The organism is Bradyrhizobium sp. GW821-FHT13H05, assembly GCF_058804065.1.
Genome location: NZ_JBXAPO010000008.1, coordinates 55,168 through 109,075 on the forward strand (window position 1 = coordinate 55,168; position 53,908 = coordinate 109,075).

The following is a 53,908-nucleotide window of genomic DNA, read 5'->3' on the forward strand; positions in this document are numbered from 1 at the left end:
ATCGCGAACGCGTCGTGCTGCGTCGTGCCGTCCGCGGCATGCAGATGGCGATCAACGTCCGCGTCAGCGACTTCACCGGCGTCGCGCTGCGCGGCAGTGACGAGGCGCAGACCCTCGTCCTGGTGCATCGCGATCCCTCACTCTCCGTTCCGCTGCTGGTCAGCGCCGATGGCGACGAACTCGCTGAAGCCTGGGCGATCTGGAGCGAAGTTTTCGCGCTGCCGCAGCTCGACGAAGGTGCGCGCAAGCCCGCGCCGCGCCGCCGCCGCGCCAACGCGATTCGCGCCCGACGTCCGAAATTCTTGATGCGCCGGCGCACCGGCATCGCGCGCGAGCTGTCGGTTCATCAGGGCGAACGCGAGATCATCGCGAGGAACTGAAGGCGCCACAGGGTGGGTTAGCCGTAGGCGTAACCCACCTCTTCTGTTTCCGTGGATAGAGACAATGGTGGGTTACGCTTCGCTAACCCACCCAACGAATTACGCCGACCGCATCACCGCGTCGGCCAGCAATCCCGCAAACAGCAGCAAGCCCGCATCCCTGTTCGAATAGAACAGGCGCTTGCACAGCTCCGGATCGTCGATCCTCAAGCGCACGATCTGCGAGGCCAGATGCGCGGCGAACGCCGCAAGCCCGAGCCAGGCCGGCCAGCGCACATCGCCTGACGCCAGCGCGACGCCGATCAGCACCACCGCGAGCCCGTAGAACAGGATCAGCGCCTGGTGCGTGTGAGCGCCGAACAGGCGCGCGGTGGACTTGATGCCGATCAGCGCATCGTCCTCGGCGTCCTGATGCGCATAGATGGTGTCATAGCCGATCACCCAGGAAATCGCGCCGGCATAGAGCACGAGCGCGGTGACGTCGATGCGGCCGAAGGTGACGGCAAAGCCCATCAGGGCGCCCCAGGAGAAGGCGAGGCCGAGCACGATCTGCGGCCACCAGGTGATGCGCTTCATGAAGGGATAGATCGCGACGATCAACAGCGAGGCGATGCCGGTCGCGACCGCGAAGCGGTTGAACTGCAAGAGCACCACCAGACCGATCACGGCCTGCGCGACCATGAAGGCCAGCGCCTGCTTCGTGGTCACCTGCCCCGACGGCAGCGGCCGCGAGCGGGTACGCTCGACCTTGTCGTCGAGGTCGCGGTCGGTGATGTCATTCCAGGTGCAGCCTGCTCCGCGCATCACGAAGGCGCCGATGAAGAACAGCACGATGGTGAGCGGCAGGCGGCTGGTGTCGTGCGCGATACCGGCCGCAAGTGCCGCCGACCACCAGCACGGCATCAGGAGAAGCCAGGAGCCGATCGGACGGTCGAAGCGGGACAAACGCAGATAAGGCCGCGCCCATTGCGGCGCGAGCGTATCGACCCAGTTGCCGGTGGAATCGGCAACGCGGGCGGATGTGTCGCTCATCGGGTGAGAACGTTGCCGTTGAGCGTGTCGAAGGTGCTGCCGCCCTTCTTGCCGGCATTGGCCTCAGGCGCCGAGCCCGAACCCAGCACCTCGCTCAGCGACGGACCTGCCGGGCCGCGCGGCTGGTTCTGCATCTGCTGCGCCACCGTGCAAACCTTGGTCTGCGTGGCCTCGGTGTTCTTGTGGCTGCCCCTCAGCTGCTCGGCGACCTGCGGCGGGATTCCGCATTTGGCGGAATTGGCCTCGACATATTTGAGCATCTTGAATTCGGCCTGGCTGTAATTCTTGAACAGCTTGCAGGCTTCGTCCGGCGTGGCATGGCGATCACTCGCGGCCTTGATCATCTTGCCGCGCTTCTCGGCCTCTTCACGCAGGGGCACGAATGCCTTCATGCAGTCCTCGCCGGGACCGGCTTGCGTCGGCGGAGCCGCGCTGAAAGCGCCGGCGCCGCCAAGCGGCGCAGCACCGTTCACGGGAAACGAGGATTGCGGGGCCGTGCCGACCGAGGCGGTTGGCGCCGAGCCGTTCACCGGCGGGAACGCCGAGCTGCTCGGAGCCTGGTTCGGCAGCGGCGCCGGGAATCCCTGGGCATAGGCGCCGGCGGCACCCATGGTGAGCATGGCGGCAGTGATTGGAACCATCAAATGACGGATCATCAAGATAGTCTCTCCGGCAGGAGCTTACGGGGTTCGGCGTCTTCCCAATTGAAGCGCAACCAGCGTGTTCGCGTTTTTACGATTCCCGCCGGCCCTTAACAACCCGTCGAATAGGGCAAGAGCGCGGCGTGCCGACGCACCGGTTTGGCAATATTTACCCCCGAAATGGCGGCTTTCGGTTAATAAGTGCGGCAAATCGGACCTTTGAACGATGCCTTCCCACGATTTTCGCGCCCCCCGCCTGTTCGTCGACGCCCCCCTGGCCCAGGATACCAGGGTCCCGCTCGACCGCGATCAGAGCAATTATCTCGGCAATGTGCTGCGGCTGGCCGCCGGAGCCGAGGTTTTGGCGTTCAACGGCCGGGACGGCGAGTGGCAGGCCGCCATCGAAGGCCGCAAGCGGCCGGACGGCCTCGTCATCCTCCAGCAGACCCGCCCCCAGGACGCCCTGGCCGACGTCGCCTACATCTTCGCGCCGCTCAAGCATGCCCGGCTCGACTACATGGTCCAGAAGGCCATCGAGATGGGCGCCGCCAGCCTTCAGCCGGTCCTGACCCGGTTCACCCAGGCCTCCCGGGTCAACACCGAGCGGATGCGCGCCAATGTGGTCGAGGCCGCCGAGCAATGTGGCATCCTGAGCATCGCCACTGTGGCCGAGCCGGTTCCGCTGGACCGGTACCTCGGTCAGCGCCCTGCGGACCGGCTGCTCGTCTTCTGCGACGAGGCGGCCGAGGTCCAAGACCCCGTCCAGAGCCTGCAAGGCGCGCGCGAAGCCGGACATGACCAAGGCAGCATTGGTATCGACGTGCTGATCGGCCCCGAAGGCGGCTTTGCCGAGGAAGAGCGGGCTCTGCTGCTGCGGCAGCCGAAGATCCTCCGGCTGGCCCTGGGCCCCCGGATCATGCGCGCTGACACGGCCGCGGTGGCGGCGCTGGCGCTGGTGCAGGCCGTGCTGGGCGATTGGGGCGGCGGCTAGATTGCCTCGCGCAGCGACCGCTGCAGGGTCTCGGACGGCAGCTCTCCGAACGCCGCCCTGTAGCTCGCCGCGAACTCGCTGAGATGCCAGAAGCCATGCGCGATCGCACAGGCCTTCACACTGCGCCGCTCGGGGCCGACCCGCAATTGCCTGCGCACCGACCAGAGGCGCAAGACCCGGCTGTAGCGATGCGGGCTCATGCCGCAGATGGCCTGGGTCGCACTCTGAAGAGTCCGGACGGACACGCCCACCCGCTCTGCCAGTTCGGTCGTCTTGTGCCAGACCGTGAGATCGTGGCGGATCAATCGTTCCATCTCCGCGACGATCCGCTGATAGCTATCCGTCGTGGCGTGCATGGGACCGCGCTTCACGCTATTCCGAATGGCGGCGTCCATCGTGACGAACAGGGACTGTTCGACAGCCGTTCGCGATGTCGGCTCGTTCAGGAAGTCTGGATCATAGGCCGCGGTTTCAAGCGTGGTGGAAATCAAGCAGCGCAGCGAGGCAAGCACGTCCGGTGCCGGGCTCAGCAGATGATACCCGTCATCCAGTTGCGACCAGGACTCGCGCTCGGGCAGGCTGAAGTAGGCGACAGCCCACAGACGCCCCGCCGGCTCGTAGACCAGGCAATCGGAGCTCCCCTTTAGAACGATCACGGAGCTGCCAATTGACTGCCCATTGATGCGGGTGGAGGTCACATGGTCCATCGGCACCGCCATGGCGACGGCATGCATCAACTGATAGCCGCGAACGATCCGCGGGAAGGTCTTCACCAGAGACAGGGTCAGGATTGGCAGGCTGAGCCGGGCGCGCATGATTGCAGTCGTCCCGGCAGACAGCGGCATGCTGGACGCGCCGGCGTATCTCTCGGTCTCGCCGAAATGGTCGATGTCATACGACTGGAGCTCGAGCGCCGCGGACGGCTTGAGATCCTGGAACGACAGCAAGCCGTCTGCTGCTGTTCTTTGCGCTCCGTCGCGAGCCGTATTGAGAAGGCCTTGATCCATATCCTGCCGCTTACTTCGCCTTCTTCGTGGATGCGACGCCCTTGGGGACACGCAGATCATCCGGCCCGCTGACGCCGGCGCGCTTGAGGTCGCGAAGCAATTTTGTCAGCAGCAGCATGTTGGTCTTCTGAAGTTCGTGATTGTTTCCAAACCTGAATGCGTTCTGCTCGGTCACGATGAGCCCGGCCTTGGTCTCGGCGAGAATCTTTCGTCTCTTAAGTCCCGTCACGCGACGGCGAACCGTCTCGAGCGGCAGGCTGAGGAAGCGAGAGAGTGCCGCCCGGGACACCCCTTGCTTGATCACGTCAGGCTCGACCGCATGGATGCTGGAGAATTGCTCGTCCAGCGACGGATCGTTCATCACATTGATGACGTTCGCGTTCAAAATCGCATGAACGATCAGAAGGTCCAGCGGATCGAATTCGTCGTAGTGCCGGAACAGCTCGCTGATCGAAAACAGCATATAGGCCAGCGTATGCCGCGAGACCGTCCGGATAACATCTGATGCATTGCGCATGAATCGAAACCAACATTCACATTGTAAACGAAGGCAGCAGCGAACGTGTTGTCCGCCATACCCAAAATGAGTATGCGACGACTTGCCTGTCGTCCTCAATTTCTCAATGTGACGCCGGGCCTGAGTTCCCCGTGAATCGAGTCGCATGCGCCGGACGATTTCGCGACGAGCAGCGAGGCGGACCGCCGGCGTCCGTGCCCGATCGGTGGCCGCCGAAACTCTCCTGCGCGACCGCCGTATCCAATTGTTTCGAACAGGCCGGCTTCATCCGGCTGGTGAGCGCGTGGGACGACATGGCCATGGACGACGATGTTGCATCGGACATGCGGCGACGCGAGGACTTGGAGCTCATCAGAGCATTTCTCGGCATAAGGGACCCGAGCAGAAGGCGGAGAATTATCGAGCTGGCCGAGCAGCTCGCAGATGACGCCGCGTCCGAAGCAGCAGGGCTTGCCCTCGCCTCGACCGATGCATCGCCTGGTGATGAGGCCAGAGACCTCCCTGGCCAAGCTGAGTGAGCGTGGCGCACCTCATTTTCAGGTATTAAAATACCTGAAAGACGTGCTACCAGATCGGCGCTTCCCACCTCCCAAGCCATTAAGCGATTGATCCTTTGGAGGTCGAAACCGCTTTCGGGCCATGCTAAGGCCTGCGCCAATTCGCATCCCTTCTTCGCCCTGCCCGGTTCCACCGGGCCGATGGACCCCTGAGATGACCGCGACTGCCACCTCAAATGCTGCCGGCTCCGCCGCCTGGGCGGATACGCTGCTCTTGTCGTTCGCGCAGGCTGGCTATGTCAGGGCCGAGCCCGCCATCCTGCAACCGGCCGAGCCGTTCCTGGATCTCTCGGGCGAAGACATCCGCAAGAGCCTGTACCTGACCACGGATCTGTCCGGCGAGGAGCTCTGCCTGCGCCCGGACCTGACCATTCCTGTCGCCCGCGACTACCTCGCCTCGGGCCGTGCCGGCCAGCCGGCCGGGTTCAGCTATCTCGGTCCGGTGTTTCGTTACCGTAGCGGCCAGGCCAGCGAGTTTCTTCAGGCCGGTATCGAATCGTTCGGCCGCCAGGACCGCGCCGCCGCCGATGCCGAGATGCTGGCGTTGGCTCTGGAGGCGACGGCCGCCTTCGGCGTCCGCGATGCCGAGATCCGCACCGGCGACGTCGCGCTGTTCAACGCGCTGCTCGACGCGCTCAACCTCTATCCGGTCTGGCGCCGCCGCCTGGTCAAGGATTTCAATCGCAAGATCAGCCTGGAGCAGGATCTGGAGCGGCTGGCAGCCGCGACCACGGCGACCCGCAGCGAGTATGAGGGCGTGCTGGCGGCGCTTGCCGGCTCCGACCGCAAGGCGGCGCTCGCCTTCGTCACCGATCTGATGTCGATCGCCGGCACCACCAATGTCGGGGGACGCACCACCGCCGAGATCGCCGACCGCTTCCTCGAGCAGTCGACGCTGAAGGGCGGAGCCCTGCCGCGCGAGGCGATCGCCGTGCTCAAGCGCTTCCTGTCGATATCAGGCAATCCCGACGACGCCATCGCCGAGCTGCGCGCCCTTACGGCCGATGCGAAGCTCGACCTCACCGCGGCGATCGATCAGTTCGAGAGCCGGGTCGGCTTCATGGCGGTGCGCGGCATCGACGTGAAGCAGACGCGCTTCTCGACGGCGTTCGGGCGCGGCCTCGACTATTACACCGGCTTCGAATTCGAGCTGCATCACCGGGGCAACGGCGCCGAGCCGCTGGTCGCCGGCGGCCGCTACGACGGCCTGATGACCCAGCTTGGATCGGCCGAGCCGATCCCCGCGGTCGGTTTCTCGGTCTGGGTGGACGCGCTGACCCGGATCGGCCGCAAGGTGGGAGCTTAAGTCATGAGCGCGCCATTCGTTCTGGCCGTTCCCTCCAAGGGCCGCCTGCAGGAAAACACCGAGGCCTTCTTTGCCCGCGCCGGGCTCAAGCTGTCGAAGGCCGGCGGCGCGCGCGACTATCGCGGCACGCTCGCAGGCCTCGACAATGTCGAGGTCGCCTATCTCTCGGCGAGCGAGATCGCCTCGCAACTGTCGCGCGGCTTCGCGCATCTCGGTGTCACCGGCGAGGATCTGGTGCGCGAGAACATCGCGGATGCCGACAAGCGCGTGTCGCTGATCGACGGGCTCGGCTTCGGCTACGCCGATGTGGTCGTCGCCGTGCCGCAGGCGTGGATCGACGTCCGCACCATGGCCGATCTCGACGACGTCACGACCGGCTTCCGCGAGCAGCATCACACGCGGATGCGGGTCGCGACCAAGTTCATCAACCTGACCCGCGCCTTCTTCCAGAGCCACGGCATCACCGATTACCGCATCGTCGAAAGCACCGGCGCGACCGAAGGCGCCCCGGCCGCCGGCAGCGCCGAGTTGATCGTCGACATCACCACCACAGGCGCGACGCTCGCCGCCAATGGATTGCGGGTGCTCGACGACGGCGTGATCCTGCGCAGCCAGGCCAATCTGGTCGCCTCGAAGGACGCCGACTGGTCACCGGAGGCACGCGAGACGGCGCGCGTGATCCTCGATCACATCGCGGCACGGGCGCGGGCCAACAAGTACCGCGAGGTCCGCACCCGCTTCCGGCAGTGCGATGCCGCGCTGCTCGGCGAAGCTCACAGCCGGTTCGGTGTCGAGGCCCCGTTCGGCGGCCCGACCTCGTCGGGCATGCTGACGCTGCACTGCCCACCGGGGCAGCTCTATGCGCTTGCGAGCTTCCTGCGCGAGCACGGCGCCGAGACCGTCTCGGTGGTCTCGCTGGACTATGTGTTCGACCGGGAGAACCCGCTATTCGCCAAGCTCGAGGCGTTCCTGCGGCAGTGAGCCTCAGGTCCGTTCAGCGTAGCGACAGCAAACCGCAGCTACCATATGCTGTTGAGATGACCTCGAACGCCCTCTGGAACCTTGATCGATGACGCTGGGCTCTGACGTTTCCGTCATGACAACCACCGCGGCCAGCGCCGCCGCGAAGGGGCTGTCGATTGTCGTCCCGGTCTATAACGAGGCGGCGGGCCTCGCCCCCCTGCACCAGCGCATCTGCGATCTCGCAAAGTCCTTGCGGCAGCGCTATCGGCTGGCTTGCGAGGTCGTCTATGTCGACGACGGCAGCGCGGACGCGACGCTGTCGATCGCGCGTTCGCTGCAGGCCGATGCGGTCGACGTCCAGGTGGTCTCGCTGTCGCGCAATTTCGGCAAGGAAGCGGCGCTGATGGCCGGCCTCGACCATGCCCGGCTCGGCGCCGTCATGTTCATGGACGGTGACGGCCAGCATCCGCCGGTTCTCATCGAGCAGCTGGTGCGGCACTGGATCGAGGACGGCTATGACGTCGTCTATACCGCCAAGGCGCATCGCGACAACGAGCCCTTCCTGCGACGGCTCGCCGTGCATGGTTTCTACGCGCTGATCAATTGGGGCGCCCGCCAGAAGATCCCCGAGGATGCCGGCGACTTCCGCCTGCTCTCGCCACGCGCGGTCGCAGCACTCAAGCAGCTGCCGGAACGCAACCGCTTCTTCAAGGGTCTGGCGAGCTGGATCGGCTTCCGCCAGATCCGCGTCGACTACGAGCCCGCGCCGCGCACCCATGGCGTGACGACCTTCAGCGCGGCACGACTGCTCGGTCTGTCGATCGAAGGGGTGACCTCGTTCTCGGTGGCGCCGCTGCGCTTTGCCAGCCTGCTCGGCGTGATCCTCGCCAGCGGCGCGTTCCTGTTCGGCCTCTCGATCCTCTGGGAGGTCTGGACAACGGGCAAGCAGGTGCCCGGCTATCCCTCGCTCGTGATCGGCCTGATGACGATCGGCGGCGTGCAGCTCATCATGATCGGCATCGTCGGCGAATATATCGGCAAGATTCTCTCCGAGCTGAAGGCGCGCCCGATCTACTTCGTCGCCGAGCATAGCGAGAAGCATTTCGAGACCGACAAGGCCCAGGACGCTTCAAACCAGGACGCCTCGACGCGGACGGCGGCCGAATGAGCGCGGCCGCGAGCCTGCGGCGAATCTGGCTCTGCGCCGACGATTACGGCATCAGCCCGGGCGTCAACCGCGCCATCCGCGATCTGATCGAACGCGGCCGCCTCAACGCCACCTCGGTGATGATGGTGGGTCCGGCGATCGAGCGCGGCGAGGTCGAGGCACTTCAGGCCTCGGCAAAGACCAGCCCGCGCTGCGCGGTCGGATTGCACGTGACGCTGTCGGCGCCGTTCCGGCCGCTCACCATGCATTTCCGTCCGCTGGACGGCGACATGTTCATGCCGTTTCCAAAATTGCTGCGCGCCGGATTGATGCGGCGGCTCGACCGCGAGTTCTTTCGCAACGAGGTGAAGGCGCAGCTCGTGGCCTTCGTGGAAGCATTCGGACGCGCGCCCGACTTCGTCGACGGCCACCAGCATGTTCAGCTCTATCCGCAGGTGCGCGACGGTTTTGTCGACGCGGTCGTCGAGGCCGCGCCGGAAGCCTGGGTGCGCCAGGGCGGCCGCGACCTGCCGCTTAGGCAGCGGGTGGCTTCACCAAAGGCCATGGTGCTCGATATCCTCAGCGCACAATTCCGTCGCCGCGCGAGCAGCGCTGGGCTGAGCTTCAATCCGGGCTTCGCCGGCGCCTATGATTTCACGCGCGCGGCGGATTTCGGCGCGCTGATGCAGCAATTCGTGGAGGGCCTCCCCGACGGCGGCCTGGTGATGTGCCATCCCGGCTTCGTCGACGACATCCTCGCCGGCCTCGACCCGATGACCGACGTCCGCGAACGCGAGCATGCCTATCTCGCCGACGACGCCTTTGCGCGCCTGCTGACGGACAGTGGCGTCACGCTGGGGTGAAACCGGCCCGAATGCCGGCCCAACGAGGCAGCTTGTCGCATACCGAAATTTAATCCGGACGGCACTGTTGGGGCCACAATGGAACCCTACATCTGCCTCGCGCTTGGTTTGCGCGAGGGAGACTGATCATGAATCCGCAGGAACGCCAGCTCGTCGACGAGCTTTTCGACCGGCTTTCGAAACTGGAAAATGCACCGCGCGATCCCGACGCGATCGCTGCGATCTCCGACGGCCTGCGCAAGGCGCCCGGCGCGGTCTACGCGCTGGTGCAGACCACGCTGTTGCAGGACGAGGCGCTGAAGCGCGCCCATAACCGCATCCAGGAGCTGGAAGCGGGACACGCGCCCGAGCCGGCGCAGTCCGGCAGCTTCCTCGACACCATGCGCGACACGCTGTTCGGCGGGAGCCCGGCGCGCGGCTCGGTTCCGAACGTGCCGCCGCGTGACGCGCGGCCGGTCTGGAACAGCGGCCAGGCGATGCAGCCGCCGCAGCCGGGTTACGGCCAGCCGCCCTACGGGCAGGCTTATGGCCAAGGTCCGGGTCAAGCTCCGGGTTATGGCGCCCCGCCGGTCGGCGGTGGCGGCGGCTCGTTCCTCGGCACGGCGGCGGCGGCCGCGGCCGGCGTCGTCGGCGGTTCGCTGTTGCTCTCCAGCATCCGCGGCATGATGGGCGGATCGCACCAGCAGGCTTTCGGCGACACCAACGCTCTCGGCGACCGCAGCCCGTGGGGCGGCAGCGACCAGTCCGGCGGCTCGCTGGCGCGCGATGCGGGCCTCAACGACATCGGCTCGAACCGCGATTCCCGCCAGGGCTTCCTCGACCAGCCGTCGAACGACCGGGACAACGACAATCAGAACGACGACTACGATCGCGACAACGGCAATGTGGACGTTGCCGACGACAGCGATTTCGGCGGTGGCGACGACGGCGGCAGCGATTACGCGTGACGCTGGTCAAATAGCATTGCAAACAAAAACGGCCGCCCATGGGGCGGCCGTTTTCATTTTGAAGCTCGGAACCTCACATCACCACAACCTTGGTGCCGACATTGACGCGGCCGTAGAGGTCGATGACGTCCTCGTTGCGCATGCGGATGCAGCCCGAGGAGACGTTGGTGCCGATGGTCCAGGGCTCGTTGGAGCCGTGGATGCGGTAGAGCGTCGAGCCCAGATACATCGCGCGGGCGCCGAGCGGGTTTTCCGGGCCGCCTTCCATGTGCCGGGGCAGATCGGGGCGGCGCGCGATCATTTCCGCCGGCGGGGTCCAGTCCGGCCATTCGCGCTTGGACGTGATCGACTTCACGCCCGACCAGGTGAAGCCGGGACGCCCGACCCCGATGCCGTAACGCATGGCGCGGCCGTTGCCCTCGACGAGATAGAGGAACTTGTTCGGCGTATCGACCACGATCGTACCGGCACTTTCCTTGCCGCTATAGTCAACAGATTGTTTCTCGAATCTCGGATCGAATTGGCGTTGCCGCGGGTCGGCCGCTTCCGGCTGCAAGCCTGCGCCCTGCATCTGGGGCTCGCCCATCGGCGGCAGGCGGCGCGGATCGTTATAACCCGGCTGCTGCTGATACACCGGCTGCTGCGGAGCATAGGCCGGACCGCGGCCGGGACCGTCGCCGAACAGGAACTCGATGAAGCCGCCGCCCATGTTCGCATTGGAGGCGACGCGCACCGGTGCCGGCGGCACTTGCGGCTGGTAGAGCACCGCGGGCGGATCGTTCGGCACCGTATTATCGAAGGCGCTGGCGCAGTTCGCGCCAGCAATGAAGGGGCAAGCGCTGGCGAGCAGCGCGACAGACATTTTCTTGAACATCGACGTACTCTGTACTGTTTCGTCTAGATCACATGCGTCGCGCAAGGCGCCGGGCTGATCGGCGATCCGCGACGTGGTCAATAAAAAGCAAAAGCCGTTTTGTTTGGTAAACGTGTCGGGCGTTTCGATTCACCACGTCGCGAGCGAGCCGCAATTTGGCGATCAGCGTTTATTTTCGATGAACGCGGCAAGCGCATGGTTAACTGCCGGTTTTCATCGCGTCGCACGCCGCCGCACAACAGTTCCGGCCGTGAACTTCGTGTTAAATCGCTTCTGCCTAAAAAGACGCGTGAGTGAGGTGGGGGGAGTTCCTGATGGCTATTCACCGCAAACGTTTTCGTGTCGAAGAGGCTATTGTCGGCGAGATGCCCAGCCCCGAAATGATTGAGGAGGCTGCGCCGATGCATAGCGAGATCATGGCGGAGCTGCGCGCTATCCGCGCACAGATGGCGAAGGGCACTCCGCCCGCGCCGTTATCCGGCAGCGCGGCGATGGCGGCGATCGACGCCTCCACGGCGCATGAGCTCTCCGAAGCGCGCACTATGCTCGAGACCTATCGGGCGCAGATCGAGCAGTGCGAGAAGCTGAAGGTCGAGCTCGACCTCATCCACGACGCCATCGACCGCACCAAGCGCGAGATCGCGACACTGCACGGCAAGAGCTTCGACGGCGGCGAGATGGCCAAGGTCAATGGCGAGCTCGGCGCGGTGGTCGGCGGCACAGAGCAGGCGACCCAGCAGATCCTCGAAGCCGCCGAGTCGATTGACCAAGCGGCCAGCGCGATGTCCAAGGTGCAATCGGCCGACCAGCAGAAGCGGCTGGCCGACGATATCCAGGAGCGCGTCATCTCGATCTTCGAAGCCTGCAACTTCCAGGACCTGACCGGCCAGCGCATCAGCAAGGTGATGGGCACGATGAAGTTCATCGAGCAGCACATCAATGCGATGATGGAGATCTGGGGCGGCGTCGACGCGATCAAGGCCCATGTGCCTGCGCCGGTCGACCAGCGCAGCGACGACGAAAAGCTCCTCAATGGCCCGAAGCTCGCCGGCGACGTCGGCCACGCCTCGCAGGACGACATCGACGCGCTGTTCGACTAAGCGGACGCGGCAGAGAGAAAAACAAAACGCCGGCGAGAGCCGGCGTTTTTTTGTTTTTAGCTATTCATCTCGCGCTGTCATTCCGGGGCGATGCGTAGCATCGAACCCGGAATCTCGAGGTTCCGGGTTCGGTCCTGCGGACCGCCCCGGAACGACAATCAAAACATCACGCCCGCGGCGCGCAGCGGACGTAGACCATGTTGCCGTAGCGGGTGGCGGCGTCCTTGTCGATGAAGCGGGTGATCATGACGCGGCCGTCGAAGGAGACGATCTCACGGTCCTGCTCACCGGGGGTGGGACCGGCCGGCCCGATATAGTTCTTGCCGCTCGGCGAACCCTTTAGCCGCAGCTCCTGCGGCGTCGCCTGGTCGGCCAGATGCATGACCACGCCGCCGGAGGAGCCGGCGGTGATCACGTAGGGGTTCTTGCACTGGGCCCTCGCCGCGGCCTCGGTGCGGGCGCGGTCAGCCGGGTTCTGGAACGAGGCGAGGCCCCAGCGGCCGACGATCTCGTCGGCGCGGATGCTCGCCGGCATCTCCGGGCCGGCGCCGGGCTCGGCCTCGGGCGGCGGCGAAGACGACGAGAACGACGGCAGGCTCAGGCCGCCGCCGCAGGCGCCCAGCAGCAGCGCCAAGCCAGAAGCGGCAACCAGATTGGCGACCGTGCGCGCGTGAGCTGAACTGATCATGGCATTCCCCCGAACCAAACCATGGCCGCACCCCTCCTGCAGCCAAGCGCAAAACCGCTGCCGGAGCAATGACGTCCTTTAATACGTCTGGGCTCCGAACGAGTTTCCAATGCCACCATCCTATATCCGCCTCACCAATCGCTTAACCACCTTTGCTTGACAGGATCGCGGCCAAGCCATATTTCCGGGCGCACTATTAGCACTCGGAAAGCCCGATTGCTAAGCGCGCCGTTCGATCCTCGGCAAGAGGGGGGACGGTAGCGCCGCCCCACCCACTTTCCGCTACTTCCGAAGCGAGCCTCCAAAGGGAAACGTCATGGCTAAGTCCAAATTTCGTCCGCTGCATGACCGTGTCGTGGTCAAACGTATCGATGCCGAGGAAAAGACCAAGGGTGGCATCATCATTCCGGACACCGCCAAGGAAAAGCCGTCCCAGGGCGAGGTTGTCGCCGTAGGTCCCGGCGGCCGCGACGAGGCCGGCAAGCTGATCCCGATCGACCTCAAGGTCGGCGACCGCGTGCTGTTCGGCAAGTGGTCGGGCACCGAAGTCAAGATCGACAACGAAGATCTCCTGATCATGAAGGAGTCGGACATCATGGGCGTGATGGCCTAAGGCCAGACGCCTGAACGGCCGCTGAATGTCATGCCCGGATCGCCCGATCCGGGCATCCATCATTCCGCCGGCCACATGACGAAACAAGACACATCACGAAACACGAGGGACTGCAGAAATGGCTGCCAAAGACGTCAAGTTTTCCGGAGACGCGCGCGATCGCATGCTGCGCGGCGTCGACATTCTCGCCAACGCCGTCAAGGTGACGCTCGGCCCGAAGGGCCGCAACGTCCTCATCGAGAAGAGCTTCGGCGCTCCCCGCATCACCAAGGACGGCGTCACCGTCGCCAAGGAGATCGAGCTCGAGGACAAGTTCGAGAACATGGGCGCCCAGATGCTGCGTGAGGTCGCCTCCAAGACCAACGACCTCGCCGGCGACGGCACCACCACCGCGACCGTGCTGGCCCAGGCCATCGTGCGCGAAGGCGCCAAGGCGGTTGCCGCCGGCATGAACCCGATGGACCTCAAGCGCGGCATCGACATCGCGGTTGCGGCCGTCATCAAGGACATCGAGAAGCGCGCCAAGCCGGTCGCCGCCTCCTCCGAGGTCGCCCAGGTCGGCACCATCTCGGCCAACGGCGATGCCGCCATCGGCAAGATGATCGCGCAGGCGATGCAGAAGGTCGGCAACGAGGGCGTCATCACCGTCGAGGAGAACAAGTCGCTCGACACCGAGGTCGACATCGTCGAGGGCATGAAGTTCGACCGCGGCTATCTCAGCCCCTATTTCGTCACCAACCCCGAGAAGATGACCGCCGAGCTCGAGGACGCCTACATCCTCCTGCACGAGAAGAAGCTCTCGGGCCTGCAGGCCATGCTGCCGGTGCTCGAAGCCGTGGTGCAGTCGGGCAAGCCGCTCGTCATCATCGCCGAGGACGTCGAGGGCGAGGCGCTGGCCACCCTGGTCGTCAACCGCCTGCGTGGCGGCCTCAAGGTCGCCGCCGTCAAGGCGCCGGGCTTCGGCGACCGCCGCAAGGCCATGCTCGAGGACCTCGCGATCCTCACCGGCGGTCAGCTCATCTCCGAAGACCTCGGCATGAAGCTCGAGAACGTCACGGTGAAGATGCTGGGTCGTGCCGGCAAGGTCGTGATCGACAAGGAGAACACCACGATCGTCAAGGGCGCCGGCAAGAAGCCGGAGATCGAGGCCCGCGTCGGCCAGATCAAGGCCCAGATCGAGGAGACCACCTCGGACTACGACCGTGAGAAGCTCCAGGAGCGCCTCGCCAAGCTGGCCGGCGGCGTCGCGGTGATCCGCGTCGGCGGCGCCACCGAGATCGAGGTCAAGGAGAAGAAGGACCGCGTCGAGGACGCGCTCAACGCCACCCGCGCCGCGGTGCAGGAAGGCATCGTCCCCGGCGGCGGCGTCACGTTGCTCCGCGCCAAGAAGGCTGTCGGCCGTCTCACCAACGCCAATGCCGACGTCCAGGCCGGCATCAACATCGTGCTGAAGGCGCTGGAAGCTCCGATCCGCCAGATCTCGGAGAATGCCGGCGTGGAAGGCTCGATCGTGGTCGGCAAGATCCTCGAGAACAAGTCCGAGACCTTCGGCTTCGACGCCCAGACCGAGGACTATGTCGACATGATCGAGAAGGGCATCATCGATCCCGCCAAGGTGGTGCGCACCGCGCTCCAGGACGCCTCCTCCGTGGCCGGCCTGCTGGTGACCACCGAAGCCATGGTCGCCGAGACGCCGAAGAAGGAAGCCCCGCCCGCCATGCCCGCCGGCGGCGGCATGGGCGGCTTCTGAGCTCATTCCCACCTGACAATGTTACGAAGGCCGCCTCCGGGCGGCCTTCTTTTTTGCCGACCCTGCCCCGCTGCTTTCCGATTCAACCCGCGGCCAAAACCCACTACGGTGGCGCCGATTCTATTGTTTGAGCATGATCTTTTCGGAAAACCGCTTCACACTTTGCGCTGACGCGGCCCTCCGGGTCCGGATCATGCTCCACTGCTCGAGGATTTCATCGATGCGCGCGCTTCTGGTTTGTTCGACGGCCCTTTTGGCGGCTCTGCTCGCCGTCTCGCCCGAAGTCGCTTCCGCCCAGATGAAGCTGTCGCCGAAGGCCACGGCGCCGGGCGGGACCGAGACGCGCTATTTCACCTCGATCGACGGGCTGATGGACGGCAATGCCGACGTGATCCTGAAGGAGACGCGCCAGGGCAAGACGGTGACGGCGGCCGTGCTCGACGTCTGCTACCCTGTCGCAAAGAATTCGGACCGCAAGGACCGCTTCGTCGTCAATCTCCAGGTCGCCGGCCAGAACCTGACGGGCACCACGCAGAGTTTTGGCGAGAAGGCGCCCGTCAGCGTCAAGCTGCTGCGCAAACAGTCTGGGGACACATTCGAATTCCGCGGCCAGATCAGCATCGGCCAAGCCGTCACCGAGGTCACCTCGCCCGACAATTCCGATCTGAGCGAGAAGGAATTCCAGGACAACCAGACTTCGGACGACGGCATCACGCCGCAGCCGAAGGATTTCACCGACGTCTCGCCGGAGGCGATCGCGGTGAAGGTCAAGCTGGACGCGGCGACCGAGTTCCTGAAAAGCCTGAAGGGCCAGGCGGTCGAGGTGACACTGGCGAGCCTCACCGTCGGCTGCGACGCGCTGCGCGCCGGCGAGCAGACCATCAACATGTCGGTCGATCCGGAGCGCGCCGCTGCGCTGCTGGCAAAATTCAAGGCGATGCCGGGCGTCACCGCCGCGGGCTGGACCGCGGGCATGACCGAGATGGACCGCACCATCCGCTTTGCCGCCACCGACTGGCGCGACGGCGACAAGATCAACAAGGACAAGCTTGCGGCCGCCGTGGCGGGTGTGCTGAGCAGGACGCTCGCGGCAAAGCCGGTCTCGCAAAGCGTCAACCCGGCGACCGGCAAGCTCAAGCTGGTGTTCAAGCGGCCGAACCAGGATTTCCCGGCCCTCGAGCTCACCGACACGATCGAGGTCGCAGGGCTTATCTCGCCCGACAAGCCGGGCACCACCGACAAGCTCATGCTCTGGATCGGCAGCCCCGCGACTACGACCGCCGACGAGAGCAGCGGCGCCAAGCTCAATCTCTCCGATGAGGCTTCGGCCGACGAGGAAGGCGATCAGCCCGACGACAACGGCTCGATCGAGGCGCTGACGAAGGAGCTGAAAGGCCAGCGCTGGGATGCGGACAAGTCGGTGTGGAAGTAAGCTCTCGTGCCCCGGACGCAGCGCAGCACGTCAGTGATGCGCTGCAGAGCCGGGGCCCAAAGGCTACAAGCGAGGTCGGGGATGGAGGCTGGGTCCCGGCTCTGCGCCGCGTCCGGGACACGAGAGCCGAGCTAATTCCCGTTGACGCGAAAGCGCAGCGGCTTGGGGCCGAGCAGCGTCAGCACATCGCCTTGACGCTTCCACGTCTCGACACTGCTCAACACTGCGACGAGTTCGTCATCCGCCTGCGCTCTTGCCGGCGGACAGGAACGATCCTGGATCTGGCCGGGAACGAAGATCACGGTGTTGCCGGCAACCGAGAACTGGCCCTTGCCGCCCTTGCACCAGAGCTCCAGCACGACCTCGCCATTGTCGCCGATCTCGATGTTCGGAATCCGCTTCGAGCCGGGCTGGGGCAGCGCCTCCAGCGTCATCTCGGTGCCGAACGGGAAACCGTCCTCGGCACGCGCGAGCGTGGACATCGCGAGCATTGCAACCGCCAGACATACCATCTGCTTCAGCGAAACCATGAAACCTCTCGACCGACCTGATTTGCGGCACCTTCTATAAGACGGCGGCGCCATTGAGAAGGCTCGCGCAATGCGGATGCAAAAATCCCCGCGGGGGGGTGAACCTCGCGGGGATTTGCGTTGAAGCCGATGCGGCCCGCTACTTCAGCACCATCGCCGTGAACGGATAGACATAGGCCTGCAACGTCACGAGCACACCGACGAGACAGGCCAGCACGATCGAGTGCCAGAACACGAAGCGCAGGATGGTGCCCTCATGGCCGTACCAGTTGGTCGCGGTCGAGGCGACCACGATCGATTGCGCGTCGATCATCTTGCCCATCACGCCGCCGGACGAGTTCGCCGCGCCCATCAGGATCGGCGACAGGCCGAGTTGCTCGGAGGTGATCTTCTGCAGGTTTCCGAACAGCACGTTGGAGGCGGTGTCCGATCCCGTCAGCGCCACGCCCAGCCAGCCGAGCAGCGTGCCGAAGAAGGGATAGAGCACGCCGGTTGCGGCGAAGGCGAGACCGAGCGTCGCGTCGACGCCGGACAGCCGCGTCAGCGTGCCGATCGCGAGCATCGCCGAGATCGTGATCAGCGAGATCGCGCACAGCCGAATGGTGCGACCGTATTGGACCAGCAAGCTGCCGGGACCGACGCCCATCAGGAAGCCGGAGATGATCGCCGCGATCAGCATGCCCGTGCCGGTGAAGGACAAATAGGTGAAGCCGAACACCGCACTCTCCTTGGTCGGCCCTGGCGCCACCGGCGGCATCTTGTTGATCATCTGATGCAGCTCGGGGACGGGATAGTTCCAGGTGAAGATCGAGTTCGCCCAGGTCTTGAAGCCGCCATTGCCCCAGATCAGCATCACGATGCAGACGATGATCCACGGCAGCAATGCGCTGAACAGCTCGCTCTGCGTCAGCGGCGTCTTGTCGAGCGGTTTTGCCGCGGCCATGGTGGCCGCCGATTCATCGCGCCCGCGCAGCGCCGGCGACAGCCAAAGCTGCCTCGGCTGCCAGACCTTCAGGAACAGGATCAGCGCGCCCATCGAGATCAGTGACGCCCCGATGTCGACGATCCAGGGATTGATGTAGTTCGAGATCACGAATTGCGGGATCGCGAACGACACGCCGGTGACGAGGATCGCCGGCCAGACATCCTTCATGCCCTTCCAGCCCGCGAACGCCCACACCACCCAGAACGGTACGATCAGCGAGAAGAACGGCAATTGCCGTCCGACCATGGCGCCGAGGATGTAGGGATCGAGCCCGGTGACCGAGGCAAGGCCCTGGATCGGCGTGCCCAGCGCGCCATAGGCGACCGGCGCGGTGTTGGCGATCAAGGACAGGCCGGAAGCGGCGAGCGGCGAGAAGCCGAGGCCGATCAGCACCGCGCCGGTGATCGCGACCGGCGTGCCGAAGCCGGAGGCACCCTCGAAGAACGCGCCGAACGAGAACGCGATCAGCAGCAATTGCAGCCGCCGGTCCTCGGTGACGCCGCCGACCGCGCGCTTGAGCAGTTCGAAGCGGCCGGTGGTGACCGTCACCTGGTAGAGGAAGATGACGTTGAGGACGATCCAGCCGATCGGAAAGAAGCCGGTCACGATGCCCAGCACCGAGGCCCGGATCGACATGTTCGCCGGCATCGTGAAGATGAAGATCGTGATCAGATTGGCGACGATCACGGCGATGACCGCTGCGATATGAGCCTGGACGCGGCCGCTCGCGATCAGGACCAGCAGCGTGACGACAGGTATCGCCGCCGCGATGGTCGACAACACGGGGCTGTGCAGCGGATCATAGACTTGATTCCACATGGTCTTCCTCCCCCACGCATCTGTTGGGCAGGCAGCCTTGCGTGGACGGCCGAGCCTGCTTGACGCTGGAAGCGATAACCCCCGAGTTGGACGCGAATTCCTCGCGAATGCGGCGGTTCCCGCCTGCTCACAAGCTCGCGAAATCCTGGAGGCCCCCACCCCGCGCCGTTGCGCCCATGCTAGGGTTGCAAGCCGCGACAAGCCAACGCAAATTGCAGAACTTGCGACTTTAGTCTAAGCACGCCGCTTTTCCGCCATGGCCTCAGCCGTTTGGCACCGGAGCCGTTGTGCATATCCCTCAGGAGACAGAGCTCTGTGAAGAACATCAGCGCCACGCTCGCGACCGTCTGGCGAATTGCCATCCCCTATTTCCGGTCCGAGGATAAATGGGCTGGCCGCGGCCTGCTCGGCGTCGTCATCGCGATGGAGCTGGCGCTGGTGGCGATCAACGTGCTGCTCAATCAATGGCAGAACCGGTTCTACAGCGCGCTCCAGGCCTACGATCTCAAAGAGTTCGTCATGGAGGTCTGGATCTTCCTTGGCCTCGCTTTCACCTATGTCGCACTGGCCGTCTACAAGCTGTACCTGAACCAGTGGCTCCAGATCCGCTGGCGGCGATGGCTGACGCAACACTATCTCGGCGAATGGCTCGACGGCGCCACGCATTACCGCATGCAGCTCAAGGGCGATCCGGCCGACAATCCGGACCAGCGTATCACCGAAGACGTCAAGAACTTCGTCGAGCAAACGCTTGTCCTCGGCCTGGGTCTGCTGTCGTCGGTCGTGACGCTGGCCTCGTTCGTCGTCATCCTCTGGGGTCTGTCCAACAGGGCGCCCCTGCACCTATACGGCACCGACATCGTCGTCCCAGGTCTTCTGGTCTGGTGCGCGCTGCTCTACGCGATCCTGGGAACGGGGCTCACGCACTGGATCGGCGCCCCGCTCATCAACCTCAATTTCGAGCAGCAGCGCTTCGAGGCCGACTTCCGCTTCAACCTGATCCGCCTGCGCGAAAACTCCGAGCAGATCGCGCTGTTGAAAGGTGAGAGCGCGGAGCGAAGGCATCTCCTGCACCGCTTCGGCTTCGTCATTGCCAACTGGTACGCGATCATGGGTCGTACCAAGCGCCTCACCGCCTTCACCGCAAGCTACGGTCAGGCAGCAACGATCTTTCCGTACGTCGTGGTCGCTCCGGCTTACTTCGCCAAAAGCATCCAGCTCGGCGACATGATGCAGACCGGCTCGGCGTTCGGCAGCGTGCAGGACGCGCTGTCCTTCTTCGTCACGGCCTACCGCTCGCTCGCCGAATGGCGCTCAATCGTCGCCCGTCTCGACGGCTTCGAGATGTCGGTCAGCTCCGCGGCCAACATCGCGGCGCGCGAGCCCACCATCGGCGTTGCACCATCAAACGGCACGGCAATCACGCTTGCGCAGTTGCTGGTGAAGCTGCCGAACGGCGAGCCGCTGGTCAGCGCCGATGCTTTCATGGTCGAGCCGGCGGAGCGGGTGCTGGTGACCGGACCTTCCGGCTCCGGCAAGTCAACGCTGTTCCGGGCCATCGCCGGCATCTGGCCGTTCGGCACCGGAACCATCACCATTCCCGAGAAGGCAAGACTGATGATGCTGCCGCAGCGGCCGTATTTTCCGATCGGCCCGCTGGGCGACGCCGTGATCTACCCCGCTGAGCACGGCACGATCGCAGCCGAGAAGATCGCGGAGGCGCTCACCTCGGTCGGCATGCCGCGGCTGGCAAAAAGGCTCGACGAGGACGGCCACTGGAACCGGACGCTGTCGCTTGGCGAGCAGCAGCGCCTCGGGCTCGCCCGCGCGCTGCTGCATGTGCCGGACTATCTGTTCCTGGACGAGGCCACGGCGTCGCTGGACGAGCCATCCGAGGCCCGGCTGTACCGGCTGCTGGCGGAGAAGCTGCCGCAGGCCACCATCGTCTCGATCGGCCACCGCTCGACGCTGGATGCCTTCCACACCCGCAAGGTGACCATGGTGAAGGATGGCGAGATCCACGTTCTCGGCAAGGACGAGCCAGCCCAGGCGGAGCCGAGCGCGGTGCGTTGAGGCGGCACAACCGAGCCTGAGGCTATCGTAACCTCGATAGGACCTTCGTTGCAGCCATCCTTCGAGACGCCCGCCTCCGGCGGGCTCCTCGGGATGAGGTCTGTCCTCGCGGCAAGATCCTAGACCCTCATGGTGAGGAGCGCCGCCTTGCGGCGCGTCTCGAACCATGCAGGCCGAGCGCGCTCACAGGACGACCCTCTCCCCCAAAGCAAAAGGGCGGCAGATCACTCTGCCGCCCTCGTTAAGTCGTCTCGGGAAGAAACTTACTTCAGGTTGCTCATCGCCGTCAGGTCGAACGAGAGCTTGGCGATACCCGCCGCGCCGCACCAGTTGGAGCCAGCGCCGCCCGGGTTGATCGCGGTGACGTTGGTGGTGCCGGTGGCGTTGAACGCGCTGGTGAAGGCGTTGCAATCACCCTTGTTCAGGTCGGTGTCGGAGTAACGCAGGTCCAGCGTGAACACCTTGTAGGTGAAGCCGATACCGATGTTCCAGGTGTTGTAGTCCTTGTAGGGAATGCCGTTGGCGAACACGGTGCCGACGCCGGTGCCGTAGAAGGCGTCCGAAGTGCCGAACCACTGACGGCCGAACTCACCCGACACGTACATGCCGACGCCGGAGGCGCCGAAGGTCGTGCTGGGCGCCGTGTACTTGGCGGTCAACGAAGCGTAGTTGCCCCAGGCACCCGAGTTCAGGAAGTTCGGCGAATAATACTCGGTCGCGCCAACGGTGAAGCTGTCGTTGATGGTGTAGTTCACCTTGCCGTAGACTTCGAAGAAGCTGACGTCCTTCTTCATGACGTTGCCGTCGGCGAGGAAGATCGTGGTGGTGCTGACGCCGCAGACGTTGCCGCCGGGGACGCCGCCGGTGAGCACGTTGTCGGCGCAGCTTCCGCCCGGATACAGGTAGCCCCAGACGCCGATGTCGAAGGCAAAGGCGCCGAAGGTCGGGCGGATACCGCCGTAGATGTCGACTTCAGCAGCGGCGCGGTTGGCGAAGGAGATGCTCTCCGCGGACACGCCGACGTAGAGCTGGAGGTCCTTGTTGATGTTGTAGCGCGGCTCGAAATAAGCGGCGACCGACGGCTGGTGGTTCGACTGGGTGACGCCGCGGAAGATGTAGTCGCTGACCAGCGCGCCGCCGAAGGCGATGTCCCAGGGATCGAAGGCAGCGACCGGCGGGGCCTTCTTGGCCTTCACCGCCATGTCTGCCGCGAAAGCCGAACCCGTCGTCACCATTGCCAGCGCCGTTGCCAACAAAGCCACTTTTTTCATTTCGATCCCCATCACCAGTTCTTACCTAGTCGGTTTCCCGGAAGCCCCCCGGGGCGTACGACCTGTCTGCAAAATTGCGTTACCGCGACAATTTGGATTGCGGGATGCAAACCGTGAAGCAAAAAACACGGGCATCTGCCGACTTTTTAGGCGTTCTGACGATTCCACGACAGGTTGTCAGCCTGTGTGGCTTCTAGATCACATCATTTGCATTCCAAAGTGCACACGGGGCCCCGGGATACTACGTAGGCCCGGGGCCCCGTGGCACGCGTGCTACGAATCAGGTGACTCAAAAAAGGGCAGCCTCCGGCGGCCGAAGCCGCAATGCAAAAAGGCCGCAGCGTCGCCGCCGCGGCCTTCCTGTCATCAATCGTGGTCGTCGGGACGACCCAGCGCCTCTGGGCAGGGCCTAACCTTGCCCCTCGGCCGGCGTCGGTTCCGCAGAAGACGAAGGCATCGCCCAGCTTGTTTCGGCGACAGGCTCGGGAGCCGGAGCTGCCACCGGCGCTGACGGCTTCGGCGCGGGAGCTGCCTTCGCCTTCTTCGGCGCCGCTTTCTTCGCAGCCTTCTTGGCGGCCTTCTTCGGCGCTGCCTTCTTCGCAGCCTTCTTCGGCGCGGCCTTCTTCACAGATTTCTTGGAAGACTTCTTGGAAGATTTCTTGGCAGACTTCTTCGCGGACTTCTTGGCTGCCTTCTTCTTCGTCGCCTTCTTCGCCGCTACAACCTTCTTGGCCTTTTTGGCCTTCTTGCTTTTCTTCTTCTTCGCTTTCGCCATCGTGGTCCTCCTGTTGTCGCCGAACAATGGTCGATCGGGCGTCGTTCTGCCGTCACCCCGGGAGGAAAGTTCAGGCTCTGAAAGCTCAAATTTGCGCGTTCAGTGCCGGCCGCGACCCGCCCGTAGCCCAATCGAGAAGCTCAATCGTGTGTACGACCGGAACTGACGTGCCACTGGCAATCTGCACCATGCAGCCGATATTGCCCGCGGCAATCATGTCCGGCTTGACGCTCGCGATGTTGGCGACCTTGCGATCGCGCAACCTGCCCGCAAGCTCGGGCTGGAGAATGTTGTAGGTCCCCGCCGAACCGCAACACAAATGGCTCTCGGGCACATCTTTCACCACGAATCCATTCTTGGAAAGCAATTCTTTCGGAAGGCCCGTGATTTTCTGTCCGTGCTGCAACGAACACGCGGAGTGATAGGCGACGACGATGTTGTCTTGCCGTGCAGCCGATTCCAATCCGAGGCCGGCAACATATTCGGTGATGTCCTTGGTGAGCGCGGACACCTTCGCCGCATCGGCAGCGAGCGCTGTGTCCTCGCGCAGCAGATAGCCGTAGTCCTTGATCACGGTGCCGCAGCCGGACGCCGTCACCAGGATGGCATCGAGCCCCTCGCCAGCCGCCTCCTTCTGCCATGCAGCGATATTGGCGCGAGCCCGCGCCAGCGCATCATGGTCGTTGCCGAGGTGATGGGTCAGCGCGCCGCAGCATTGCTCGTCCCGGACCAGGACAACCTCGATGCCGTGGCGGGTGAGGAGGCTGATGGCCGCCTGATTGATGCGCGGCGCCAGCACCTGCTGGGCGCAGCCCTGGAGCAGCGCGACCCGGCCGCGCTTCTTGCCGAGCGCCGCGAACACGCTGCCGGGAAGCGGGCCCGGCGGTGGCAGCCGGTTCGGGGCCAGCGCCAGCATCGCCTTGAGGCGCTGGATCAGGCCGGGCGTCGCCGAGGGCCGCGGCGTCGGCAGGAGCACGGCCAGCGGACGGGCCAGCCGCGCCAGCCACATGCTGATGCGGAAACGCTGCGGGTCCGGCAGGACGAAGGCTAGCACCTGACGCAGCAGCCGTTCGGTGAGCGGGCGCTGATAGCGCTGCTCGATCCTGACCCGGGCCTGGTCGACAAGGTGCATGTAGTTAACCCCCGACGGGCAGGTCGTCATGCAGGACAGGCACGACAGGCAACGGTCGACATGCTTGACCACCTCGGCCGTCGGGGTCTGGTCCTTCTCCAGCATCTCCTTGATCAGATAGATGCGGCCGCGCGGGCTATCGAGTTCGTCGCCAAGCAGCACATAGGTCGGACAGGTTGCGGTGCAGAAGCCGCAATGGACGCAGGCGCGCAGGATCTTGTCGGCTTGCGCGATATCGGGGTCGGCGAGCTGCGCCAGTGAGAATTCGGTCTTCATTCAGCACGCGCCCCGCGTCAGCCGTCCACGGTTCAAAATGGTTTTTGGATCGAAACCGGCGCGGACGCGCTCGCTCAGAGCGGCAATGCCCGGGGCTTGCGGATGGAACACGTCGATCGTGCGCCTGACGTCCTCGGCCGCCCGGACCAGCGTGGCATGCCCACCGACGGCGTTGGCACGCTGGCGCACGGCCGGTTCATGCGCGTCGTCCTTCGGCGGCAATGCGGCCCAGATCAGGCCGCCGCCCCAATCGTAGATCACGTCGCCCCCGGTCTCGCGCACCAATTGCGTGCCGAGCGCCGCGCCAGACGCCGGTGGGCAGACGATCCGCCAGACCGGCCGGGCTCCCAGCGCGCCGCCGGCGGCGAACGGCACGACGTCGCGGATCGTGGCCCACAGCGCCGACGACGCAGCATCCTCGATCGGCGTCGCAGTTCCAAACGGCGCCAGCAATTCGCGCAGCGAGCCGGCGCGGTGCGCAGCTGAGGCCGTGATGCCCTCGAGCCGCAGCACGGTCAGCGCCTCGCCCTCGCCTGCGATGTCGCCGAGCCCCTCGGTCCCAGCCCGGAACGCCTGATACGGCAGGTGCGCGGCGGCGGAGACATCGAAGGGCGAGCCGAGCGCCGCGGTCATCGCCTTGTTGGCTGCGGCATCATCTAACCCGCGCAGCAGCAGCGTCCGCTCGGCCTCAGGCTTGGGCATCACCTTCAGCGTGACCTCGGTCATGACAGACAGCGTGCCCCAGGACCCCGCCAGCAGCTTGCAGAGGTCGTAGCCGGTGACGTTCTTCACCACCTTGCCGCCGGTCTTGAAGCTGTCGCCGAAACCGGAGACGGCATGCGCCCCCAGGAGGTGGTCGCGTGCCCCGCCCGCCTTGATCCGCCGCGGGCCGGCGAGGCCGGCCGCGATCATGCCGCCGATGGTGCCTGATGCCGGCGTGCCCAGCAGCGGCGCGGTATTCATCGGCTCGAAGGCGAATTGCTGGTTCTTGGCATCGATCAGCGACAGCACGTCGGCCAGCGGCGCGCCTGCCTGGAGCGTGACGATCAGCTCGTTCGGCTCGTAGGAGGTGACTGCATTCAGCGCGGAAACGTCGAGCACGGCGTTGGTCGCCATGGCGTGGCCGATGCTGCGCTTGCTGCCATGACCGATGATCTCGAGCGGCTGCTCATTGGCAATCGCCGCACGCACCACCTCTTCGACGTCTTTGGCGTCTCTAACCCTGAGCGTATCCACGCGTCTAGCGGGTAACGAAATTCGCCACCAAAATCAAATGCGGCGTGACGCCGACGACCACCGCCGGCGCGTTGGGAATCCGCCACGGGTCACATCGACGCTTCGATCCCAATCGAAGCGTTCACGACATCGACACTTCGATCACCGGCGAACCAAAGCCGGCAAGCCGTCGCTACAAGGTTGCGGCGGTCGCGATCGAGACCAACCGATGGAGACAGACATCATGAACCACTATGCCACGCAGAAATCTCTCAGCGACGCCGTCGATGGCGGCGGCCTGCTCGTCGTCGCGCAATGGGAGGCCAAGCCGGGCGAGGCCGACAAGGTCGCCGCGATCCTCGACCGTTTCCTGCCGGAGGCGCAGCGCGAGGACGGCGCCAAGCTGTTCCTGATCTCGCGCGCCAGGGAGAATCCAGCCCAGTTCCTGTTCTACGAGCTGTTCCGCGACGAGGCGGCCTTCAAGGCGCATCAGGAGAGCGATCACTTCAAGACCTATATCGCCGGCGAAGCGCTACCGCTGCTGGCGAAGCGCGAGCGGGCGCAATACGGACTGCTATAGGAGCCTGTTTGCACGCCGCGGTTCAAACCGGACCGCGGCGTGCGCTGTTAGATGATCGCGCGCAGCGGCGATTTGCGCAGGATCAACGCCGAGACGGCCAGGCTGCCGATCGCGGCCAGCATGGTCAGCAGCAGCGCCTTCGTGAGGGCAAAGAGCGGCAGTCCGTGCAGGAGCAGGGCGAAGCCTATCAGGATCGGCGGGTGGATCAGGTAGACGCCGAAGGCGTTGTCCGAGAACCATTTGGCGACCGATCCCTGCGCGTCGAAATAGCGACGATAGACGGCAAGCATCACCAGACCCATGCCAACGCAGACCAGCGCCTCCCACAAACACTTCCCGGCACTGATGAGGTTGAAGCCGCCTGCATAGAGCGCCGTGTCGCCGCTCAGACCACCCCCGAACAGCACGATCGCCGCAAACAGCGGTGCGGAAAGCGACAGGGCGAGCAGTCCCCACCGGATGCAGGAGCGTTCGGCAATCCCGAGCATCCAATTGCCGCGATAGCCGAAGCTGCCAGCTGCGAACATGAGAACATATTGCGGGATGTCGCCGGGGTGGACGTTGAGCACCGAGGCATCAGCATGGATCGCGATGCGAACCGCGAAGGTGGTCGCCGCCATGGCGGCGATAAACAGGACAATCCCCGTGCCGCGCAGCGCGAGCTGCGGCTCCCGCCATCCAGTCTGGCGGATGAGACCATAGAGAAGCGAGAACAGCAGCAGCACCGCGCAGAACCACATCGGCCCGGTCTCGGAGAGCCACTCTCCGTCCTCCAGATGGGTCAGCCATTGATGGCCGAAACCACCTTTGCCCCAGGTCCAGGAGAGAAAATACTGTGTGAGGGGGCCGATAACGAACATGTACAGCAAGGTCGGCAAGCCGAGCCTGAGCAGCCGGTCACGCGCAAATCTCGCGAAGCCTTTCCGGTCAAAGGCGCCAGCGGCGAAATAGCCGGCGATGAAGAACAGCGCCGCCATGAAGAAGGCCTGGAGGAAGCTCTGGTAGATGCCAAAGAAGAGCGCCGTGCCGAAGCCCGTCGCCTGCCGGTCCACATAGTACCAATTGCCGAACGGAGAGTAGGTGTCGCTGGCATGCATGCTCAGCACAAGGATGATCATCGACCAGCGGATGTTGTCGATGAACAGCAGCCGCGATGTCGTTCGCGGCTCGGCCGGCGCTTCGTCCGCGGCAGCTATCGCAACGTCCGCCATGTCGCTACCGTGCCGGAGATCCGGCCATCAAAACCGCGGGATATCCGGGAATGCCACCCTGCCGGCATGCACATGCATGCGGCCGAGCTCGGCGCAGCGGTGCAGGGTCGGAAACACTTTGCCGGGATTGAGCAGGCCTTGCGAATCGAAGGCGCATTTCAGGCGCTGCTGCTGGTTGAGGTCGATCTCGGTGAACATCTCCGGCATCAGATCGCGCTTCTCGATGCCGACGCCGTGCTCGCCGGTGAGCACGCCGCCGAACTCGACGCAGGCACGCAGGATGTCGGCGCCGAAGGCTTCCGCGCGTTCGATCTCGCCGGGCTTGTTGGCATCGTAGAGGATCAGCGGATGCAGATTACCGTCGCCGGCGTGGAACACGTTGGCGCAGCCGAGCTGGTATTTTTCGCCGAGTTCGCGAATTCGGGCCAGCGCCTTCGGCAGCGCGCCGCGCGGAATCGTGCCGTCCATACAGAGATAGTCGGGCGAAATGCGACCGACGGCGGGGAACGCGGCCTTGCGGCCGGCCCAGAACAGATTGCGCTCGGCCTCCGAGGTCGAGATCTGGCAGGTGGTCGAGCCGCAGGCATTCGCGATGGTCTCGACGCGATTGATCAGCTCGTCGACCTCGATCTTGGGACCGTCGAGCTCGATGATGAGGAGCGCCTCGACGTCGAGCGGATAACCGGCATGGACGAAGGCCTCGGCGGCGTGGATCGCCGGCTTGTCCATCATCTCCATGCCGCCGGGGATGATGCCGGCGCCGATGATGCGTGCAACGCATTCGCCGGCCGCCTCGACTTCTGCGAATCCAACCATCAGCGCCCGCGCCGTCTCCGGCTTCTGCAGAATGCGCACCGTGATCTCGGTGATGACGCCGAGCAGCCCTTCGGATCCCGTGATGACGCCCATCAAGTCGTAGCCGGAATTCTCCGCCGACTTGCCGCCGATGCGCAGGATCTCGCCGCTCATCAGGACGATCTCGCAACCGAGCACGTTGTTGGTGGTCATGCCGTATTTCAGGCAATGCACGCCGCCGGAATTTTCCGCGACATTGCCGCCGATCGAGCAGGCGATCTGCGAGGACGGATCGGGCGCGTAGTAGAAGCCGGCATGTGCGACCACCTGGCTGATGGCGAGATTGGTGACGCCGGGCTCGGTGACGACGACGCGGTTGTCGAAATCGATCTCGCGGATGCGCTTGAACTTGCCGAGCCCGAGCAGCACGCCGTCTTCCAGCGGCAGCGCGCCGCCGGACAGCGATGTGCCTGAGCCGCGCGGCACCACCTTGATGCCCTGCGCGGCACAATATTTCAGGACAAGCGAGACCTGCTCGGTCGTATCGGGCAGCACCACGACCATCGGTGGCTGTCGGTAGGCCGTCAGCCCGTCGGATTCATAGGCCCGCATCTCAGCCGCACTATCGATGACGCCTTCGCCGGGCACGATTGCGCGCAACGCAGCAATGATCTCGGCGCGGCGCGCAAGCACGGCCTGGTCACTCGCAGGCATCATGATGGCCATGACATATCCTTCCGACTCGTCGCCCACGATCAAATTTGTCGCGGCAAATCAACCACGTCCGCGCCTGTTTGGGTAGGCCATCCGAAAGTCGGAGCGACGATCTCAGGCGAGTTCGCTCTGGGACAAGTAGGAAATCATGAAACCTGTCATCGTTTCATGGCTTGTCCAAGCCGGGCGGGCCTGCCAAAACCGGCAGGTTCGACGATTGCCGACCAGATAAGAGCCCCCACTGGGAAAGAGACGAAGAGCACCCTATGAAAAAACTGACTTTTGGCGCGCTGATGATCCTCACCGTCACTGCCACTGCATCCGCCGCGATGGCGCAGGATGTTGCGGCCGGCAAATCGTCATTCAACAAATGCCTGGCCTGCCACGCGATCGGCGAAGGCGCCAAGAACAAGGTCGGCCCCGAACTCAACGGCCTCGACGGCCGCAAGTCAGGCACCGCGCCGGACTACAATTATTCGGACGCGAACAAGAATTCCGGCATCACCTGGAACGAGGCGCTCTTCAAGGAATACATCAAGGACCCCAAGGCCAAGATCCCCGGCACCAAGATGGCGTTCGCCGGCATCAAGAACGAGACCGAGATCAACAATCTCTGGTCCTTCGTCTCGCAGTTCGACAAGGACGGGAAAATCAAGCAGTAAGCGCGTGAATGGCGGCCGCCAATTAATCGGCGGCCGCCTGCGCCGGGACGATCTTCCCGATCATCGTCTCGATCTCCGTCTTCACCAGATCCGGCACGGCGTTCTGCACCATGTGGCCGAGATCGGGCAGCACGATCAGCTTGGCATTCGGCACGGTCGCGGCGAACGGGCGGGCGTGGATGTCGGTCTTCACCGTCTTGTCGGGCTGGCCGGCGATGATCGTGACCGGCGCTCTGATCTCGCCATAGCGCCCGACTTGCGCGGCGACAGCATCTTTCAGCGTCACCAGATCATAGGCATTGGCGATGAACTCGCGCGGGCGCAGCAAGAGCGGCGTCGCGGAATCCTGCACGAAACCGTCCGGCATGGTCTGCGGCAGGAACACGTTGCGCGCGCCGGCCTCGGCAACGAAATAGCCGAGCGGCAGCGTGACGGTGTAGGCGAGCAGCGTGCCAATCACGGGCGTTGCGATGATCTCGTTGTAGCGGCCGACGCCGCCACGCCAGGGATGGGTGACGGGCGCCAGCATCACGAGGCCGGCGACGCGGCCGGGATGATCGAGCGCCAGCCGCGCGCCGAGCGCGCCGCTCCAGGAATGCACAACGAAGATTGCGCGATCGATCCCGAGCCTACGCAGCGCCTCGTCGATCATCCGCGCTTGAATCTGCGGCGTGGAATCCTCTCTCCGCGCGCGCGTGCTCCAGCCATGACCGGGACGGTCGATCAGGATGACGCGATGGTTTGCGGCAAGGAGGTCGCCGAGCGGCCGACGCATCGCTTCGAGATTGGAGCTCGCACCATGCAGCATCACGATCGGCAGGCCAGCGTCGCGCGGGCCGATGTCGACGACGTGAAGGCTCGCACCATCGACCTCGATCATCCGGCCTTGAGGCGGAAAAGCGCGTTGCACGGTGACGATTCCGGCCTGCGTGACCAGCGCCAGCAGAACCAGCGCCGTCACGACTGAGATCACGATCATGGAGAGAGTCCGGGAAATCCAGGGCACATCGCAGCTACGGGTTTGGCAGGTGACAGTTTCGCTCCGCCGGCTCCCGCATTTCCACCGGAAAGGCCGGGCTGTGGATATGTGCATAATTGCGGAACCAAAATATTCAATAAAATCAATACCCCATGCAATGACACGCAAGCCCCGGACCAGCTTCATGCAGCCGTCATCGCGGCTTCCTTATAATCGCCACGGTCGGTTCCGCCATTTAGACCCCGGGTGGGCGCCGATCCTCCCGGCAACCTCAGGGGATGCGGGAAAGGCCGGCAGGATTTGTCCTGGTTTGAACCGGAGAATTTCGATGAGCTTCAGATCGAACGACACTACGATCGATGAGATCGTGGCGCGCTGCAACGGCGACCTGCGCGGTGCCGTGCGGGCGCTGCTCCTGATCAACGAGCATCTCGAAGCGGAGCTTGCCAAGGCTTACGCCGCGGCCGCCGATCAGGGCCTCGCCGAACGCGGCGGCAGCGTCCTGCACTAACGTTCAGGCAACGACCTAGTCCGTGTCCTCGGCCTTTTCCTCGTCGGGCGTGACGGCGGGACAGGCGCGGATGGTCGAGCGGGCGAGCTTGGCGTCGGCCCTGGACTTGTAGGGACCATCGCCGAACCAGATGTCGCCGTTGATGACCGGATTGCTGGTCACGATGTTGCATTTTCCGGTGGCGCGGTTGCCGACCACCCAGAACAATCCGTCGGCCAGACTGGCCGTCCCCGACGCGAGCAGCAGTGCCCCTGCAAAGATCAAACGCTTCATGGCTTTTGCTCCTGCCATGCAGGTAGGCCTGCCGCGGCACCGACAATAGTCCTCAAGAGGACGCGCTTCCGATCGTGGTTAATCCGAGGGCGCCGTGTTCACTCAAGACATGATCGACTTGTCGGCTAAATATCCCGGCCTTCGACCTTCTCGGTCAGCGCCTTGACCTGATCGGGGATCTTTTCGAGGTGCGGATTGACGGCGAGCGCCTTGCGATAGGCCTCGAGCGCGCGCTTCTCGTCACCGACTTCCTGCATGATCATGCCGAGGCCCGCGAGCGCGCCGAAATGCCGGGGCTCCCGGATCAGGACCTCGCGAATGTCGGCGAGCGAACGGGCGTAATCGTTCTGCATGTAGTAGAGCGTGGCGCGCCGGTTCCAGGCCTCGATGTAGTCGGGCCTGAGCTTGATGACCGAATCCAGCAGCTTGATCGCGACCTCGATCTTCTTGGCGTCGACCGCGGTCTTGGCCCGCGTCATCAGCAAGGACGCGGTGTCGCTCGGGGTCTGGATCCAGATCGCCCAGATCCGCGCCTCGACATGCTTGGCGCTGGCTTCGTCAGGCGCCGCCTTCAGCGCGCCGAACAGGAAATCGAGATTCTTGCTGCGGTCGACCTTGGGCAGCTTGGCCGGCGGCTCCGGCAGCTTCTTCTCCCCCTTGCCGGGAGGGGCCGGCAATTCTTTCTGCGCCAGGGCTGGCGTCAGGCCGGCTGCGCCCAGAACCAGGGCAAGACCAAGAACCATGGAGAGGGTGCGCGCGAAAAGGAATCTCACTGCCATGGCGAAAGTGTAAACGCGCAAAGCCGCCCTTGCAAAGCAAAGGCGGCGTCAAACTCGTGTGAGCAGTGGTCTTGCGGGGCGCGCGAGGCGACCGGCAGGGCGTAGATCAGCCCTGGCGAGCCTTGAAGCGGCGCTGCACCTTGTTGATCACATAGACCCGGCCCTTGCGGCGGACCAGGCGGTTGGCGCGATGGCGACCGCGCAGCGATTTCAGCGAGTTACGGACCTTCATGGCGGAATCCTGAACGTTCGAAAGGCCGTGTTCGGCACTACCGTTTCGGCACGCGCGAATGTGGCAAAATGAGATCTTTCCCGCTGGCGGACGACCGCCCGGGACGGGGCGGTTCTTAAGGCATGGCGGGAGGTCATGTCAATGTTAACTGCCCGGTTCCGAACCGGCAATTTCGTGAAAACAACCCCATGCACAGTAGAACCGGCCGGATCGGCCCGATCTGCCTCGCCTGAGGCCACGCGCAGCAAAGACTTTTGCGGGCGCCGGTTTTGCCGCGAGGGATGCCTTGCCAAATTCGTTATATCATATAATCAATTTGGCAACCGGTCGGGAGGAAACCAATGCCGAAGCTGAAGCTGCCTGATATCGACAAAGTCGTCGCCATCGACATCCACACCCATGCCGAGGAGCCCTGCGGCACCCATCCCGACGACGGCTATGACGATTTCCAGGCGCAGATGGCCGATTATTTCAAGTCGCCGCACAAGCATCCGCCGACCGTGCCGGAGACCGCGGCCTACTACCGCTCCAAGAACATCGCCGCGGTGATCTTCCCGGTCGACGCCGAGCGCGAGACCGGCTTCCGCCGCTACAAGAACGAAGAGATGCTGGAGATCGCTTCCGACCATCTCGACGTCCTCATCCCCTTCGTCTCGATCGACCCGCACAAGGGCAAGCTCGGCGTGCGCGAGGCGCGCAAGCTGATCGAGGAGTACGGCGTCCGCGGCTTCAAATTCCATCCGACCATGCAGGGTTTTTACGCCAACGACCGCATGGCCTATCCGCTCTATGAAGAGATCAACAATGGCGGCGCGATCGCGCTGTTCCACACCGGCCAGACCGGCGTCGGCTCGGGCATGCCCGGCGGCATGGGGATGCGGCTGAAATATTCCAACCCGATGTACATGGACGACGTCGCGGCCGACTTCCCCGACCTGAAGATCATCCTCGCGCATCCCTCCTTCCCCTGGCAGGAAGAAGCGCTGTCGGTCGCGACCCACAAGCCGAACGTCTATATCGACCTCTCCGGCTGGTCGCCAAAGTATTTCCCGCCGATCCTGGTGCGCTACATCAACTCGATCCTGCAGGACAAGATGCTGTTCGGCTCGGACTGGCCGGTGATCACGCCGGACCGCTGGCTGTCCGACTTCGCCAAGATCGAGATCCGCGACGAGATCCGGCCGAAGGTGCTGAAGGCCAACGCGCGCAAGCTGCTGGGGATCTGAAGCGCACCGAGGGCTTCGATCGAACGACCGAAGCCCTCACGCTCAAAGCCTCAGACCTGCGCCAGGCCGCCGTCGACGAATACCTCGCTGCCGGTCATGAAGCTGCTGTCCGAGGACGCCAGGAACGCGGCGACCGCGCCCGTCTCCGACGGGGCTGCCACGCGCCCGAGCGGCGTCGTGCTTCCAAGCGCGTCGAACGCTTCCTCACCCACGATCTCCAGCGCAAGCTCCGTCTTGATCGGCCCCGGCGACAGCACATTGACGCGGATGCCGGTGCCGCGCAGATCCTGCGCCCAGCTGCGTGCCAGATTCCGGACCGCGGCCTTGGTCGCGCTGTAGATGCTGAACTGCGGTGTCCCCATCACCCCCGTGCTCGAACCGGTCAGGATGATCGACGAGCCCTTCGTCATCAGCGGCAGGGCCTTTTGTACGGTAAACACCAGGCCCTTCACGTTGACGTCGAAGATATGATCGTAATGCTCGACCGTGATCTCGCCGAGTGGTGCGAACAATCCGGTCCCGGCGTTGGCGAACAGGATGTCGAGCCCGCCGCGTTCGGCTTTAACGGTCGCATACAGCCGGTCGAGGTCCGACAGATCCGTCACCGAGCCCCTGATCGCGCGCGCCGAGGGACCCAGCTTCGCAACGGAGGCGTCGAGCGGCTCCTGCCGACGCCCGAAGAGGTAGACGAACGCACCTTCGTCGATGAACCGTTTCGCCGCTCCAAATCCGATGCCGGTTCCGCCGCCCGTCACCACTGCCGTCTTGCCTTGTAGTCTGCTCATGATGTGCTCCTTCATTGAGGTTGCACTGAGCTGGCGGCCTACCCACCTATCGACAAGTATGCACCTTTTGGTAAGTGCCCAAAAATGTCAGACCCCATCTTTACTTCCGCGCAGACCTCACCGTCCGTCCAGAGTTGCACGCCGACTTTGCCCGGCTTCACGTGCGGCCTCGACGCGACCCTGCGGGTTATCGCCGGCAAGTGGAAACCGTTGATCCTGTACTTCCTCGCCCAGGGCGGCCCGACCCGTTACGGCGAACTCCGGCGAGCGGTACGCGACGTCAGCGACAAGATGCTCATCCAGCAGCTCAAGGAGCTCGAGGCCGACGGTCTCGTGAAGCGGACCGACTACAAGGAGGTGCCACCGCGGGTGGATTACAGCCTCACACCCTTGGGCCGCAGTCTGGCTGAGGCCCTCGTCCCGCTCTGCTACTGGGGCGAGACCCACGTCGCAGAAGTCAGCCGGGTCTTCGCGCAGAGAGACACCTCGAACACCGGGGCACGGTAACCTGACCGCTCCGTTTCGCTTGGCGGAGTTATAGTCTCTCGCCCGCCACGCTGCAGGAGGACCAGCCGATGCCCCTCAAAGCCGTCGTCTTCGATGCCTACGGGACACTCTACGACATCCAGTCGGTCGCTGACATCACCGAGGATGCGTTTCCGGGCTATGGCGAGATCATCACGCAGGTCTGGCGGATCAAGCAGCTCGAATATACCTGGTTGCGCTCGCTGATGCGGCGCTACCAGGATTTTGCCGCGGTCACCCGCGACTCGCTCGCCTATACGCTGCGGGTGCTCGGCCTTGCCTATGACAGCGAGGTGTTCGAGCGCGTGATCGAGAAGTATCTGCATCTCGATCTCTATCCGGATGCGGCAGCGGCGCTTGCAGCCCTGAGGCCGCGTCAACTCGCCATCCTCTCCAATGGCAGCCCGGACATGCTGAACGCGCTGGTGCGCAACTCCGGGCTCGACCGCCTGCTCGACGCCACCATCAGCGTCGATGTGAACAGGATCTTCAAGCCGTCGCCGGAGGCCTACTCGCTGATCGGCGAGGTGCTCGGCACCAGGCCGGATGAGGTGCTGTTCGTCTCGTCCAATCCCTGGGACGTGGCAGGCGCAAAGGCGTTTGGATTGAACGTCGCCTGGATCGAGCGGGTGACGCCCGAGGCCATGGCGCTGGCTTGCGTCGAGAACGAACTCGTGGCACCGCTGACGATGTTCAAGGCGATCCGCACCCAGATGGACGAGCTTGGCTTTGCGCCGGACCACCGTGTCCGCTCGCTTTCCGAGCTGCCCGGGATCATCTAGGGATCGCCGCCCGATAGTTTTGCATGAGCTGCCTGGAATGAGCCTTCAATCCGTTCGCGCCTTCTTCGCCGAGAAAGCCCCCGACATCTCCGTCATCGAGTCCCCGATCAGCTCCGCGACCGTGGCGCTGGCCGCCGAAGCCTATGGTGTCGAGCCCGGGATGATCGCCAAGACGCTGTCTTTGCGTGTCGGCGAGCGCGTGATCCTGATCGTCGCGGCCGGCACCTCGCGCATGGACAACAAGAAGGTCAAGGCTGCGTTCGGCGGCAAGCCCAAGATGCTGGGACTGGAAGAGGTCGCCGAGATCACCGGTCACGAGGTCGGCGGCGTCTGCCCGTTCGGACTGAAGTCGCCGCTGCCGGTCTATTGCGACGTGTCGCTGAAGGCGTTCGACGTGGTGGTGCCGGCCGCCGGCTCAACCCACAGCGCGGTGCGCATCACGCCAGAGCGGATGGCCGAGCTCACCGCGGCTGAATGGGTCGACGTCTGCGAGCACAAACCGTAGAAGGCACTAATCGTCATCATCGTAGGGCCGGGGCTGCGCGGGCGGCGGCGCGGTATTGTAACGCGGTGGCGGCACGGCGCGACCTCGCGGCACCGTCTGCTGCGGTGGCATCTGGTTATTGGATTGGAATACAGCGCGACATCCGCTGGAGAGCTGCGGCGTATTCTGCTGCAAGCAGGCCGTGATGCGGCCGACGTCCGGAATCTGGTCGCTGCACAGGCGCCACACATCGGGTGTGCAGGCCATCTGCTGTTCCATTGTGCCGCGATATTCCTCGGCGAATACCGCGCCCTGCGCAACGATGCCGCCGATCGCGAGCACGACACCCAGCGCAATCCGCTCTGTTCGCATGTCCCGATCCTTCTCGATTCCCTCGAATTCTCATCAATCAATGAGGCGAGAGCCGGTTCTGGACCAACAAAAAAACGTGAAAACGCGGCCGGAACCTACTCCACCTTGCCGATCTTTTTCACCGCCGCGATCAGCCGCGTGCTGTCGGCCGCGACGAATTCCGAGAAAGCCGGCGCATCCTGATAGGCGACGAGACTGCCCGAGGTCTCAAAGGCTTTGAGCACGTCCGGGCTCGTCATCACCTGCGCCATCGCCTCGCGCAGGCGGCTGGCGACCGGAGCCGGCAGTGAACTCTGTGCGAACAGGCCGGCCCAGATGTACATCTCGACATCCTTGTAACCGAGCTCCTGGAAGGTCGGCACGTCGGGGAAGCTCGCGATCCGCTTGGCACCGCAATTGCCGAGCACGCGCAGCTTGCCGTCGTCGACCTGCGGCTTCAACGTCCCCGGCGCGGCGGCGATCGCCTGCACGGTGCCGCTGAGCAACGCGGTGAGCGCCGGACCGGCGCCGCGAAACGGCACATGCAGCAGCTTGATGTCGGCGCTGCTCGCAAACATCTCCATCGCCACATGCAGCGTGCCGTAAGGCCCTGATGAGCCATAGGTGATCTGGCCCGGCCGCTTCCTGGCATCCTCGACGAAATCCTGTGCCGTCTTCCACGGTGCCGAAACCGGCACCGCGAGCAACGTGGGATCGGCCAGCACCCGCGCGATCGGCATGAACTGCGAGACTTCATAGGCAACGGGACGGTCGAACAGCCGGTCGGCCTCGGGGAGCACCGCGAGCGAGGACAGCGTCATCAGCAGCGTGTAGCCATCGGGCTCGGCGCGCGCCGCCGCGGCATTGCCGACCGATCCGCCACCGCCTCCGGCGCGGTTGTCGACGATGACGGGCTTGCCGAGGATCCGCTCCAGCGCCATCGCCACCGGGCGCGCGGCAAGATCAGCCTGTCCGCCGGCCGGAAACGGCACGATCATGGTGATGTTCCGCACCGGATAGGTTTGGGCGAAGGCCTCGTCCGGCAGGGCAGCCCGCAACAGCGGCAATGCCGCAGCCGCGCGCAAGAGATCGCGTCGATCCATCATGGTCCCCTCGCCCCCGATTTTCTTTGTTTCGCCGGCAGCCTAACGTACCGAACGGCAAGAGCAAGGCGTTAACGAAGCATTGACCATGTCCGCCCCCGTCAGGAACGCATCCCTGGACCCGCTGTTGCCCTCTTGAGGGAGTGAGTGATGCGGAATCTTGCGACCATCGACGTCGCGCTGGACGAGATGCTGGTGAATCTCGCAGCGATCGTCCTGCGGCTTTCGAAGCCCGAATTGACGCGAACGCCGGAAGCGCGGCGCGCCCTGGCGCAATCGGTCCATCAATACGCGGTATGCGCGGCGCGCTCGAACGACCCGCGTGTGCAGGATTTGAAGACGCAGCTGGAATCGACGTTGAAGCCGAACTTGCGAATTGTCGCGATCAACGGTGTGAAGGTGTCGTAGTCACGCTCCGTCATTGCGAGCGCAGCGAAGCAATCCAGAATCCCTCCGCGGAGACCCTCTGGATTGCTTCGCTGCGCTCGCAATGACGGGGGTCGTTGAGGCCGTTCGCTACGACCCCTTCACCTTCCCGCGCGGCCGCCGCTTGCAGGTGCCCGGCAGCTTCGCCGCGAGAAAATCGCCGAGTACTTCGACGCGCGCGGGCCGCGGGCCGCCGGGCGGAGTCACGAGGTGCACGGCACCTTCGGCCTGTTTCCAGTCTTTCAGGATTACTTCCACTTCGCCGGACGAAATGGCGTCACCGACGATGAACTCGGGAAGCTCGGCGATGCCGAGGCCCGCGATCAGCGCCGGCATTACCGCTTCACCGTTGTTGACGCGAAGCTGACCGCCCGGACGCACGCTGGCCTGCTCGCCGGCGGAATTGGTGTAGTGCCAGACATTCGGCGTTGAGAGATAGGCGTAAGCGAAGCATTTGTGCTCGGCGAGATGCATCGGATGGGTCGGCCGGCCGTGTTTCTTGAGATAGGACGGCGCGGCCACCGTGAAGCGCGGCATGGTGAAGAGCCGCCGCGCGATCAGCGAAGAATCCGGCAACCGCGCGATCCGCACCGCCATGTCAAAGCCCTCGCCGATCAGATCGATGGTCGCATCGCTTAAGTGCAGATCGACCGAGACTTCCGGATAGGTTTCGAAGAACTCCGGCAGCAGCGGCGCGACCGCCTTGATGCCGAACGTCATGGGCACGGCAAGCCGCACCAGGCCGCGCGGCGCCACCGATTGCGCCAGCGCCTCGTTCTCCGCCGCCTCACCATCGACCAGCAGGCGCGTGGCGCGCTCGGCGAGCTTGTGGCCGGCGTCGGTCAGCGCCAGCCGACGCGAGGTGCGGTTGAACAGGCGCGCGCCGAGCCGCTCCTCCAGCCGCGTGACCGCCTTGGAGACCGTCGCCTTGGACATCGCAAGCTCGCTGGCGGCCCCCGCAAACGACCGTAATTCCACGACTTTTGCGAAAATCGCGAGCGCCTCGAAATCCGGGAGTTTTGCCATGTGCGCCGGTCCAATTGGGATGATTTTGTAAACAATAGGTTTCAACAGTTTCTATTTCTATACCACAGGCGGAGGCTTATCCAAGGGTCATCAGAAATTCAGGACTGGAGAAATCCAATGACCAAGAAGCTCTCAGGCAAGGTTGCCCTCGTCACCGGCGGCTCGCGCGGCATCGGCGCGGCGTCGGCCCGCGCGCTCGCCGATGAAGGCGCTGACGTCGCCATCAGCTACGTCGCCTCCCCTGAAAAGGCAGAGGCTGTCGTCACCGAATTGACGGCCAGGGGCGTCAAGGCCCGCGCCTTCAAGGCCGATCAGGCCTCGGCCAAAGACGTCACCAAGCTCGTGAATGACGTGGCGAAGGAATTCGGCCATCTCGACATTCTCGTCAACAATGCCGGCGTTGCCGCCGGCGGTGCGACCGATGATGCCAAGGCCGACACCGATGCGCTGGAACGGCAGGACCAGGTCAACGTGCATGGCGTGATCGCGGCGATCCGCGCTGCCTCGCAGTTGATGGGTGACGGCGGCCGCATCGTCACGGTGGGCTCGATGCTCGCAGACCGCGCCACGTTCCCCGGCCTTGCCGACTACGTCGCCACCAAGGCGGCCGTCGTCGGCTACACCAAGGGCGCGGCGCGCGACCTCGGCCCGCGCGGCATCACCGTCAACGTCGTGCAACCCGGCTCGATCAACACCGACATGAATCCGGACGACGACCGCGACTTCGCGGAAGCCCAGCGCAAGCAGCACGCGCTCCAGCGCTTTGGCCGCCCCGAGGAGGTCGCTGCCGGAATCGTCTTCCTCGCAAGCCCGGAAGCCTCCTTCGTCACCGGCACCGTGCTCAATGTCGACGGCGGGTTCGGCGCCTGAGACGTCAAGATCAAACAAGGATTACGCAAATGATCGAACTCAGACCTTTCGACACGCTCGGCGGCGCCGATCACGGCTGGCTCAAGGCCAAGCATCATTTCTCCTTCGCTGGCCATTATGACCCGAGCAACATGGGCCACGGCGCCCTGCGGGTGTGGAATGACGACGAGATCGCGCCGAACAGCGGCTTTCCCGCCCACCCCCACGCCAACATGGAAATCATCACCTATGTGCGTGAGGGCGCGATCACCCACCAGGACAGCCTCGGCAACGAGGGGCGTACCGAGGCGGGCGACGTGCAGGTGATGAGCGCCGGCAGCGGCATCCGTCACTCCGAGTACAATCTGGAGCCGAGCAAGACCCGGATCTTCCAGATCTGGATCGAGCCGACCACACGCGGCGGCCAGCCGACCTGGGGCTCCAAACCGTTCCCGAAAGCGGACCGCTCGGGCAAGCTCGTCACCATCGCGAGTGGCCTCGAAGGCGATACGGACGCGCTGCCGATCCGCGCCGATGCACGGGTGCTCGCCACCACGCTGAAGGCCGGCGAGAGCGCGGAGTACGAGCCGCTGAAGTCGCGGCACCTTTACCTCGTGCCTGCGGCTGGCTCTGTCGAGATCAACGGCGTGCGCGTCAATGCCCGCGACGGCGTCGCGATCCGCGACGAGGAGAAACTGAAGATCACGGCGCTCGAAGACTCCGAGCTCGTGCTCGTCGACGCGGCGTAACGATCCAATCACCTCACGTAATCCCAACGGAGACCACCATGACCAAAGTTCTCGTCCTGTACTATTCCGCCTATGGCCACATCGAAGCGATGGCGAACGCTGTCGCCGAAGGCGCGCGCGAAGCCGGCGCCACCGTCGACATCAAGCGCGTGCCCGAGCTGGTGCCGGCCGAAGTCGCGAAAGCCTCGTATTACAAGGTCGACCAGGCCGCCCCGATCGCTGAGATCGCGGACCTCGCCAATTACGACGCGATCATCGTCGGCACTGGCACCCGCTTCGGCCGCATGGCCTCGCAGATGGCGAACTTCCTCGACCAGGCCGGCGGGCTCTGGGCCAAGGGCGCGCTGCACGGCAAGGTCGGTGGCGCCTTCACGGCGACCGCGACCCAGCATGGCGGCCAGGAGACGACGCTGTTCTCGATCATCACCAACCTGCTGCATTTCGGCATGACGGTGGTCGGCCTGAACTATGGCTTCGCCGGCCAGATGAAGCTGGATGAAGTCACTGGCGGTTCGCCCTACGGCGCCACCACGATCACCGGCGGCGACGGCAGCCGTCAGCCCAGCGCCAACGAGCTCGCCGGCGCGCGTTATCAGGGACGGCAGATCGCGGAGACCGCCAAAAAGCTGCACGGCTGAGCCGCGGTTAAGCTTTACGCACGAACGGCTGCATGGCTGATGCGACGCGGGCGGCATTCTCTTTCGGGAATGCCGCCTTATCTGCGTGGACAGGATATTTCACCAAAAGCGATACGAATGGCTTTCGAACTCTTGTTGATCGCGCAGATGATCCGCAAGCCCGCCCAGGCATTGGCGCGGCGCTGGTATTGCCGCAGCCTGTTCCGGGCCTCGCGCGGCCGGTTTCACTGCGCCGGCTGCACGAAGGCGTGATGCGCTAGTCAGCCGCTAGGCCTGCGTGATGTCCGCGTGGGGCTTGATCGGCGCAGTCACGACAGGCGCCGGCGCCGTCGACAACCACCAGCCCTCACCAGCAAACCAGCAGGTTTCGTCGGGAGCGCCCTCCCGCCGCAACGACTGCACGCTCTCCCATCCCCTTGCGAACGCCTCGGCCAGTCGCCGGGCGGCATCCGCATCCTGCAATCCCGCGCAGCCGATGAATTGCGCACGCCCCAGGAATTTTGCCGGCCAGACCGCACCCTCGTCCGGGCGCGTGATCATCAGCATGCCGCCGAGCATGCCTTCGGGCGCGAGCGGAAACACCAGCCGCCCGCCGGGCCGCAAGGCATCGAGCCATTCGGTGGCCGGCTGGGCCGCACCCGCGCAGACATAGATCACGTCGGCTTTGGGCAGATCGGACGCGACGCCCGAACGGTCGCGCACATCCGCATAGGCGATGTCCTTCAGATTCTCGCGCGCCAGCCCCGCCAGACGTTCGTCGATCTCATAGGCATGGACGCGGCCGCCGGGACCGACGAGATGCGCCAGAATCGCGGTGTAATAGCCGCTGCCCGCGCCGATCTGGATCACGGTCTCGCCTTCCTTCACAGCGCAGCCGCTGAGCCAATAGGCGTGCGCACCGGGCATCCCGATATTGAGGCCCCGCGCGCTGTCGAGCGCGAGCAGCGTGTTCTGATAGAGGAAAGCGGGATCATCATCGGGCGTCACGACATAGGGATGGCCGCCGAGGGAAATCGACCACGGCCCGGGCCCGACGAAAGGCTCACGCCTGACGGTCCGAAAGGCTTCCTCGATACGGGGGTCCGCGGCCCTCGCCGCGGCGCAGATCAACTGCGCATAGAATGCGCGATATTTTGCCGAACGATCTTCCATGTCGCCTCCAGGGAACGCAGGCGACGATAACACAACGCTCGCGATAACCGGAAACTCGGCGCAATCATGACGGCGCGGTGACATGTCGATCGCGCGGGCTGCGCCTCAACGGCGTTCGGTCTTCTTCCTGATGAGGTCTTTGCCGATCGGCCGCGCCGGCTCGCTCCGCAGCACCAGCGAGGTCGTGACGGCACCGAAGCCGGCAATGCGATCCACGATCGTCTCCAGATCTTCCGGCGCCGGGACGAGCACCTTGAGCACGAAGCAGTCATCGCCCGTCACGCGATGGACTTCAATGATGTGGGGAATCTCGCTGAACCGTTTGAGGCAGGTCTTGATGTGCTCATGCGAGGTGCGCAGGCGGACCAGCGCCATCAGGCCGAGCCCGAGGGCGCGCGGGTTGATGCGGGCACCGTAACCTTCGATGATCCCGGCTTCCTCGAGCCGTTTGACGCGCTCGGAGACGGCCGGCTGGGACAGCCCGACGGAACGGCCGAGCTCGGACAGCGGCACGCGCGCGTTGGCCTGCAATGCCTCCAGGATCTTCAAGTCCTTGGCGTCGATGCTCCCGAAGCGATCCAACAAAATTCTCCATTCCGCCTTGAGATCATCGGCAAACGGTCGATTCCGCCGATGACTTGCCATGTGAGGCAGGACCGCGATCGGTCACACTGCGACGTGACCTCAGATATCACGGGACGACCATGCACGACATCATCACATTGCCCGGCCTCGGCGGCTCCGGAGAGACCCATTGGCAGACGCTATGGGAGCGCACCGAAACGCGCGTCTCGCGATTTCAGCCGGCGAGCTGGGACCAGCCTGATCTCGCCGACTGGGAGCAATCGCTGGAGCGGGCAATCGCGCGCTGCGCGACGCCGCCTGTGCTGGTCGCCCACAGCCTCGCCTGCCTGCTAGTGGCGCACTGGGCCGCCCGCTTCCCCTCCGCGATTGCCGGCGCATGTCTGGTCGCGGTCCCCGATCCTGAAGGCGTCAATTTTCCTGTCGAGGCCGCAACGTTCAAGCCGGTCCCGGACCGCGCGCTACGCTTTCCCTCGCTGGTCATCGCAAGCACCAATGATCCCTATGGCGATCTCGAAGTGACGCGGCAGCGGGCGCGCGATTGGCAGTCAGGCCTGATCGTGGCGGGCGCACTCGGCCACATCAACGCGTCGAGCGGGCTCGGCGACTGGCCGCAGGGCCGCGCGTTACTGGAGGCATTTGGTGCGGGCCTTCGGCGATGACGGCGAGACAGGCGGCTTCTGTCAGCGCGCGCCCTTGCCCATCGCCCGCGCCGCAAAAGCGGCGAGCCCGGGGTGGCGGCGCAGGCCCTGCGCAGCATGATCGCGCCATGCGTAGGGCATTCCGCGCCAGGACAGCGCGACGCTGACATCGGTCAGCGGCACCCGCTCGGCGCCGAGCCGGCGCTTGTAGTCCTGATTGCCGATGCTGAGATCGAAGCGGCGTACGCCCTGCGCATGCAGCGCCTCCATGGTGCGTTCGGTCACGAGCAGCCCGGGAGAGAAGTTCGCCCAGGTCTTGCCGGTATGACTGATGCGCAGCAGGAAATAGGTCGCGCCGTATCGGACGCCGAACGTGGTCGCAACGATGCCCTTGTCACAAACCAGTGCCGAGATGACGGCATAACCTTCGGCAACGCCTTGCCGCGCCACCTCGCGATAGAATCCGGCGTGAACGTCGTCGTTGAGAACGAACGGCGAGCCAAGCTGCCTCATCCGTTCCTCCTGCTGCACGTCCATCACATCGAGCAGCTCGCGTGCGCGCGCCACATCGGTGGCGATCTCGAATCGAGCGTCGCCAAGACGGCTGAACACGCGCCAGCACCGCGGCAGCTGGAGACGTCTGATCGAGGCCCGATAGTCGGCATAGTCGTCGCCGATGAGTACGAGGTTGCCGTTGACCGAGCAGGATCCGATACGGCCAAGCGACACCAGCGGGTTGGGCTTGCCGCCGACATGAGCCGGCATCTTCTTCAGGCGCAACAGATCGAAGCCGTCAGGCAGGGCCCGCAGGGCATCGACCAGCGCGTCACCGATTGCATGCGTATCGGCCGCATCGAGTGTCGCATCGCATGCCAGGATCGGTGCGTTGTTGTCGGAGATCCCGAGATCGGCGAACTCGACGACACGGATGCCGCGCCTGACATGGCTCATCATCGGCACCACCGCGATGTCCCTGCCGGTCGCGGCATCGGAGATCACGGCGATCAGCGGGGCATGATCGGCAAACGCCTCATACCAGGCACCGAGCCAGTAACCATGCTGGAAGGCGGTGCGATGGCCGGCATTCAGGCGCAATGCGGCCTGCCGCCAGTCGCGCAGGAAATCGACCGCGATTCCTGACGCGCTAGACACAAGATCATCTGGTTGCTCGACGCTGAGGAACGTCATCCGCGGGGCATGCAGTTACTGAATGTTTCCAGATAGATTATGTTTTGCCGCGGACCACAAGTTACGTCGCTGCTTATCGTTAAGCCGATACCACTGTCCTGTCCTGCGACAGATCAGCAAGCTGCGACAAGCTGTCAGGGTCCGGGTTCCATCTGCTCGACGCACTGGAACCTGGCGAGGAAATGCAGACCGGCCACGGCGAGGGCGAACATGAACCAGACCGGGTTCTGCCGTTCGAGCAGGAAGGTTTCAGTCGTGCCGAAATACAGGCCGAACAGCCAGATGGTCAGGAACAGCTTGCCCAGCGCGTCGCTGCGATTGTGGGTCTGGACCGCCTGGAAATTGCGGAGCGGCGCAAGCACGACGATGAGGATGACCAGCAGCAGGCCCGGCAGGCCGATGGTGATGGCGAGGTCGAGATAGCTGTTGTGGCTATGCGCCGCGGTCACCGCCCATTCGGAGCCCTTGGCGGTCTGGCGCTCGGTCACATCGTCCCAGAACGCCGCATAGCCGTGGCCGATGATGGGCTTTTCGGCGACGGCCGCGAGCGCAAATTCCCAGATATCGGAACGGCCGGTGAAGGTGGGGTCGACCGGCAGCAGCCGCGTCATGGATCCCAGCGCTGGGCTCAGGACGCTGCCGACCGTCAGCAGATTCATCACGATCAGCGGCACGAAGCAGATGAGCCGCTTCAGCCACAGGCTTCGCGTGACGTAGACGAGCGAGGCCAGCGCATAGATCGCAAGGCACAGCACCGACGAGGTCTTGCCGCCGGTGAAGATCAGGAAGATGCCGGTGAGCGCGGCGATCGCCGGCCCCATCACGAACGAGCCGACGGCGGACAGATAGATGCCGACATAGACCAGGATGGTCATCACGGGCGAAGCGACGTTCTTGTGGCCAAAACTGCCGCGCCAGTCGCCGGCGAGCTGCGGCTCGGTGATGTCGAGCGCGGTGTGGATCGAATATTGCGGCGCGAGGAAGACGCCAAGATAACACAGCACCAGCAACACGAGCGCGGCGCCGCCGAGGCACAAATTGAAGCTGCGCTGCGTCGGCGGCAGCAATGGCAGCAGGACGGCGAGCGACGTCACGCTGGCGGCGAGAACGAAGCGCTGGATCGAAACGCCGCGGCTCTCGGAGAAGGCGATGTTGATCAGCAGCCAGCCGACGAGGCCAAGATGCAGCGGCGTCACCAGGCTCTTCAGCGAGGGCGCATCCGTGGAAGCGACGAACAGCACCGCGATCGCCGCCAGCAGGCCCCAGGAGACATAGGTGAGCGCCATTCGTCCGCCGACGACAGTGGCGACATCGGGATTGCGCAGGTCCGGAAACGGATCGAGCGTCACCAGCACGAGGAGCAGGGCGGCCACCGCGACGAGGCAGCGCGCCGCCTGCACGGCATTCAGCCCGGCAAGCCCATCGCGCAGGACGTGGCCGAGCGATCGGGCCTCGACGTCGGTCATGTCAGCGGAGCTGCGATCCATGGCTCAAGTGCGGTCTGGTGAATCTGCGGGAAGCAAGCCTCAGGTCTTAGCCCATCCCCGTTAACCATCCGTCAACCAGCATGCCTGACGTCGCCGACACCTTCTGCTGCCGTGCCACGCTTCGCGCGATCTCGTAATATTGCAGCGCCCGCTGTTCCAGCGTGAGATTGTCCAGCACGAAGCCGCGCGGATCGAACGCCTTGGCGATGCAGCCGGCCCAGAAATCGTCCCAGCCCGCCTCGAACCCCGCGGGGTCGGCGAACTTGGTGCCGCATCGGTGATCCCAAAACGGCACCGACGACACCGGCGCGAACTGCACGCGGTGTGGATAATAATCGGGGTCCCGCCACGGGCCGCCGGGATCCCAGGCGAACACCGGCACGCCGCAAGACAAAGCCTGCTGATAGGCGATGCCCTGGCTCTCGTTCTGGCACAGGAAGATCATCGCACGCGATTGCGCCAGCGCGGCCTGATAGTCTTCTTCCTTGTAGCTGCCGTAACGCAGCTCCGTGAACGAGCGCCCTTCCTGGCGCAGCCTGGCGCGGACCGGCTCGATCAAGTCAGGCGCATAGCGCTCGCGGTCCCAGTGGACCTTGTCGTAGATCAGGACGTCCACGGTCTTTTGCGAGGCGCGCGACGGCGCCCAGAGGTCGGTGTCGATGCCGACCGGCCAGGCCTCGGTCTCGGGCCAATGCGGCCGGTACATGTCGGCGTACCACGGGCCGGGCACCACGACCTTCTTCACCGGCAGACGCTTGAACAGATCAGGGTCGTCGAGCGGATGATTGTGGGCGGCGACCCCGAGCAGGATCGGGTTCTTCCACGCAAATTTGTCGAGCAGGAAGGTGCGGCCGATGATGCAGGCAACTTCCTCGGGATGCTGCGCGATGTAGCCGTAATCGTTGACGCGGTAGCGGATGCCGAGCCGGTCGAGCCCTGCACAGAGATTGAGGAACACACGCAGCTGGCCGCTCATGCGCGGCTCGCCGAACAGCATGCGGCGCGCCATGCGCCGCAGATGGCGGTCGCCGGGGAACCAGCGATCGTCCTTGTCCTCGTAGAACAGGTTGAGGACCATGTCGTCGGGATCGTAGTCGAATGTCTTTGCGGGCACTGGATCCATCCGCGGCAGCCTGGTCGCGCATTCTCGCATGGGACCGGCTGTCGCACTGCTGCAAGTTAGCGACAGGCTTAATGCCATGGGCTTAACGCTAATTGACGAAACCGGCTTCGCGCAGGCCTTCCCGGAAACGATTTGGCCGTAATGCGGGTATCATCCGCGACAGCCGAGATTGCGAATGCTGGTATTTGCCAGCCCGGCAGATGCGCCCTGGTTAACAGAGCATTAAGGACGAGCCGCAGCTTGAGCACCGTCGACGACCTTCTCGATCTCCCGACCGCGCCGCCCATCGCGCCGGGCGTGCACGACCCATTCCCGGTCAGCTCGATTGCGTCGGTGTCCGTCGTCATTCCCGCCAAGAACGTTGCCGCCTATGTCGGCGAAACCATTGCGAGCGCGCTCGCGCAGGACGAGGTCACCGAGGTGATCGTCGTGGACGACGGCTCGACCGACGACACAATCGCGATCGTTCGCGCCGTCGCCGACCCGCGGCTGCGCCTGATGACGAACGAATCCGCCGGCGTATCGTCCGCGCGCAATCTCGGCGCGCGGCATGCGAACGGCGACTGGCTCGTGTTCCTTGACGCCGATGACCGCCTGCGTCCCGGCGCGGTGGCGGCCCTGCTGGCAGCAGCGCGCCGTGCGCCTCGCGCCGTTCTCGTCTACGGCGACTACAACACGATCGACAGCGAGGGTCGGCAGATCGGCCGGCGCGAGCTCTTGAAAGGACGCCGCAAGCCGTCCGGCGACGTGCTGGTGCGGCTTGCCAGCGGCAACTTCATCGTCAATGGCGGCATCGCGCTCACGCGTGTGGAGGCCTTCCGCGCCGTCGGCGGCTTCGATGTCTCGCTCAGATATTGCGAGGACTGGCACTGCTGGTGCCGCCTTGCCGCGATCGGCGAGTTCGCGTTCGCGCCAAGGCTGCTGCTCGACTATCGCCTGCACACGGCCAACACCATGAACGCGGCACAGCGGACACCGCAGGATTTCTTCCCGGCGGTGGCGCGGATCTTCGACGACGGGCTGATCCTGGCGAGACTGCCCGAGGGCACTGCGGCGGGATTGCGCCAGGCCGCCGAGATTCATCTCGTCACTTATTCGGCGATGCAGGCGGTTCGCTTCGGCCGATATCGCCAGGCCTTCGGCTATCTCGGGATGGTCGGCCGACGCTCGCTCAAAGCGCTGCCGCGCGCCGCGGTCAGAGTCGCCCTCGCCCGCTTGGGCATCTAGTCCCCGTCAGCAAACTCAGGATACGATTTTCGAGGCTTCATAAGGCTTCGGTGCGAAGCCGAATGCTGCCAGCATGGAGCCCAACGCGACCATCACGGGATGCATCGCGACGACGGCCTTCGATGTCACGAGCAGGCGGGCCGCGCGCAGCAGCGACAGCGGCAGCCGCCCGAGCATCTGCGCAAACACCCGCACGCGCGCCAATACGCCCTGCGCGGCCTTGTACTGCACACGATAGTTGATCGCGCCGATGCGCAGACCGCGCTTTGCGATCCAGCCGAGACTGGTGCGGTTCTGCGGCACCGTCTCGGTAATGACGGCCTCGGCCGTCCAGTGGAAGATCATGCCGGCATCGCGGCAGCGCACGAAGAAGTCGCAATCGCCGCCGCCGAGGAAATTGAAGCGCAGGTCGAAGGCCGGGCTGCCGAGCCGGTCGAACGCCGTACGCGTGATCAGGCAGTTGCCGCAGCCGTAGATCAGCGGCACCGCGCCGGTGTAGTCGTAGGCGGGACAGAAGGCGGGGTGACGCGCAAGCCAGGGCTTGCTGTCGTCGTCGAACACCGGCAGCACCGGCCCACCGACCAATTCGGCGCCGGTCGCCTCCGCGGTGCGAACCATCAGTTCGAGCCAGTCGGGCGAGGCGATCTCGTCGTCATCGATCATCAGGAAGCGGGTCGCGGCGGGAAACAGCGCCTGCGCCGTCTCGAACGCGGCGTTGATCGCCTGGCAATTGCCCTGCCGTTTCTCGACGAGGCAAACGCCCTGGAGCCTGCCGTCGGCCAGATACTCCGCGGCGACCGGCGCGCTCTCGCGCCCTGCCGCGTCGTTCTCGACCATGACCACGGCGAAGGAGCGCGGGGTGCGCTGGCTCGCGAGCGAGTCCAGCGTCAGCCGCAGATGCTGCGGACGGCGGAAGCAGGGAATGCAGACGACGATACCGACCGACAGATCGATGACGCGCGAGCTCGTCACAATCTCGCGATCGGGATCGCGTACGGCATCCGAGATCCGGCTCGCGGACAGGTCTGTCGGGATCAATGTCATGGCGTCCTAAATGCCCGAGATATGTTGAAAAAGCCCTGCGTCGGGTCGCGCTGTCCCGCGACGGCACAGCGCAACGGGACAGACGCGTACCAAAGTGAACGGCCGGGTCGCGGCGCAAAGCGGCATCTCCTCGCGGCTCTCTCGGCAATGCCCGCTCTCTGTCATACGCTTAACCGCTTTCGCGTGTTTCCCCTGCAAATCCATACGCGCATGGTACTGCAATTCGCAGTCCATCGTCGGCCGACGGCGCGATGCGGACAATGCCGTAGTTAATGCCGGTGCGTATTAACCCGACCGTAAGCACCGCGACCGGTGAAGCGCCGCGGCATCAGATTTGCTCTTCGGATAGGCGAGATTTTTCCTGTAAATTTGAGTCGAACAAGCGCGGTCAGAAAATATGAACAAGCCAGCCACGATCGATTTCAAGACAGCCACGGCGATCAACGCCCCTGCAGCCACTGCACACACCCAGGCGCTGCTCGATCTCGTCCCCGGCGAAGCCCGTGACAGCCTTCTTGCCGTTCATGATCTGCTACGCCGCGAACTGCCGCAGGGCCGGCTCGCCATCTATGAAGCCGGCGGCGGCTCGTGCAGCTTTCTGCCGACGGAGTTGCTGAGCCGCAGCCACGTCACCGTCGTTGATATCGACGAGGATCAGGTCAAGAACAACAATTACGCGGACGAGGCCATCCTCGGCGACGTGCAGACCTACCGCTTCGCCGCCGAAAGCTTCGATCTCGTCATCTGCTATAATGTGATCGAGCATCTTCCCGACGTTGAGTCTGCCCTGTTGAATTTCCGCGACGCGCTCAAGCGCGGCGGGATGATCCTGATCGGCGCGCCCAATCCGCGCTCGCTGTCCGGCGTCGTCACCAAATACTCGCCGCACTGGTTCCACGTCTGGTTCTACCGGCACATCCGCGGCATCAAGAATGCCGGCCTGCCCGGCGAGCCGCCGTTCCCGACCTTCTTCCATCCGCTGGTGACGCTGCCCAAGCTCGAAGCATTCGCATCCGCCAACGGCCTTGAGATGATCTATCGCCGCGAGGTCGAGAGCCCGCGCTATCCCGAGATGCGCCGGGGCAAGCCGCTGTTCGCGGCCCTGGTCGATGCCGGCGCCGCCGTGCTGAACGCCGTGCTGCCGCGCGGGACCGACGTCCGCCGCGGCGACTATCACGTCATCCTGCGGAAAAGCTGAAGACCATGCACGCGAAGCTCATCGAGCGACAAGCGAAGCTTCGCGGCCGCGCTGCGCGCGGTAACGAACCGTTAATCTCTGGGGGACTTCAGCGTCACTGCGACGCGTCGAAGGCTGGCCTGCGCTTAAACGCTTTGTTTGCCATTTCGGTGAATAGTCCCTCAACGGGTATGGTTAATTTTCCCTGTTGCGTTGATTGGGCACCTATATCCCGGGTGCGTGGCGTAAAGCGAAGAGTAGCCCCTCAGCCCGCGGCAGTTGGAATGGAAGCTGGGGATCATGCTTGACTATAACCAGCCGATAGATCGGGCCAGACCGGAGGGCCCGCAGCAGAGGCTTGAAGCCGGCTTCAACGTGCTGCAGCTGGTCAATCTGCTTTGGCGCCGCAAGATCGCGATTGCGGCAGCCGCCCTGCTTGGCGCGGCGCTTGCCGTCACCGCCGGCAAGAGCCTGACGCCCCGCTACACCGCCACCGCCCAGCTCTATGTCGACCCGCGCGAGCTTCAACTCGTCGATCGCGAGCTCACGCCGCGCGCGCAGGACGTCTCCGGCATGTCCATGGTGGTGGAGAGCCAGGCGCGCCTGATCACCTCCAACAGCGTGCTGCTCCAGGTGATCCAGCAGGCCGGTCTCGACAAGGATCCCGAGTTCGGCGGCGGCGGCGACGCCAAAACGCTGATGTCGTCGCTGCTCGGCCTGATCGGCCTTCAGCCCCGCGCGCCCTCCGCCGCGGAGACGAAGGAGGTGCAGCTTGGGGCGCTCGAGGCGCTGAACCGGCACATCACCATCCGCAAGACCGAGAAGAGCTTCATCGTCGACATCGAGGTCTGGTCGACCGATCCGGCGAAGGCGGCGATGCTCGCCAACACGCTGACCACCGCCTACCTTGCGGAATCCCGCAACTCGCAGGCTTCGGCCGCACGGCGCGCCACCAGCGACCTGTCCGGCCGCCTCAAGGAGCTGCGCGAGCGGCTGCGCAACGCCGAGACTGCGCTTGCCACCTACAAGGCCCAGAACAATTTCGTCGGCACCCAGGACGCGCTGATCAGCGACCAGCAGCTCTCCAGCAGCAACCAGCGGCTTTCCGCGGCCCGCGCGGCAACGATGGACGCGCAGGCGCGGCTCGACCAGATCGAGGCGAGCCGGCGCACGGCAGCCGATGCAGGCGCGATCCCCGAGGCGCTGCAATCACCAACCATCGCGAATTTGCGCGCGCAATATGCCGACGCGCGCAAGAAATATGCGGAGCAGACCGGCGAGCTCGGCCCGCGCCATCCGGCGCTGCGCCAGACCGAGAAGCAGGTTGAGGATCTCAAGCGCACCATCAGCGAGGAGATCGATCGCTTCGCCCAGTCGGCCAAGAACGATCTGACGCGCGCCCGCGACTTTGAAGCCTCGCTCAACCGGGCGCTGGAAGCGCAGAAGCGGCAGAGCGTCCAGCTCAGCCAGGCCTCCGTGCGCCTGCGCGAGCTCGAGCGCGAGGCCGATGCCAGCCGCGATGTCTATCAGTCCTTCCTCAAGCGCTCGCGCGAGACCGAGGAGCAGGAGACGCTCAACACTTCGGCGGCCCGCGTCATCGGCGAGGCGACCGTGCCGCAGCGGCGCTCGTTCCCGCCGGGGATGAGCCTGTTCGCCATGATCGGCTTCGTCTTCGGTGCGCTCGCCGCTTCAAGCTGGTTCGTCGCGGCCGAGCTGCTGTTCGCCGGCGCGCCGACGCCGGCTCGCCGTGAACGTACGCCGGCGCCGCAAGCTCCCCGAGCTCCGGAGACGATTCGGGCTGCAGAGACTGCCCGGCCTCAACCGGCTTCGCGCGCCCCGGAAGTTGCGCAAGCCCCACCGGAACTTGCCGCGCCACCGCTGCAACCCGCGATGGTCGAAAGGCCCCTGATCGAAAAGCCGCTGATCGCGCGCCTCCAGGAAGCCGACGTCATCCACACGCTCGGCGCCATTCTCGCCACCGGCGGCGGCGTCGACCTGACGCGCCTGGGCTGGCCGACGCTGCGCCCCGGCTTCCCCCTGACGAGCCTGCTCAATGCCTGGCGCGACATGCGCGCAGCCCTGGCCCGGCGTGCCGGCGGCAAGGCGATGCCGGTGATTGCGCTGCTCGGTACCGGCGAGACCACCGGGCGCAGCGTGACCGCGCTGAATTTCGCGCTCGCCGCGGCGCGCGACGGCGCCCGCGTGCTGATGATCGATGCCGACCATCAAGCACATCCACTCTCGAACAAGGTCAATCGCGCCGGCAAGAGCGAGCCGAGCGCACGCGGCTGGCTCTCGATCGGCAGCAAGGCCGCGCGCGAGATCAAGACGGTCAACGGCATCTCGGTGCTGCCGGCTGCCGAAGGCGACGCCGGCAAGGCGACTGAGGCCATCCGCAAGGCGATTGCGCAGGCGCGCGCCGCCGGCGGCTACGACCTCGTGATCCTCGACGGCCCGGCGATGCCGCTCTCGGCCAGCAGCCGCAAGCTGCTCGACGACACCGACGCGCTGGTGGCGGTGCTGCCGACCAGCCTCGACATCAACGACAGCCTTGAAGAAATCCTGAACACGCTCGGCCGCGCCGAGCGCAAGCTCGTCGGCGTCGTGCTCGACGAACTCACTCCCGCAACCCAAGCGCGCCAGCGAGGCAGACAATATGCTTGAGCGCCGCATCAATCTGGACGGCCGGGCCGCAACCGCCGACGTGCCGCGGATCACCGTCG

58 protein-coding genes (2 of these 58 running past the window's edge) are annotated in these 53,908 nt (G+C 64.7%); 30 read left to right on the forward strand and 28 right to left on the reverse strand.

Annotated features, from left to right (window positions below):
• Positions 1-380, forward strand: the 3' portion of a protein-coding gene (locus tag AC1RR3_RS23610; protein ID WP_492825496.1) for a DUF6101 family protein. It extends 139 nt beyond the left edge of the window; only the last 380 of its 519 coding nucleotides appear in the window; its start codon lies off the left edge, out of view; its stop codon occupies positions 378-380.
• Between the two features lie 99 nt (positions 381-479).
• Here AC1RR3_RS23610 and ubiA read toward each other — a convergent pair whose 3' ends face one another.
• Both ubiA and AC1RR3_RS23620 read right to left on the reverse strand, forming a co-directional pair.
• Positions 480-1,412: a 4-hydroxybenzoate octaprenyltransferase gene (gene ubiA, locus AC1RR3_RS23615; protein ID WP_492825497.1), complete on the reverse strand. Its 933-nt coding sequence runs from the start codon at positions 1,410-1,412 to the stop codon at positions 480-482.
• Positions 1,409-2,068 carry a hypothetical protein gene (locus AC1RR3_RS23620; RefSeq protein WP_492825498.1) on the reverse strand — a complete coding sequence of 220 codons (660 nt, stop codon included), beginning with the start codon at positions 2,066-2,068 and terminating at the stop codon, positions 1,409-1,411. The genes ubiA and AC1RR3_RS23620 overlap by 4 nt, the downstream gene beginning before the upstream one ends.
• A 211-nt stretch (positions 2,069-2,279) precedes the next feature.
• Between AC1RR3_RS23620 and AC1RR3_RS23625 the strand changes: the two genes are divergently transcribed.
• Positions 2,280-3,044, forward strand: coding sequence for a 16S rRNA (uracil(1498)-N(3))-methyltransferase (locus AC1RR3_RS23625; RefSeq protein WP_492825499.1), 765 nt, complete (start codon positions 2,280-2,282; stop codon positions 3,042-3,044).
• On the opposite strand, the gene AC1RR3_RS23630 is transcribed toward AC1RR3_RS23625, so the two are convergent.
• Both AC1RR3_RS23630 and AC1RR3_RS23635 read right to left on the reverse strand, forming a co-directional pair.
• Positions 3,041-3,991 (reverse strand): helix-turn-helix domain-containing protein, encoded by a 951-nt coding sequence (locus tag AC1RR3_RS23630; RefSeq protein ID WP_492825500.1) that lies wholly within the window; start codon positions 3,989-3,991, stop codon positions 3,041-3,043. The two genes, AC1RR3_RS23625 and AC1RR3_RS23630, sit on opposite strands and share 4 nt — an antisense overlap.
• A gap of 70 nt (positions 3,992-4,061) precedes the next feature.
• Positions 4,062-4,568, reverse strand: coding sequence for a hypothetical protein (locus AC1RR3_RS23635; RefSeq protein WP_492825501.1), 507 nt, complete (start codon positions 4,566-4,568; stop codon positions 4,062-4,064).
• Between the two features lie 299 nt (positions 4,569-4,867).
• Between AC1RR3_RS23635 and AC1RR3_RS23640 the strand changes: the two genes are divergently transcribed.
• The 6 genes from AC1RR3_RS23640 to AC1RR3_RS23665 all read left to right on the forward strand — a co-directional run bounded on the left by AC1RR3_RS23640 (position 4,868) and on the right by AC1RR3_RS23665 (position 10,351).
• Positions 4,868-5,086 carry a hypothetical protein gene (locus AC1RR3_RS23640; RefSeq protein WP_492825502.1) on the forward strand — a complete coding sequence of 73 codons (219 nt, stop codon included), beginning with the start codon at positions 4,868-4,870 and terminating at the stop codon, positions 5,084-5,086.
• Between the two features lie 193 nt (positions 5,087-5,279).
• Positions 5,280-6,431: an ATP phosphoribosyltransferase regulatory subunit gene (locus tag AC1RR3_RS23645; protein WP_492825503.1), complete on the forward strand. Its 1,152-nt coding sequence runs from the start codon at positions 5,280-5,282 to the stop codon at positions 6,429-6,431.
• A 3-nt stretch (positions 6,432-6,434) separates the two neighbouring features.
• A complete protein-coding gene (gene hisG / locus AC1RR3_RS23650) occupies positions 6,435-7,412 on the forward strand; it encodes an ATP phosphoribosyltransferase (protein WP_492825504.1) in 978 nt (325 codons plus the stop codon).
• 88 nt (positions 7,413-7,500) lie between these two features.
• Positions 7,501-8,562: a glycosyltransferase family 2 protein gene (locus AC1RR3_RS23655; protein ID WP_492825505.1), complete on the forward strand. Its 1,062-nt coding sequence runs from the start codon at positions 7,501-7,503 to the stop codon at positions 8,560-8,562.
• Entirely contained in the window at positions 8,559-9,404 is an 846-nt protein-coding gene (locus AC1RR3_RS23660) for a ChbG/HpnK family deacetylase (protein WP_492825506.1), read from the forward strand. Before AC1RR3_RS23655 ends, AC1RR3_RS23660 begins: the two co-directional genes overlap by 4 nt.
• Before the next feature lie 128 nt (positions 9,405-9,532).
• On the forward strand, positions 9,533-10,351 hold the full coding sequence (locus AC1RR3_RS23665) for a DUF2076 domain-containing protein (protein WP_492825507.1): 819 nt from the start codon (positions 9,533-9,535) through the stop codon (positions 10,349-10,351).
• Between the two features lie 73 nt (positions 10,352-10,424).
• On the opposite strand, the gene AC1RR3_RS23670 is transcribed toward AC1RR3_RS23665, so the two are convergent.
• Complete coding sequence (locus tag AC1RR3_RS23670) at positions 10,425-11,225, reverse strand: L,D-transpeptidase (RefSeq protein ID WP_492825508.1); 801 nt, start codon at positions 11,223-11,225, stop codon at positions 10,425-10,427.
• Between the two features lie 314 nt (positions 11,226-11,539).
• On the opposite strand from AC1RR3_RS23670, the gene AC1RR3_RS23675 reads away from it, so the two are divergent.
• Positions 11,540-12,325: a protein phosphatase CheZ gene (locus AC1RR3_RS23675; protein WP_492825509.1), complete on the forward strand. Its 786-nt coding sequence runs from the start codon at positions 11,540-11,542 to the stop codon at positions 12,323-12,325.
• A 166-nt stretch (positions 12,326-12,491) separates the two neighbouring features.
• Here the strand turns inward: AC1RR3_RS23675 and AC1RR3_RS23680 are convergent, their stop codons facing one another.
• On the reverse strand, positions 12,492-13,013 hold the full coding sequence (locus AC1RR3_RS23680; RefSeq protein ID WP_492825510.1) for a hypothetical protein: 522 nt from the start codon (positions 13,011-13,013) through the stop codon (positions 12,492-12,494).
• Positions 13,014-13,329: 316 nt separating this feature from the next.
• Here AC1RR3_RS23680 and AC1RR3_RS23685 point away from each other — a divergent pair, with 316 nt between their 5' ends.
• From AC1RR3_RS23685 to AC1RR3_RS23695, 3 genes are all read left to right on the forward strand, one after another.
• A complete protein-coding gene (locus tag AC1RR3_RS23685) occupies positions 13,330-13,626 on the forward strand; it encodes a co-chaperone GroES (RefSeq protein ID WP_254134456.1) in 297 nt (98 codons plus the stop codon).
• Positions 13,627-13,744: 118 nt separating this feature from the next.
• Positions 13,745-15,376, forward strand: coding sequence for a chaperonin GroEL (gene groL, locus AC1RR3_RS23690; protein WP_492825511.1), 1,632 nt, complete (start codon positions 13,745-13,747; stop codon positions 15,374-15,376).
• Positions 15,377-15,596: 220 nt separating this feature from the next.
• Positions 15,597-16,808, forward strand: a complete 1,212-nt coding sequence (locus AC1RR3_RS23695; protein ID WP_492825512.1) for a hypothetical protein — start codon at positions 15,597-15,599, stop codon at positions 16,806-16,808.
• Positions 16,809-16,939: 131 nt separating this feature from the next.
• Here the strand turns inward: AC1RR3_RS23695 and AC1RR3_RS23700 are convergent, their stop codons facing one another.
• Together AC1RR3_RS23700 and AC1RR3_RS23705 are read right to left on the reverse strand one after the other, a co-directional pair.
• A complete protein-coding gene (locus tag AC1RR3_RS23700) occupies positions 16,940-17,338 on the reverse strand; it encodes an META domain-containing protein (RefSeq protein ID WP_492825513.1) in 399 nt (132 codons plus the stop codon).
• 139 nt (positions 17,339-17,477) lie between these two features.
• A complete protein-coding gene (locus AC1RR3_RS23705; protein ID WP_492825514.1) occupies positions 17,478-19,142 on the reverse strand; it encodes an L-lactate permease in 1,665 nt (554 codons plus the stop codon).
• Positions 19,143-19,457: 315 nt separating this feature from the next.
• Here AC1RR3_RS23705 and AC1RR3_RS23710 point away from each other — a divergent pair, with 315 nt between their 5' ends.
• A complete protein-coding gene (locus AC1RR3_RS23710; protein ID WP_492825515.1) occupies positions 19,458-21,215 on the forward strand; it encodes an ABC transporter ATP-binding protein/permease in 1,758 nt (585 codons plus the stop codon).
• 263 nt (positions 21,216-21,478) lie between these two features.
• Here AC1RR3_RS23710 and AC1RR3_RS23715 read toward each other — a convergent pair whose 3' ends face one another.
• From AC1RR3_RS23715 to AC1RR3_RS23730, 4 genes are all read right to left on the reverse strand, one after another.
• On the reverse strand, positions 21,479-22,486 hold the full coding sequence (locus AC1RR3_RS23715) for a TorF family putative porin (RefSeq protein ID WP_492825516.1): 1,008 nt from the start codon (positions 22,484-22,486) through the stop codon (positions 21,479-21,481).
• Between the two features lie 409 nt (positions 22,487-22,895).
• On the reverse strand, positions 22,896-23,261 hold the full coding sequence (locus AC1RR3_RS23720) for a histone (protein ID WP_492825517.1): 366 nt from the start codon (positions 23,259-23,261) through the stop codon (positions 22,896-22,898).
• Between the two features lie 85 nt (positions 23,262-23,346).
• Complete coding sequence (gene glcF, locus AC1RR3_RS23725; protein ID WP_492825518.1) at positions 23,347-24,669, reverse strand: glycolate oxidase subunit GlcF; 1,323 nt, start codon at positions 24,667-24,669, stop codon at positions 23,347-23,349.
• The gene (locus AC1RR3_RS23730; protein ID WP_492825519.1) at positions 24,670-25,905 is read right to left on the reverse strand and encodes an FAD-binding protein; all 1,236 of its coding nucleotides are present in this window, start codon (positions 25,903-25,905) and stop codon (positions 24,670-24,672) included. It lies immediately after the preceding gene.
• 223 nt (positions 25,906-26,128) lie between these two features.
• Between AC1RR3_RS23730 and AC1RR3_RS23735 the strand changes: the two genes are divergently transcribed.
• Positions 26,129-26,464: a putative quinol monooxygenase gene (locus AC1RR3_RS23735; protein ID WP_492825520.1), complete on the forward strand. Its 336-nt coding sequence runs from the start codon at positions 26,129-26,131 to the stop codon at positions 26,462-26,464.
• 47 nt (positions 26,465-26,511) lie between these two features.
• Here AC1RR3_RS23735 and AC1RR3_RS23740 read toward each other — a convergent pair whose 3' ends face one another.
• Together AC1RR3_RS23740 and AC1RR3_RS23745 are read right to left on the reverse strand one after the other, a co-directional pair.
• The gene (locus AC1RR3_RS23740) at positions 26,512-27,675 is read right to left on the reverse strand and encodes an acyltransferase family protein (RefSeq protein ID WP_492825521.1); all 1,164 of its coding nucleotides are present in this window, start codon (positions 27,673-27,675) and stop codon (positions 26,512-26,514) included.
• Positions 27,676-27,702: 27 nt separating this feature from the next.
• The gene (locus AC1RR3_RS23745) at positions 27,703-29,196 is read right to left on the reverse strand and encodes an FAD-linked oxidase C-terminal domain-containing protein (RefSeq protein ID WP_492825522.1); all 1,494 of its coding nucleotides are present in this window, start codon (positions 29,194-29,196) and stop codon (positions 27,703-27,705) included.
• Between the two features lie 254 nt (positions 29,197-29,450).
• On the opposite strand from AC1RR3_RS23745, the gene cycA reads away from it, so the two are divergent.
• Entirely contained in the window at positions 29,451-29,846 is a 396-nt protein-coding gene (gene cycA, locus AC1RR3_RS23750) for a cytochrome c-550 CycA (RefSeq protein ID WP_492825523.1), read from the forward strand.
• A 22-nt stretch (positions 29,847-29,868) separates the two neighbouring features.
• Here cycA and AC1RR3_RS23755 read toward each other — a convergent pair whose 3' ends face one another.
• Positions 29,869-30,825 (reverse strand): alpha/beta fold hydrolase, encoded by a 957-nt coding sequence (locus AC1RR3_RS23755; RefSeq protein ID WP_492825524.1) that lies wholly within the window; start codon positions 30,823-30,825, stop codon positions 29,869-29,871.
• Positions 30,826-31,153: 328 nt separating this feature from the next.
• Between AC1RR3_RS23755 and AC1RR3_RS23760 the strand changes: the two genes are divergently transcribed.
• On the forward strand, positions 31,154-31,336 hold the full coding sequence (locus tag AC1RR3_RS23760) for a hypothetical protein (RefSeq protein ID WP_492825525.1): 183 nt from the start codon (positions 31,154-31,156) through the stop codon (positions 31,334-31,336).
• Between the two features lie 15 nt (positions 31,337-31,351).
• On the opposite strand, the gene AC1RR3_RS23765 is transcribed toward AC1RR3_RS23760, so the two are convergent.
• The 3 genes from AC1RR3_RS23765 to ykgO form a co-directional block, all read right to left on the reverse strand.
• Complete coding sequence (locus AC1RR3_RS23765) at positions 31,352-31,609, reverse strand: hypothetical protein (RefSeq protein ID WP_492825526.1); 258 nt, start codon at positions 31,607-31,609, stop codon at positions 31,352-31,354.
• A gap of 125 nt (positions 31,610-31,734) precedes the next feature.
• The gene (locus tag AC1RR3_RS23770; protein ID WP_492825527.1) at positions 31,735-32,388 is read right to left on the reverse strand and encodes a tetratricopeptide repeat protein; all 654 of its coding nucleotides are present in this window, start codon (positions 32,386-32,388) and stop codon (positions 31,735-31,737) included.
• A 106-nt stretch (positions 32,389-32,494) separates the two neighbouring features.
• Positions 32,495-32,620 carry a type B 50S ribosomal protein L36 gene (ykgO, locus tag AC1RR3_RS23775; RefSeq protein ID WP_006611362.1) on the reverse strand — a complete coding sequence of 42 codons (126 nt, stop codon included), beginning with the start codon at positions 32,618-32,620 and terminating at the stop codon, positions 32,495-32,497.
• 341 nt (positions 32,621-32,961) lie between these two features.
• On the opposite strand from ykgO, the gene AC1RR3_RS23780 reads away from it, so the two are divergent.
• The gene (locus AC1RR3_RS23780; RefSeq protein WP_212280642.1) at positions 32,962-33,846 is read left to right on the forward strand and encodes an amidohydrolase family protein; all 885 of its coding nucleotides are present in this window, start codon (positions 32,962-32,964) and stop codon (positions 33,844-33,846) included.
• Positions 33,847-33,896: 50 nt separating this feature from the next.
• On the opposite strand, the gene AC1RR3_RS23785 is transcribed toward AC1RR3_RS23780, so the two are convergent.
• Positions 33,897-34,631, reverse strand: coding sequence for an SDR family NAD(P)-dependent oxidoreductase (locus tag AC1RR3_RS23785; RefSeq protein ID WP_492825528.1), 735 nt, complete (start codon positions 34,629-34,631; stop codon positions 33,897-33,899).
• 84 nt (positions 34,632-34,715) lie between these two features.
• Between AC1RR3_RS23785 and AC1RR3_RS23790 the strand changes: the two genes are divergently transcribed.
• From AC1RR3_RS23790 to AC1RR3_RS23800, 3 genes are all read left to right on the forward strand, one after another.
• Complete coding sequence (locus AC1RR3_RS23790) at positions 34,716-35,138, forward strand: winged helix-turn-helix transcriptional regulator (RefSeq protein ID WP_492825529.1); 423 nt, start codon at positions 34,716-34,718, stop codon at positions 35,136-35,138.
• 68 nt (positions 35,139-35,206) lie between these two features.
• On the forward strand, positions 35,207-35,938 hold the full coding sequence (locus AC1RR3_RS23795) for a haloacid dehalogenase type II (RefSeq protein ID WP_492825530.1): 732 nt from the start codon (positions 35,207-35,209) through the stop codon (positions 35,936-35,938).
• Positions 35,939-35,975: 37 nt separating this feature from the next.
• Positions 35,976-36,443: a YbaK/EbsC family protein gene (locus tag AC1RR3_RS23800; protein WP_492825531.1), complete on the forward strand. Its 468-nt coding sequence runs from the start codon at positions 35,976-35,978 to the stop codon at positions 36,441-36,443.
• A 6-nt stretch (positions 36,444-36,449) separates the two neighbouring features.
• On the opposite strand, the gene AC1RR3_RS23805 is transcribed toward AC1RR3_RS23800, so the two are convergent.
• Both AC1RR3_RS23805 and AC1RR3_RS23810 read right to left on the reverse strand, forming a co-directional pair.
• The gene (locus tag AC1RR3_RS23805) at positions 36,450-36,794 is read right to left on the reverse strand and encodes a hypothetical protein (protein WP_492825532.1); all 345 of its coding nucleotides are present in this window, start codon (positions 36,792-36,794) and stop codon (positions 36,450-36,452) included.
• Positions 36,795-36,889: 95 nt separating this feature from the next.
• A complete protein-coding gene (locus tag AC1RR3_RS23810; protein WP_492825719.1) occupies positions 36,890-37,876 on the reverse strand; it encodes a tripartite tricarboxylate transporter substrate binding protein in 987 nt (328 codons plus the stop codon).
• Between the two features lie 150 nt (positions 37,877-38,026).
• Between AC1RR3_RS23810 and AC1RR3_RS23815 the strand changes: the two genes are divergently transcribed.
• Positions 38,027-38,284: a hypothetical protein gene (locus AC1RR3_RS23815; protein ID WP_492825533.1), complete on the forward strand. Its 258-nt coding sequence runs from the start codon at positions 38,027-38,029 to the stop codon at positions 38,282-38,284.
• A 108-nt stretch (positions 38,285-38,392) separates the two neighbouring features.
• Here the strand turns inward: AC1RR3_RS23815 and AC1RR3_RS23820 are convergent, their stop codons facing one another.
• Positions 38,393-39,328 carry a LysR family transcriptional regulator gene (locus AC1RR3_RS23820; RefSeq protein WP_492825534.1) on the reverse strand — a complete coding sequence of 312 codons (936 nt, stop codon included), beginning with the start codon at positions 39,326-39,328 and terminating at the stop codon, positions 38,393-38,395.
• A gap of 117 nt (positions 39,329-39,445) precedes the next feature.
• Between AC1RR3_RS23820 and AC1RR3_RS23825 the strand changes: the two genes are divergently transcribed.
• The 4 genes from AC1RR3_RS23825 to AC1RR3_RS23840 are packed head-to-tail and all read left to right on the forward strand — an operon-like array spanning position 39,446 to position 41,824.
• Positions 39,446-40,198 (forward strand): SDR family NAD(P)-dependent oxidoreductase, encoded by a 753-nt coding sequence (locus AC1RR3_RS23825; protein ID WP_492825535.1) that lies wholly within the window; start codon positions 39,446-39,448, stop codon positions 40,196-40,198.
• Between the two features lie 29 nt (positions 40,199-40,227).
• A complete protein-coding gene (locus tag AC1RR3_RS23830; protein ID WP_492825536.1) occupies positions 40,228-40,926 on the forward strand; it encodes a pirin family protein in 699 nt (232 codons plus the stop codon).
• 38 nt (positions 40,927-40,964) lie between these two features.
• Entirely contained in the window at positions 40,965-41,564 is a 600-nt protein-coding gene (gene wrbA / locus AC1RR3_RS23835) for an NAD(P)H:quinone oxidoreductase (RefSeq protein WP_492825537.1), read from the forward strand.
• Between the two features lie 32 nt (positions 41,565-41,596).
• Positions 41,597-41,824: a hypothetical protein gene (locus tag AC1RR3_RS23840; protein WP_492825538.1), complete on the forward strand. Its 228-nt coding sequence runs from the start codon at positions 41,597-41,599 to the stop codon at positions 41,822-41,824.
• Between the two features lie 7 nt (positions 41,825-41,831).
• On the opposite strand, the gene AC1RR3_RS23845 is transcribed toward AC1RR3_RS23840, so the two are convergent.
• Both AC1RR3_RS23845 and AC1RR3_RS23850 read right to left on the reverse strand, forming a co-directional pair.
• Positions 41,832-42,716: a protein-L-isoaspartate O-methyltransferase family protein gene (locus AC1RR3_RS23845; protein WP_492825539.1), complete on the reverse strand. Its 885-nt coding sequence runs from the start codon at positions 42,714-42,716 to the stop codon at positions 41,832-41,834.
• A 105-nt stretch (positions 42,717-42,821) separates the two neighbouring features.
• Positions 42,822-43,298, reverse strand: coding sequence for an Lrp/AsnC family transcriptional regulator (locus AC1RR3_RS23850; protein WP_492825540.1), 477 nt, complete (start codon positions 43,296-43,298; stop codon positions 42,822-42,824).
• Positions 43,299-43,420: 122 nt separating this feature from the next.
• Between AC1RR3_RS23850 and AC1RR3_RS23855 the strand changes: the two genes are divergently transcribed.
• A complete protein-coding gene (locus AC1RR3_RS23855; RefSeq protein WP_492825541.1) occupies positions 43,421-43,960 on the forward strand; it encodes an RBBP9/YdeN family alpha/beta hydrolase in 540 nt (179 codons plus the stop codon).
• Positions 43,961-43,981: 21 nt separating this feature from the next.
• On the opposite strand, the gene AC1RR3_RS23860 is transcribed toward AC1RR3_RS23855, so the two are convergent.
• The 3 genes from AC1RR3_RS23860 to AC1RR3_RS23870 form a co-directional block, all read right to left on the reverse strand.
• A complete protein-coding gene (locus tag AC1RR3_RS23860; protein WP_492825542.1) occupies positions 43,982-45,127 on the reverse strand; it encodes a GNAT family N-acetyltransferase in 1,146 nt (381 codons plus the stop codon).
• A gap of 134 nt (positions 45,128-45,261) precedes the next feature.
• Positions 45,262-46,614 carry an O-antigen ligase family protein gene (locus tag AC1RR3_RS23865; protein WP_492825543.1) on the reverse strand — a complete coding sequence of 451 codons (1,353 nt, stop codon included), beginning with the start codon at positions 46,612-46,614 and terminating at the stop codon, positions 45,262-45,264.
• Between the two features lie 46 nt (positions 46,615-46,660).
• Positions 46,661-47,728 (reverse strand): glycosyltransferase, encoded by a 1,068-nt coding sequence (locus AC1RR3_RS23870; protein ID WP_492825544.1) that lies wholly within the window; start codon positions 47,726-47,728, stop codon positions 46,661-46,663.
• 249 nt (positions 47,729-47,977) lie between these two features.
• Between AC1RR3_RS23870 and AC1RR3_RS23875 the strand changes: the two genes are divergently transcribed.
• Complete coding sequence (locus tag AC1RR3_RS23875; protein ID WP_492825545.1) at positions 47,978-48,964, forward strand: glycosyltransferase; 987 nt, start codon at positions 47,978-47,980, stop codon at positions 48,962-48,964.
• Positions 48,965-48,979: 15 nt separating this feature from the next.
• On the opposite strand, the gene AC1RR3_RS23880 is transcribed toward AC1RR3_RS23875, so the two are convergent.
• Positions 48,980-50,008 carry a glycosyltransferase family 2 protein gene (locus AC1RR3_RS23880; RefSeq protein WP_492825546.1) on the reverse strand — a complete coding sequence of 343 codons (1,029 nt, stop codon included), beginning with the start codon at positions 50,006-50,008 and terminating at the stop codon, positions 48,980-48,982.
• 397 nt (positions 50,009-50,405) lie between these two features.
• On the opposite strand from AC1RR3_RS23880, the gene AC1RR3_RS23885 reads away from it, so the two are divergent.
• From AC1RR3_RS23885 to AC1RR3_RS23895, 3 genes are all read left to right on the forward strand, one after another.
• Complete coding sequence (locus tag AC1RR3_RS23885) at positions 50,406-51,206, forward strand: class I SAM-dependent methyltransferase (RefSeq protein WP_492825547.1); 801 nt, start codon at positions 50,406-50,408, stop codon at positions 51,204-51,206.
• Positions 51,207-51,485: 279 nt separating this feature from the next.
• On the forward strand, positions 51,486-53,849 hold the full coding sequence (locus AC1RR3_RS23890) for an exopolysaccharide transport family protein (protein ID WP_492825548.1): 2,364 nt from the start codon (positions 51,486-51,488) through the stop codon (positions 53,847-53,849).
• Positions 53,842-53,908, forward strand: partial view of a WecB/TagA/CpsF family glycosyltransferase gene (locus AC1RR3_RS23895; RefSeq protein ID WP_492825549.1) — the 5' portion only. Its footprint extends 740 nt past the window's final position; the window shows 67 of its 807 coding nt (coding positions 1-67); its start codon is at positions 53,842-53,844; its stop codon lies beyond the right edge, outside the window. Before AC1RR3_RS23890 ends, AC1RR3_RS23895 begins: the two co-directional genes overlap by 8 nt.

What these genes read in the sequence shown, in the direction of transcription:
- ubiA (WP_492825497.1), bottom strand. Translation starts at nt 1,412, where the DNA reads ATGAGCGACACATCCGCCCGCGTTGCCGATTCCACCGGCAACTGGGTC.
- AC1RR3_RS23620 (WP_492825498.1), bottom strand. Translation starts at nt 2,068, where the DNA reads ATGATCCGTCATTTGATGGTTCCAATCACTGCCGCCATGCTCACCATG.
- AC1RR3_RS23625 (WP_492825499.1), top strand. Translation starts at nt 2,280, where the DNA reads ATGCCTTCCCACGATTTTCGCGCCCCCCGCCTGTTCGTCGACGCCCCC.
- AC1RR3_RS23635 (WP_492825501.1), bottom strand. Translation starts at nt 4,568, where the DNA reads ATGCGCAATGCATCAGATGTTATCCGGACGGTCTCGCGGCATACGCTG.
- AC1RR3_RS23640 (WP_492825502.1), top strand. Translation starts at nt 4,868, where the DNA reads ATGGACGACGATGTTGCATCGGACATGCGGCGACGCGAGGACTTGGAG.
- AC1RR3_RS23645 (WP_492825503.1), top strand. Translation starts at nt 5,280, where the DNA reads ATGACCGCGACTGCCACCTCAAATGCTGCCGGCTCCGCCGCCTGGGCG.
- hisG (WP_492825504.1), top strand. Translation starts at nt 6,435, where the DNA reads ATGAGCGCGCCATTCGTTCTGGCCGTTCCCTCCAAGGGCCGCCTGCAG.
- AC1RR3_RS23655 (WP_492825505.1), top strand. Translation starts at nt 7,501, where the DNA reads ATGACGCTGGGCTCTGACGTTTCCGTCATGACAACCACCGCGGCCAGC.
- AC1RR3_RS23660 (WP_492825506.1), top strand. Translation starts at nt 8,559, where the DNA reads ATGAGCGCGGCCGCGAGCCTGCGGCGAATCTGGCTCTGCGCCGACGAT.
- AC1RR3_RS23665 (WP_492825507.1), top strand. Translation starts at nt 9,533, where the DNA reads ATGAATCCGCAGGAACGCCAGCTCGTCGACGAGCTTTTCGACCGGCTT.
- AC1RR3_RS23670 (WP_492825508.1), bottom strand. Translation starts at nt 11,225, where the DNA reads ATGTTCAAGAAAATGTCTGTCGCGCTGCTCGCCAGCGCTTGCCCCTTC.
- AC1RR3_RS23675 (WP_492825509.1), top strand. Translation starts at nt 11,540, where the DNA reads ATGGCTATTCACCGCAAACGTTTTCGTGTCGAAGAGGCTATTGTCGGC.
- AC1RR3_RS23680 (WP_492825510.1), bottom strand. Translation starts at nt 13,013, where the DNA reads ATGATCAGTTCAGCTCACGCGCGCACGGTCGCCAATCTGGTTGCCGCT.
- AC1RR3_RS23685 (WP_254134456.1), top strand. Translation starts at nt 13,330, where the DNA reads ATGGCTAAGTCCAAATTTCGTCCGCTGCATGACCGTGTCGTGGTCAAA.
- groL (WP_492825511.1), top strand. Translation starts at nt 13,745, where the DNA reads ATGGCTGCCAAAGACGTCAAGTTTTCCGGAGACGCGCGCGATCGCATG.
- AC1RR3_RS23695 (WP_492825512.1), top strand. Translation starts at nt 15,597, where the DNA reads ATGCGCGCGCTTCTGGTTTGTTCGACGGCCCTTTTGGCGGCTCTGCTC.
- AC1RR3_RS23700 (WP_492825513.1), bottom strand. Translation starts at nt 17,338, where the DNA reads ATGGTTTCGCTGAAGCAGATGGTATGTCTGGCGGTTGCAATGCTCGCG.
- AC1RR3_RS23705 (WP_492825514.1), bottom strand. Translation starts at nt 19,142, where the DNA reads ATGTGGAATCAAGTCTATGATCCGCTGCACAGCCCCGTGTTGTCGACC.
- AC1RR3_RS23715 (WP_492825516.1), bottom strand. Translation starts at nt 22,486, where the DNA reads ATGAAAAAAGTGGCTTTGTTGGCAACGGCGCTGGCAATGGTGACGACG.
- AC1RR3_RS23720 (WP_492825517.1), bottom strand. Translation starts at nt 23,261, where the DNA reads ATGGCGAAAGCGAAGAAGAAGAAAAGCAAGAAGGCCAAAAAGGCCAAG.
- glcF (WP_492825518.1), bottom strand. Translation starts at nt 24,669, where the DNA reads ATGAAGACCGAATTCTCACTGGCGCAGCTCGCCGACCCCGATATCGCG.
- AC1RR3_RS23735 (WP_492825520.1), top strand. Translation starts at nt 26,129, where the DNA reads ATGAACCACTATGCCACGCAGAAATCTCTCAGCGACGCCGTCGATGGC.
- AC1RR3_RS23740 (WP_492825521.1), bottom strand. Translation starts at nt 27,675, where the DNA reads ATGGCGGACGTTGCGATAGCTGCCGCGGACGAAGCGCCGGCCGAGCCG.
- AC1RR3_RS23745 (WP_492825522.1), bottom strand. Translation starts at nt 29,196, where the DNA reads ATGGCCATCATGATGCCTGCGAGTGACCAGGCCGTGCTTGCGCGCCGC.
- cycA (WP_492825523.1), top strand. Translation starts at nt 29,451, where the DNA reads ATGAAAAAACTGACTTTTGGCGCGCTGATGATCCTCACCGTCACTGCC.
- AC1RR3_RS23755 (WP_492825524.1), bottom strand. Translation starts at nt 30,825, where the DNA reads ATGATCGTGATCTCAGTCGTGACGGCGCTGGTTCTGCTGGCGCTGGTC.
- AC1RR3_RS23760 (WP_492825525.1), top strand. Translation starts at nt 31,154, where the DNA reads ATGAGCTTCAGATCGAACGACACTACGATCGATGAGATCGTGGCGCGC.
- AC1RR3_RS23765 (WP_492825526.1), bottom strand. Translation starts at nt 31,609, where the DNA reads ATGAAGCGTTTGATCTTTGCAGGGGCACTGCTGCTCGCGTCGGGGACG.
- AC1RR3_RS23770 (WP_492825527.1), bottom strand. Translation starts at nt 32,388, where the DNA reads ATGGCAGTGAGATTCCTTTTCGCGCGCACCCTCTCCATGGTTCTTGGT.
- ykgO (WP_006611362.1), bottom strand. Translation starts at nt 32,620, where the DNA reads ATGAAGGTCCGTAACTCGCTGAAATCGCTGCGCGGTCGCCATCGCGCC.
- AC1RR3_RS23780 (WP_212280642.1), top strand. Translation starts at nt 32,962, where the DNA reads ATGCCGAAGCTGAAGCTGCCTGATATCGACAAAGTCGTCGCCATCGAC.
- AC1RR3_RS23785 (WP_492825528.1), bottom strand. Translation starts at nt 34,631, where the DNA reads ATGAGCAGACTACAAGGCAAGACGGCAGTGGTGACGGGCGGCGGAACC.
- AC1RR3_RS23790 (WP_492825529.1), top strand. Translation starts at nt 34,716, where the DNA reads ATGTCAGACCCCATCTTTACTTCCGCGCAGACCTCACCGTCCGTCCAG.
- AC1RR3_RS23795 (WP_492825530.1), top strand. Translation starts at nt 35,207, where the DNA reads ATGCCCCTCAAAGCCGTCGTCTTCGATGCCTACGGGACACTCTACGAC.
- AC1RR3_RS23800 (WP_492825531.1), top strand. Translation starts at nt 35,976, where the DNA reads ATGAGCCTTCAATCCGTTCGCGCCTTCTTCGCCGAGAAAGCCCCCGAC.
- AC1RR3_RS23805 (WP_492825532.1), bottom strand. Translation starts at nt 36,794, where the DNA reads ATGCGAACAGAGCGGATTGCGCTGGGTGTCGTGCTCGCGATCGGCGGC.
- AC1RR3_RS23810 (WP_492825719.1), bottom strand. Translation starts at nt 37,876, where the DNA reads ATGGATCGACGCGATCTCTTGCGCGCGGCTGCGGCATTGCCGCTGTTG.
- AC1RR3_RS23815 (WP_492825533.1), top strand. Translation starts at nt 38,027, where the DNA reads ATGCGGAATCTTGCGACCATCGACGTCGCGCTGGACGAGATGCTGGTG.
- AC1RR3_RS23820 (WP_492825534.1), bottom strand. Translation starts at nt 39,328, where the DNA reads ATGGCAAAACTCCCGGATTTCGAGGCGCTCGCGATTTTCGCAAAAGTC.
- AC1RR3_RS23825 (WP_492825535.1), top strand. Translation starts at nt 39,446, where the DNA reads ATGACCAAGAAGCTCTCAGGCAAGGTTGCCCTCGTCACCGGCGGCTCG.
- AC1RR3_RS23830 (WP_492825536.1), top strand. Translation starts at nt 40,228, where the DNA reads ATGATCGAACTCAGACCTTTCGACACGCTCGGCGGCGCCGATCACGGC.
- wrbA (WP_492825537.1), top strand. Translation starts at nt 40,965, where the DNA reads ATGACCAAAGTTCTCGTCCTGTACTATTCCGCCTATGGCCACATCGAA.
- AC1RR3_RS23840 (WP_492825538.1), top strand. Translation starts at nt 41,597, where the DNA reads ATGGCTGATGCGACGCGGGCGGCATTCTCTTTCGGGAATGCCGCCTTA.
- AC1RR3_RS23845 (WP_492825539.1), bottom strand. Translation starts at nt 42,716, where the DNA reads ATGGAAGATCGTTCGGCAAAATATCGCGCATTCTATGCGCAGTTGATC.
- AC1RR3_RS23855 (WP_492825541.1), top strand. Translation starts at nt 43,421, where the DNA reads ATGCACGACATCATCACATTGCCCGGCCTCGGCGGCTCCGGAGAGACC.
- AC1RR3_RS23860 (WP_492825542.1), bottom strand. Translation starts at nt 45,127, where the DNA reads ATGACGTTCCTCAGCGTCGAGCAACCAGATGATCTTGTGTCTAGCGCG.
- AC1RR3_RS23865 (WP_492825543.1), bottom strand. Translation starts at nt 46,614, where the DNA reads ATGGATCGCAGCTCCGCTGACATGACCGACGTCGAGGCCCGATCGCTC.
- AC1RR3_RS23880 (WP_492825546.1), bottom strand. Translation starts at nt 50,008, where the DNA reads ATGACATTGATCCCGACAGACCTGTCCGCGAGCCGGATCTCGGATGCC.
- AC1RR3_RS23885 (WP_492825547.1), top strand. Translation starts at nt 50,406, where the DNA reads ATGAACAAGCCAGCCACGATCGATTTCAAGACAGCCACGGCGATCAAC.
- AC1RR3_RS23890 (WP_492825548.1), top strand. Translation starts at nt 51,486, where the DNA reads ATGCTTGACTATAACCAGCCGATAGATCGGGCCAGACCGGAGGGCCCG.